This window comes from Caldanaerobacter subterraneus (assembly GCF_004345675.1).
In the GTDB taxonomy this organism is placed as follows: domain Bacteria; phylum Bacillota; class Thermoanaerobacteria; order Thermoanaerobacterales; family Thermoanaerobacteraceae; genus Thermoanaerobacter; species Thermoanaerobacter subterraneus.
On sequence record NZ_SLWU01000007.1, the window covers coordinates 57,672 to 109,934 of the forward strand.

At 38.3% G+C, this 52,263-nt stretch carries 62 protein-coding genes, 8 tRNA genes, 1 rRNA gene, 1 pseudogene and 1 riboswitch; of the genes and pseudogenes, 12 read left to right on the top strand and 60 right to left on the bottom strand.

All coding sequences use genetic code 11. The features are described 5' to 3' along the window. Positions 1–29: 29 nt before the first annotated feature. Entirely contained in the window at positions 30–215 is a 186-nt protein-coding gene (locus EV203_RS04515; protein WP_011026259.1) for a helix-turn-helix domain-containing protein, read from the bottom strand. Between the two features lie 150 nt (positions 216–365). Between EV203_RS04515 and EV203_RS04520 the strand changes: the two genes are divergently transcribed. After that, the gene (locus tag EV203_RS04520) at positions 366–737 is read left to right on the top strand and encodes a helix-turn-helix domain-containing protein (protein WP_011026261.1); all 372 of its coding nucleotides are present in this window, start codon (positions 366–368) and stop codon (positions 735–737) included. 88 nt (positions 738–825) lie between these two features. Here the strand turns inward: EV203_RS04520 and EV203_RS04525 are convergent, their stop codons facing one another. Then, entirely contained in the window at positions 826–1,113 is a 288-nt protein-coding gene (locus EV203_RS04525) for a DUF503 domain-containing protein (protein WP_011026262.1), read from the bottom strand. Positions 1,114–1,115: 2 nt separating this feature from the next. Beyond that, positions 1,116–1,694 (bottom strand): YdcF family protein, encoded by a 579-nt coding sequence (locus EV203_RS04530; RefSeq protein WP_132039347.1) that lies wholly within the window; start codon positions 1,692–1,694, stop codon positions 1,116–1,118. Positions 1,695–1,844: 150 nt separating this feature from the next. On the opposite strand from EV203_RS04530, the gene sigY reads away from it, so the two are divergent. From sigY to EV203_RS04570, 8 genes are all read left to right on the top strand, one after another. Then, the gene (gene sigY / locus EV203_RS04535) at positions 1,845–2,375 is read left to right on the top strand and encodes an RNA polymerase sigma factor SigY (protein WP_132039349.1); all 531 of its coding nucleotides are present in this window, start codon (positions 1,845–1,847) and stop codon (positions 2,373–2,375) included. After that, positions 2,372–2,788, top strand: coding sequence for a hypothetical protein (locus tag EV203_RS04540; protein ID WP_043884094.1), 417 nt, complete (start codon positions 2,372–2,374; stop codon positions 2,786–2,788). The genes sigY and EV203_RS04540 overlap by 4 nt, the downstream gene beginning before the upstream one ends. A 4-nt stretch (positions 2,789–2,792) precedes the next feature. Continuing rightward, positions 2,793–3,134 (top strand): zinc ribbon domain-containing protein, encoded by a 342-nt coding sequence (locus EV203_RS04545; RefSeq protein WP_011026266.1) that lies wholly within the window; start codon positions 2,793–2,795, stop codon positions 3,132–3,134. A gap of 18 nt (positions 3,135–3,152) precedes the next feature. After that, positions 3,153–3,359, top strand: a complete 207-nt coding sequence (locus tag EV203_RS04550; RefSeq protein WP_011026267.1) for a PLDc N-terminal domain-containing protein — start codon at positions 3,153–3,155, stop codon at positions 3,357–3,359. Position 3,360: 1 nt separating this feature from the next. Further along, positions 3,361–4,287, top strand: coding sequence for an ABC transporter ATP-binding protein (locus EV203_RS04555; protein ID WP_132039351.1), 927 nt, complete (start codon positions 3,361–3,363; stop codon positions 4,285–4,287). 19 nt (positions 4,288–4,306) lie between these two features. After that, positions 4,307–5,029, top strand: a complete 723-nt coding sequence (locus EV203_RS04560) for an ABC transporter permease (RefSeq protein ID WP_243700579.1) — start codon at positions 4,307–4,309, stop codon at positions 5,027–5,029. A gap of 102 nt (positions 5,030–5,131) precedes the next feature. Beyond that, entirely contained in the window at positions 5,132–5,761 is a 630-nt protein-coding gene (gene ytaF, locus EV203_RS04565) for a sporulation membrane protein YtaF (protein ID WP_132039355.1), read from the top strand. Between the two features lie 65 nt (positions 5,762–5,826). Further along, positions 5,827–6,492: a peroxiredoxin gene (locus EV203_RS04570; protein WP_009610659.1), complete on the top strand. Its 666-nt coding sequence runs from the start codon at positions 5,827–5,829 to the stop codon at positions 6,490–6,492. Positions 6,493–6,516: 24 nt separating this feature from the next. Here the strand turns inward: EV203_RS04570 and EV203_RS13370 are convergent, their stop codons facing one another. From EV203_RS13370 to cdaA, 20 genes are all read right to left on the bottom strand, one after another. Then, positions 6,517–6,672 (bottom strand): hypothetical protein, encoded by a 156-nt coding sequence (locus EV203_RS13370; protein ID WP_157795015.1) that lies wholly within the window; start codon positions 6,670–6,672, stop codon positions 6,517–6,519. 121 nt (positions 6,673–6,793) lie between these two features. After that, a complete protein-coding gene (locus EV203_RS04575) occupies positions 6,794–7,186 on the bottom strand; it encodes a secondary thiamine-phosphate synthase enzyme YjbQ (RefSeq protein WP_011026270.1) in 393 nt (130 codons plus the stop codon). A 119-nt stretch (positions 7,187–7,305) separates the two neighbouring features. Next, entirely contained in the window at positions 7,306–9,132 is a 1,827-nt protein-coding gene (gene glmS, locus EV203_RS04580; protein ID WP_046159935.1) for a glutamine--fructose-6-phosphate transaminase (isomerizing), read from the bottom strand. Positions 9,133–9,381: 249 nt separating this feature from the next. Beyond that, the gene (glmM, locus tag EV203_RS04585; RefSeq protein WP_009611243.1) at positions 9,382–10,725 is read right to left on the bottom strand and encodes a phosphoglucosamine mutase; all 1,344 of its coding nucleotides are present in this window, start codon (positions 10,723–10,725) and stop codon (positions 9,382–9,384) included. Positions 10,726–10,798: 73 nt separating this feature from the next. After that, positions 10,799–11,404: a lysophospholipid acyltransferase family protein gene (locus EV203_RS04590; protein ID WP_132039357.1), complete on the bottom strand. Its 606-nt coding sequence runs from the start codon at positions 11,402–11,404 to the stop codon at positions 10,799–10,801. A gap of 75 nt (positions 11,405–11,479) precedes the next feature. Further along, entirely contained in the window at positions 11,480–12,055 is a 576-nt protein-coding gene (locus EV203_RS04595; RefSeq protein WP_009611239.1) for an indolepyruvate oxidoreductase subunit beta, read from the bottom strand. Position 12,056: 1 nt separating this feature from the next. After that, positions 12,057–13,808, bottom strand: a complete 1,752-nt coding sequence (gene iorA / locus EV203_RS04600) for an indolepyruvate ferredoxin oxidoreductase subunit alpha (RefSeq protein ID WP_009611238.1) — start codon at positions 13,806–13,808, stop codon at positions 12,057–12,059. 24 nt (positions 13,809–13,832) lie between these two features. Next, a complete protein-coding gene (locus tag EV203_RS04605; protein WP_132039359.1) occupies positions 13,833–14,723 on the bottom strand; it encodes a bifunctional enoyl-CoA hydratase/phosphate acetyltransferase in 891 nt (296 codons plus the stop codon). 60 nt (positions 14,724–14,783) lie between these two features. Beyond that, positions 14,784–15,338: a 2-oxoacid:acceptor oxidoreductase family protein gene (locus EV203_RS04610; RefSeq protein ID WP_009611237.1), complete on the bottom strand. Its 555-nt coding sequence runs from the start codon at positions 15,336–15,338 to the stop codon at positions 14,784–14,786. A 1-nt stretch (position 15,339) separates the two neighbouring features. Beyond that, positions 15,340–16,089, bottom strand: a complete 750-nt coding sequence (locus EV203_RS04615; RefSeq protein WP_022587965.1) for a thiamine pyrophosphate-dependent enzyme — start codon at positions 16,087–16,089, stop codon at positions 15,340–15,342. After that, positions 16,090–17,157: a 3-methyl-2-oxobutanoate dehydrogenase subunit VorB gene (locus EV203_RS04620; RefSeq protein ID WP_132039361.1), complete on the bottom strand. Its 1,068-nt coding sequence runs from the start codon at positions 17,155–17,157 to the stop codon at positions 16,090–16,092. A 16-nt stretch (positions 17,158–17,173) separates the two neighbouring features. Further along, entirely contained in the window at positions 17,174–17,386 is a 213-nt protein-coding gene (locus tag EV203_RS04625; protein ID WP_011026275.1) for a 4Fe-4S dicluster domain-containing protein, read from the bottom strand. 14 nt (positions 17,387–17,400) lie between these two features. After that, positions 17,401–18,075, bottom strand: coding sequence for a nucleotide-binding protein (locus tag EV203_RS04630; RefSeq protein ID WP_132039363.1), 675 nt, complete (start codon positions 18,073–18,075; stop codon positions 17,401–17,403). Between the two features lie 13 nt (positions 18,076–18,088). Then, positions 18,089–19,162 carry a butyrate kinase gene (buk, locus tag EV203_RS04635; protein ID WP_009610628.1) on the bottom strand — a complete coding sequence of 358 codons (1,074 nt, stop codon included), beginning with the start codon at positions 19,160–19,162 and terminating at the stop codon, positions 18,089–18,091. A 91-nt stretch (positions 19,163–19,253) separates the two neighbouring features. Next, positions 19,254–20,321 (bottom strand): Glu/Leu/Phe/Val family dehydrogenase, encoded by a 1,068-nt coding sequence (locus EV203_RS04640; RefSeq protein ID WP_132039365.1) that lies wholly within the window; start codon positions 20,319–20,321, stop codon positions 19,254–19,256. Between the two features lie 38 nt (positions 20,322–20,359). Next, positions 20,360–21,427 carry a Glu/Leu/Phe/Val family dehydrogenase gene (locus EV203_RS04645; protein ID WP_011026276.1) on the bottom strand — a complete coding sequence of 356 codons (1,068 nt, stop codon included), beginning with the start codon at positions 21,425–21,427 and terminating at the stop codon, positions 20,360–20,362. A gap of 22 nt (positions 21,428–21,449) precedes the next feature. After that, the gene (gene ptb, locus EV203_RS04650) at positions 21,450–22,346 is read right to left on the bottom strand and encodes a phosphate butyryltransferase (protein ID WP_009610630.1); all 897 of its coding nucleotides are present in this window, start codon (positions 22,344–22,346) and stop codon (positions 21,450–21,452) included. 12 nt (positions 22,347–22,358) lie between these two features. Then, positions 22,359–23,423, bottom strand: a complete 1,065-nt coding sequence (gene buk / locus EV203_RS04655) for a butyrate kinase (protein ID WP_009610633.1) — start codon at positions 23,421–23,423, stop codon at positions 22,359–22,361. A gap of 184 nt (positions 23,424–23,607) precedes the next feature. Next, positions 23,608–24,798: a CdaR family protein gene (locus EV203_RS04660; protein WP_009610636.1), complete on the bottom strand. Its 1,191-nt coding sequence runs from the start codon at positions 24,796–24,798 to the stop codon at positions 23,608–23,610. After that, entirely contained in the window at positions 24,788–25,621 is an 834-nt protein-coding gene (gene cdaA / locus EV203_RS04665) for a diadenylate cyclase CdaA (RefSeq protein WP_009610622.1), read from the bottom strand. The genes EV203_RS04660 and cdaA overlap by 11 nt, the downstream gene beginning before the upstream one ends. A 116-nt stretch (positions 25,622–25,737) precedes the next feature. On the opposite strand from cdaA, the gene EV203_RS04670 reads away from it, so the two are divergent. Continuing rightward, the gene (locus EV203_RS04670; protein ID WP_022587973.1) at positions 25,738–25,962 is read left to right on the top strand and encodes a BON domain-containing protein; all 225 of its coding nucleotides are present in this window, start codon (positions 25,738–25,740) and stop codon (positions 25,960–25,962) included. A gap of 12 nt (positions 25,963–25,974) precedes the next feature. On the opposite strand, the gene EV203_RS04675 is transcribed toward EV203_RS04670, so the two are convergent. The 6 genes from EV203_RS04675 to cwlD all read right to left on the bottom strand — a co-directional run bounded on the left by EV203_RS04675 (position 25,975) and on the right by cwlD (position 32,065). Further along, positions 25,975–26,388 carry a universal stress protein gene (locus tag EV203_RS04675; protein ID WP_011026278.1) on the bottom strand — a complete coding sequence of 138 codons (414 nt, stop codon included), beginning with the start codon at positions 26,386–26,388 and terminating at the stop codon, positions 25,975–25,977. A 46-nt stretch (positions 26,389–26,434) separates the two neighbouring features. After that, positions 26,435–28,603 carry a transglutaminase TgpA family protein gene (locus EV203_RS04680; protein ID WP_009610635.1) on the bottom strand — a complete coding sequence of 723 codons (2,169 nt, stop codon included), beginning with the start codon at positions 28,601–28,603 and terminating at the stop codon, positions 26,435–26,437. Then, positions 28,572–29,711: a DUF58 domain-containing protein gene (locus EV203_RS04685; protein ID WP_243700580.1), complete on the bottom strand. Its 1,140-nt coding sequence runs from the start codon at positions 29,709–29,711 to the stop codon at positions 28,572–28,574. The genes EV203_RS04680 and EV203_RS04685 overlap by 32 nt, the downstream gene beginning before the upstream one ends. 7 nt (positions 29,712–29,718) lie before the next feature. After that, a complete protein-coding gene (locus tag EV203_RS04690; RefSeq protein WP_011026280.1) occupies positions 29,719–30,666 on the bottom strand; it encodes an AAA family ATPase in 948 nt (315 codons plus the stop codon). Further along, on the bottom strand, positions 30,650–31,312 hold the full coding sequence (gene ppaX / locus EV203_RS04695) for a pyrophosphatase PpaX (protein ID WP_041587361.1): 663 nt from the start codon (positions 31,310–31,312) through the stop codon (positions 30,650–30,652). The genes EV203_RS04690 and ppaX overlap by 17 nt, the downstream gene beginning before the upstream one ends. A gap of 75 nt (positions 31,313–31,387) precedes the next feature. Further along, positions 31,388–32,065: an N-acetylmuramoyl-L-alanine amidase CwlD gene (cwlD, locus tag EV203_RS04700; RefSeq protein ID WP_011026281.1), complete on the bottom strand. Its 678-nt coding sequence runs from the start codon at positions 32,063–32,065 to the stop codon at positions 31,388–31,390. Positions 32,066–32,166: 101 nt separating this feature from the next. Here cwlD and EV203_RS04705 point away from each other — a divergent pair, with 101 nt between their 5' ends. Further along, positions 32,167–33,141: a LysM peptidoglycan-binding domain-containing protein gene (locus EV203_RS04705; RefSeq protein WP_009610639.1), complete on the top strand. Its 975-nt coding sequence runs from the start codon at positions 32,167–32,169 to the stop codon at positions 33,139–33,141. Positions 33,142–33,159: 18 nt separating this feature from the next. On the opposite strand, the gene trxB is transcribed toward EV203_RS04705, so the two are convergent. From trxB to EV203_RS04765, 13 genes and pseudogenes are all read right to left on the bottom strand, one after another. After that, positions 33,160–34,077, bottom strand: coding sequence for a thioredoxin-disulfide reductase (trxB, locus tag EV203_RS04710; protein WP_132039367.1), 918 nt, complete (start codon positions 34,075–34,077; stop codon positions 33,160–33,162). 98 nt (positions 34,078–34,175) lie between these two features. Then, complete coding sequence (locus EV203_RS04715) at positions 34,176–34,451, bottom strand: spore coat protein (protein ID WP_132039369.1); 276 nt, start codon at positions 34,449–34,451, stop codon at positions 34,176–34,178. A 15-nt stretch (positions 34,452–34,466) separates the two neighbouring features. Further along, complete coding sequence (locus EV203_RS14205; RefSeq protein WP_132039371.1) at positions 34,467–34,649, bottom strand: spore coat protein; 183 nt, start codon at positions 34,647–34,649, stop codon at positions 34,467–34,469. 83 nt (positions 34,650–34,732) lie between these two features. After that, positions 34,733–35,047 carry a MazG-like family protein gene (locus EV203_RS04725; RefSeq protein ID WP_003868493.1) on the bottom strand — a complete coding sequence of 105 codons (315 nt, stop codon included), beginning with the start codon at positions 35,045–35,047 and terminating at the stop codon, positions 34,733–34,735. Positions 35,048–35,063: 16 nt separating this feature from the next. Further along, positions 35,064–36,587: an FAD-dependent thymidylate synthase gene (locus EV203_RS04730; RefSeq protein WP_132039372.1), complete on the bottom strand. Its 1,524-nt coding sequence runs from the start codon at positions 36,585–36,587 to the stop codon at positions 35,064–35,066. Positions 36,588–36,745: 158 nt separating this feature from the next. Further along, positions 36,746–37,351 (bottom strand): transporter associated domain-containing protein, encoded by a 606-nt coding sequence (locus tag EV203_RS04735; RefSeq protein WP_243700581.1) that lies wholly within the window; start codon positions 37,349–37,351, stop codon positions 36,746–36,748. 225 nt (positions 37,352–37,576) lie between these two features. After that, positions 37,577–37,795 (bottom strand): annotated as a pseudogene (locus EV203_RS13715) (IS200/IS605 family accessory protein TnpB-related protein); the annotation flags it as partial. A 416-nt stretch (positions 37,796–38,211) separates the two neighbouring features. Beyond that, entirely contained in the window at positions 38,212–39,576 is a 1,365-nt protein-coding gene (locus EV203_RS04745) for an alanine/glycine:cation symporter family protein (protein ID WP_132039376.1), read from the bottom strand. Between the two features lie 32 nt (positions 39,577–39,608). Further along, the gene (locus tag EV203_RS14055) at positions 39,609–39,731 is read right to left on the bottom strand and encodes a hypothetical protein (protein WP_279432248.1); all 123 of its coding nucleotides are present in this window, start codon (positions 39,729–39,731) and stop codon (positions 39,609–39,611) included. 140 nt (positions 39,732–39,871) lie between these two features. Then, positions 39,872–40,078, bottom strand: coding sequence for a hypothetical protein (locus EV203_RS04750; RefSeq protein WP_132039378.1), 207 nt, complete (start codon positions 40,076–40,078; stop codon positions 39,872–39,874). Positions 40,079–40,173: 95 nt separating this feature from the next. Beyond that, positions 40,174–40,308 carry a transposase family protein gene (locus EV203_RS14290; RefSeq protein ID WP_132039396.1) on the bottom strand — a complete coding sequence of 45 codons (135 nt, stop codon included), beginning with the start codon at positions 40,306–40,308 and terminating at the stop codon, positions 40,174–40,176. A gap of 229 nt (positions 40,309–40,537) precedes the next feature. Continuing rightward, a tRNA-Lys gene (locus EV203_RS04760) sits at positions 40,538–40,613 on the bottom strand. Positions 40,614–40,616: 3 nt separating this feature from the next. Then, positions 40,617–40,702 (bottom strand) — tRNA-Tyr (locus EV203_RS04765). A 146-nt stretch (positions 40,703–40,848) separates the two neighbouring features. Between EV203_RS04765 and EV203_RS04770 the strand changes: the two genes are divergently transcribed. Next, positions 40,849–41,625, top strand: coding sequence for an exodeoxyribonuclease III (locus EV203_RS04770; protein ID WP_132039380.1), 777 nt, complete (start codon positions 40,849–40,851; stop codon positions 41,623–41,625). Positions 41,626–41,643: 18 nt separating this feature from the next. Here the strand turns inward: EV203_RS04770 and EV203_RS04775 are convergent, their stop codons facing one another. From EV203_RS04775 to rrf, 18 genes are all read right to left on the bottom strand, one after another. Next, positions 41,644–42,132 (bottom strand): ferritin-like domain-containing protein, encoded by a 489-nt coding sequence (locus tag EV203_RS04775; RefSeq protein WP_132039382.1) that lies wholly within the window; start codon positions 42,130–42,132, stop codon positions 41,644–41,646. Between the two features lie 140 nt (positions 42,133–42,272). After that, positions 42,273–42,656 (bottom strand): class II SORL domain-containing protein, encoded by a 384-nt coding sequence (locus EV203_RS04780; RefSeq protein ID WP_022587746.1) that lies wholly within the window; start codon positions 42,654–42,656, stop codon positions 42,273–42,275. 25 nt (positions 42,657–42,681) lie between these two features. Beyond that, positions 42,682–43,164 (bottom strand): ferritin-like domain-containing protein, encoded by a 483-nt coding sequence (locus tag EV203_RS04785; protein WP_132039384.1) that lies wholly within the window; start codon positions 43,162–43,164, stop codon positions 42,682–42,684. A gap of 181 nt (positions 43,165–43,345) precedes the next feature. Continuing rightward, the gene (locus tag EV203_RS04790) at positions 43,346–45,325 is read right to left on the bottom strand and encodes a methyl-accepting chemotaxis protein (protein ID WP_132039398.1); all 1,980 of its coding nucleotides are present in this window, start codon (positions 45,323–45,325) and stop codon (positions 43,346–43,348) included. A gap of 107 nt (positions 45,326–45,432) precedes the next feature. Further along, positions 45,433–46,236 carry a hydroxyethylthiazole kinase gene (gene thiM, locus EV203_RS04795; RefSeq protein ID WP_132039386.1) on the bottom strand — a complete coding sequence of 268 codons (804 nt, stop codon included), beginning with the start codon at positions 46,234–46,236 and terminating at the stop codon, positions 45,433–45,435. Between the two features lies 1 nt (position 46,237). Continuing rightward, entirely contained in the window at positions 46,238–46,873 is a 636-nt protein-coding gene (thiE, locus tag EV203_RS04800; RefSeq protein WP_132039400.1) for a thiamine phosphate synthase, read from the bottom strand. A gap of 25 nt (positions 46,874–46,898) precedes the next feature. Then, the gene (locus EV203_RS04805) at positions 46,899–47,660 is read right to left on the bottom strand and encodes a 3-oxoacyl-ACP reductase (protein WP_022588956.1); all 762 of its coding nucleotides are present in this window, start codon (positions 47,658–47,660) and stop codon (positions 46,899–46,901) included. Between the two features lie 19 nt (positions 47,661–47,679). Beyond that, complete coding sequence (thiD, locus tag EV203_RS04810; protein ID WP_132039388.1) at positions 47,680–48,471, bottom strand: bifunctional hydroxymethylpyrimidine kinase/phosphomethylpyrimidine kinase; 792 nt, start codon at positions 48,469–48,471, stop codon at positions 47,680–47,682. Positions 48,472–48,530: 59 nt separating this feature from the next. Further along, a riboswitch (TPP riboswitch) is annotated at positions 48,531–48,633 on the bottom strand. A gap of 123 nt (positions 48,634–48,756) precedes the next feature. Further along, positions 48,757–49,518, bottom strand: a complete 762-nt coding sequence (locus tag EV203_RS04815; RefSeq protein WP_132039390.1) for an ABC transporter permease — start codon at positions 49,516–49,518, stop codon at positions 48,757–48,759. A gap of 4 nt (positions 49,519–49,522) precedes the next feature. Continuing rightward, positions 49,523–50,317 carry an ABC transporter permease gene (locus EV203_RS04820; protein WP_132039392.1) on the bottom strand — a complete coding sequence of 265 codons (795 nt, stop codon included), beginning with the start codon at positions 50,315–50,317 and terminating at the stop codon, positions 49,523–49,525. Then, complete coding sequence (locus EV203_RS04825; RefSeq protein WP_132039394.1) at positions 50,314–51,300, bottom strand: ABC transporter ATP-binding protein; 987 nt, start codon at positions 51,298–51,300, stop codon at positions 50,314–50,316. Before EV203_RS04825 ends, EV203_RS04820 begins: the two co-directional genes overlap by 4 nt. Positions 51,301–51,582: 282 nt before the next feature. Beyond that, positions 51,583–51,657: transfer RNA gene (locus EV203_RS04830), tRNA-Thr, on the bottom strand. A gap of 14 nt (positions 51,658–51,671) precedes the next feature. Further along, positions 51,672–51,747 (bottom strand) — tRNA-Phe (locus EV203_RS04835). A 9-nt stretch (positions 51,748–51,756) separates the two neighbouring features. Beyond that, a tRNA-Asp gene (locus tag EV203_RS04840) sits at positions 51,757–51,833 on the bottom strand. Between the two features lie 22 nt (positions 51,834–51,855). Continuing rightward, a tRNA-Ile gene (locus EV203_RS04845) sits at positions 51,856–51,931 on the bottom strand. Between the two features lie 9 nt (positions 51,932–51,940). Beyond that, positions 51,941–52,015, bottom strand: a tRNA-Glu gene (locus EV203_RS04850). 11 nt (positions 52,016–52,026) lie between these two features. Continuing rightward, positions 52,027–52,101 (bottom strand) — tRNA-Asn (locus EV203_RS04855). 7 nt (positions 52,102–52,108) lie between these two features. Then, positions 52,109–52,217 (bottom strand): 5S ribosomal RNA (gene rrf, locus EV203_RS04860). Positions 52,218–52,263 lie beyond the last annotated feature (46 nt).

A 52,263-nucleotide genomic window follows, 5' to 3' on the forward strand; every position in this document is an offset into this window, starting at 1 on the left:
TATGTAATCAAAAATGTCGAAAAAATTTTTTAGAGTTTTAATATCTTTTTTATCTTTTCTTTGTACTTCTTGCCTGACCTTGCTCCTCTTAAGATCATGCTAAGATACGGCTCACTCGTCCCTATAAGCTGTGAAAGTTCCTTTTGCGTCATGTTAAGCTCTGCTAATCTATCATTTACTAGCTTTCCAAACTCGGTAAGCTTTCTCTTTTTCACTTTTTCACCCCCTTGAAAGAACAGTGTAAAAGTCAAAATATTTGTGATAAAATTAATTATGATTAAGAATTAACACTACATTAAATATATATCTGAATTGCGAAATTGTCAATACTAATATCGTAATTCAGATACAAAGGAGGATTTGGGATGAATTCTGTAGGAGAAAGAATACGATACGCCCGAAAGAAAAACAACTTGACAATACCTGCTCTTAGCAAATTGACAGGATTATCCCCAGGAAATTTAAGCGACCTTGAAAACAATAAGTCAATGCCTTCCTCAAACGCTTTAATCAAACTAAAAAACGCATTAAACGTCTCTATTGACTGGCTTTTGACCGGTGAAATGCCTTCAGAAGTAAAGGAAGAAGAAGAGAAATATTCTGTAGACAAAAGTGAAGATCTTCTCCTAAAAGCTATAAAAGAACTCCCCGAAGAAAGGAAAAGGGACATAGAAGGATACGTAAAGGTGTGTCTTAACACAACTGACCTAGAAAAATACTTTGAAGAAAAAAATTAGATTAATTATTAATCATTTCTTTTCAAAAAAAGTGGCATTTTGTGTCCTTTATCACTCTGAGCTACTTACACAAAATGCCACTTATATTTTACACTTTTATGGTATCCATTTCTATATCTTCTATATACGCATCCGTGCTCTGCTCAATATAATCTATTACCTCTTGCACTATCTTATTAGTCAGCAAAGCATCACTTCCGCATACAGAAAAACCTATTACAATTGACTTATGGGCGTCTTGATTTTCCACTTCTGAAATAGACACATTGTAGTGACTTTTCACTTTTCCTATAATGCTCTTTGTAATCATCCTTTTTTCCTTTAAAGAATGCACCCAGTTAGCTCTTAAGTAAAGCTTGCAATATGACACAACCATCACTACCATCCCCTTAAGTAGGTATACAGCAATGCCAGTACTTCCCTTAAAAAACCATAAACCTCATCTCCAACATACTCTTTTACAAAAACTCCCGAAAAACTCGCATCTATTCCAATCCTCTTTGCTATTACGCTCGCTCTCTTTAAATGGAATTTATTTGAAACGATTATTGCAGTTTTTAATGAATTTTTCTCCATAATTTCCTTGGAAAAAAGTAAATTCTCATAAGTAGAAAAAGATTTATTGTCAAGCAAAATATTTTTAGAAGCAACTCCCTTTTCAAGAAGATACCTCTTTCCAGCTTCCGCTTCTGAAATGCTCTCTCCTGGTCCTTTTCCTCCAGAAATTATTATATAATGGCCATACCCTTCTTTATATAGCTTTAAAGCCTCTTCAAGTCTCTCCTTAAAAAATGGACTCGGCGTATCCCCATACACTGCACACCCCAAAACTATTATCGCATCAGACTTTTTCGGTTTTTCTGTAAACCCAAAGGAAACTATCTGGTATGCCAATATTGCAATAATGCTAACCAATGCAAAAATTAAAACAACAACCAATTTTAGAAATCGACTCATTTAAAATACCTCCAAGACTTTGCACAACAATGAAAATCTAATACAATTATACACTATAAAAATTAATTTCCAAGGATTTATTTTTGATAGAATAAATTCGTGAACTTTTTTCTTTTTTTAGCGTTTAATTTAAGGAAAGGTGGGCAGGTGATGGAAGAGAAAGAATTGATATATAAAGCCAAAAATGGCAATAAACACGCTCTAAATGAACTCCTCTTACAAAACTATAATACTTTACTGAGATATTGCATTAAAATGACAGGCAATCCTACACTTGCCCAAGATATTGCACAGGATACAATGCTTAAAGCTATTTTAAATATTAAAAAATTTGCCCCTGAAGCTAAATTCTCTACATGGCTTTTAAAAATTGCCACTAATACATTTAAAGATTATTTAAGAAAACATAAAAATGTTGAACTTGTTGAAGAAATGTCTACAAATAACACGGAAAACATAGAAGAAACCGCTATTTCAAACCTTCAATATAAGGAACTAATGAACATTTTAATGAAACTTCCTTATGAGAAAAGAGCAACTTTTATTTTAAAACACTATTATGGTTACAAATACGAAGAAATTGCACAAATACTAGATTGTCCTGTAGGAACGGTGCGTTCGCGTTTACACAATGCTATAAAAGAAATAATGAAGGAAATGGAAAGAAGGGATTTGCTGTGAAAAAAAAGTGTAAAGAAATACAAAACAAAATAATCGATATGCATTACGGTGAAATTGACGAAAATATAGAAATTATTTCACATATTGAAAATTGCAATGATTGCAATAGATTCAAAGAAAAATTAGAGCTGGCATTAGATTATATGAAAATTTTAGATACACAAGTTGACACCTCAGCCTTAGAAATAGACATTACAAAAATTATAGAAAAAGCTTATCAAATAGAAAATAAAAGAAAAGAAAAATTCGAACTCCTTATTTTCATTGCCGCATCAATAGTCTTTTTAATATCATCAATCTTGTTTATAACAAACTTGGATATACGGATATACTTTTATCTACAAATATTCCTGTACCTTAATTTACCATTAATCTTAATACCTTTTTACAAATTAAAAACTCCAAGGAGATGATAAAATGTCAATATCTAAAAACACATTAATTTTTCTAATAATTGTAATACCCTTATTATTTCTTCAAGCTTTATGGATTTTTATAGATGCAAAAAAACGTGGTGAAAAATACTACTGGGCATGGGGACTTTTCGGACTTCTAAATATACCTTCCTCTTTAATCATATACCTTTTTGTAACGAGGTATGGACATTTCAAATGCCCTAATTGTGGAAAAACAGTAAAAAATGATTACAAATTCTGCCCCTATTGCGGTGCTTCTTTAAAGAAAACATGCCCGAAATGTGGAACCGAAATAAAAGAGGATTGGACATACTGTCCCGAATGCTCAACAAAATTAAAATAATTTGAGGAGGGCAAAATCATGTTAAATAAATTAAGCAACCCTGAATTAATAAAACTCATTCTTCCTTTATTTATAATCCAATTGGGACTTACGGTATTTTCAATTTACAGACTTTCAAAAGACAAAGTTAAATATCTCCCAAAATGGGCGTGGCTTTTAATTATAATCTTTGGAGAGATACTAGGTTGCATTATATTTTTAACTATAGGCAGGGAGAGAGAATAGCATGATAAAAGTTTTTAATCTAACAAAAAAATATGGAAATTATGAAGTTTTAAAGGGAATAAGTTTTGAAATTGAAAAAGGAACCATATACGGCTTATTAGGGCGTAATGGCGCTGGCAAAACTACCACAATGAATATTTTAACAGGACTTATTGATTATAATAGGGGCGAGATATACATCAATGGCAAAATGTTAGACAAAAATAAAAGAAAACCACTTGAAGAAATAGGTTATTTGCCTGAAAGCCCTACTTTTTATACCTATATGACTGGAAGCGAATATCTTCTCTTTATAAGTAAAATAAGAGGTATTCCTTACAAAAAAGCTAAAAAAGAAATAGATAAACTCCTTGATCTAGTTAAATTAAAAGAAGCCGCTAATAAAAAAATACAAACTTATTCAAGAGGAATGAAACAAAAATTAGGACTTGCAGTAGCTCTTTTAGATAATCCTGAAATAATTTTTTTAGACGAACCAACATCCGCTTTAGATCCAGAAAGCAGATATGATATATTTAATCAAATTTTGGAAATGAAGAAAAATGGAAAGACGATTTTATTATCCACTCATATCCTGAGCGATGCAGAAAGAGTCTGTGATTATATCGGTATACTCGATAAAGGTAAAATTATTTTTTCAGGAAAAATCAAAGAATTAAAACAAAAATATGCTCTACCCATATACGATATTGTCTTCGAAAATTTGCCTCATAACATCAAAGAAAAGCTTAATAATGTAAAATGGATTGCTGACATTAAAATAAAAAATGATACTGTAAGTATTTACATAAATGACATTGAATTAGCAAAAAAGAATATCCTCAGTGAACTATCAAAGCTTGATATACCTGTTATTTCACTACAGCAAAGAGAAAATACACTTGAAGATATATTTATAAGGCTGGTGAAGCAAAATGAATACATTTAAAGCGTATTTAAAAAAAGAAATGCTAGAATCGTGGAGACAGTACAAGTATCTACTACTTTTTATTGGGATTATTCTCTTTGCCATACTCGACCCCATACTCCTTAAATTGCTTCCAGAAATACTTAAGAGTAAAATAAACGGTGATTTGGCTTCTCTAATACAAATCGACATAAAATCTGCTGTACAAAATTACATAAAAGACTTAAACCAAGTAACACTACTTATAGTACTTTTAACTCTAATGGGAAGTTTAAGTGACGAAATATCTTCACAAAAACTCATTTTTCCATATTCTAAAGGCGCCAACTTATCTTCTATAGTAATTGCGAAAATACTCCATTACGCAGTTACAATATCAATTTTTATAATATTCGGTTTTATCATAAATTATTATTATGCAGTTACACTTTTTAGTGAAAACATCATCGCTTTTAAAAATGTATTGATATCAGCCGCATTAATTTCAATTTATTACTTTTTCGTTATAATATTACTCATGTTTTTAAGCAGCATTTTCAAAAAAGGCGTATTAGCCGCATTACTGGTATTAATGCTTCACATAATATCAGCGCTATTAGTAAATATTGATAAAATAGCCAAGTTCATTCCTTACAACCTTATCTCACTTGCAAATTCTTTTACTACAGAAAATATATTAACCACAATTTTTTCTGTGTTGCTATATTGTATAATCCTTTCTTTACTGACAATTAAAAATTATAAAAACAACACTTTTGCTTAGAAAAAACTAGGAAAAATCTTATTTATTCCTTTATTTAGATTCACCCCTTTTCCTTCTAGCGCGTATTATAAATAGAGCGTTAGGGAAAAGGGGTGAAAGTATATGGAATGGTTGATCATCCTCGGATTTGCAGTATCAGCCAGTATAGACAATTTTGGCGTAGGGATTTCATATGGCATAAGAAAAATACAAATAAACATTTTTTCAAACACAATAATAGCTGTAATCGCCTTCCTTTTTAGCCTCTCCGGAATACTTTTTGGCAAATGGCTGAATAAAATTCTTCCCGGGACTCTACCTGTAATAGTTGGAGCCTTCTTGCTTTTCATAATAGGCCTTAGAATTATTCTGATGGCTCTTCCTCGAAAAGGGGCAAATCCAATACCTTCAAAAGATTGTACTAACCCAAAATCTATAAAAAGCATTTTAGAAAATCCCGAAATTGCCGATTTAGACAAATCTGGAGAAATAAGTGTAGGTGAAGCCATCCTTTTAGGAATTGCTCTTTCTGCAAATGCTCTGACAAACGGTTTAGGAGCAGGGCTTTTAGGTTTTTCCCCTTTTACAATATCCTTTACTACAGCAATAGGAAGTTTTATATCGGTGTGGGGAAGAGTAAAACTAGGTTCAAAAGTTGCCAACATAAAGATTGGGTCTTTTACAATAGGACAATTTGGCACTGTAATAAGCGGAATAATTCTACTTATCATAGCCTATAAAGCGCTGTTTTAGCAATAACATATCTTTTGATTTGCGAATATAATGTAGTAGTCAAGTAAAAGCTAAGAGGTGATTATATGGAAACAGAAGCAATAGAAAATATACCAAGAGTCTGTCTCCCTCAGATAGGAGCTCCGGCTCCCGACTTTAAAGCCAACAGCACGTTTGGTCCTATTAAACTTTCCGATTACCGCGGAAAATGGGTAGTGCTTTTTTCTCACCCGGGGGATTTTACACCTGTATGTACTACAGAATTCATAGCCTTCACACAGGTTTATACTAGTTTTGTAGAAAGAAACGTACAGTTAATAGGCTTAAGCGTGGACAGCAATCCTTCTCATCTTGCTTGGGTTGAAAATATATATAAAACCACAGGTGTAGAAATTCCCTTCCCTATAATTGAAGACAAAGACATGAGAATTGCAAAACTATACGGAATGATATCTCCTGCAGAAACTTCTACAAGCGCTGTCAGAGCAGTATTTATAATAGATGATAAGCAAATACTCCGCCTCATCCTCTACTATCCGCTAGAAATAGGAAGAAATATACAGGAAATAATACGAATAATAGATGCTCTCCAAACAGTGGATAAATACAAAGTTTTGGCTCCTGCTAATTGGTATCCTGGAATGCCTGTAATTGTACCTCCTCCAAAAACTTATCCCGAACTTAAACAAAGGCTTAAAAACGTCGAAGGGTACACTTGCACAGACTGGTACTTGTGCTATAAAAAAGTTTAAGCCGGAAATCCGGCTTAAACTTTTTTACTTGTTCTGGAAGTCATACACCATAGTTCCTGTGTACAAAAGTCTTGACCCAAAAGAAAATTTAGGCAAACTTTTTGCATATGACAAAAGAGGTATTGTGATTACTAAAAAAAGAATCACAATCCACAAAATTATTCTCCTAAATTTTAACATCTTTATCCCCCTTGCCATCCCCATTGTACCATATATATTCCTTTATTTCAATGAATATATATTTCTATATGTACCAGCGTATATATGAAATTGCCATAAAATAAAAACCCCTCCGAAGGGGTTAAGAGGGGATAATTTTAATATACACTTTTCTTCTTCGCGGCCCATCAAATTCGCAAAAATAAATTCCCTGCCAAGTTCCCAAGACAAGCTCACCGTTTTCTATAAGCACAGTTACAGAACTCCCTACCAATGAAGCTTTTATATGAGCATCAGAATTTCCTTCAAGGTGCTTAAAAGAAATATTGGGTATTATTTTGTCAAGAGCAGATAAAATATCTTCTTTTACTGTTGGGTCTGCATTTTCATTTATTGTAATGCCAGCTGTTGTATGGGGCACAAAAACTACACAAATTCCTTCTTTTACTCCTGATTTTTTAACTTCTTCTTCCACCTCTTTTGTAATATCTATCATGACTTCTCTCAATGGTGTATTTATATACACACTCTGCATCCAGATACGCCTCCTTTATCTACCAATTAAATTTATTGCATTTTTTATTATTGAAGGAAGAACTGCCTTTATAAACTAAAAAGGGACAAGCAGTATAAGACTGCCTATCCCTTTAAATTTTACTCCACAGTAACAGATTTTGCAAGGTTCCTCGGTTTATCCACGTCACAGCCTTTTTCTACAGCCATGTAATATGCCAGAAGCTGGAGAGGGACCACTGTCAACACAGGAGTGAGTTCTTTTAAGGTGTCGGGGATGTATATGACTTTGTCCACTACTCCTTCCAGCTGCAGGTTTCCTTGCTTTGCAAAAGCAACCACATATCCTCCTCTGGCCTTTACCTCTTTTATATTGCTCAACATTTTTTCGAAGAGGTCATCCTGTGTAGCCAGTGCAATTATCAAAGTACCTTCTTCTACCAATGCTAACGTTCCGTGCTTTAACTCTCCAGCTGGGTATGCTTCTGAGTGGATGTAAGATATCTCTTTGAGCTTTAAAGACCCTTCCATGGCAACAGCGTAATCCAGACCTCTACCAATATAGAATACGTCTTTCACATTGTAATGTTCAGAGGCAAATTTTTGTATCACTTCTTTGTTGTCCAAGAGGTATTGAACTTTGTCAGGTAGTTTTTTAAGTTCAGAGATAATCTCTACAACCTTTGTACTGCTCATAGTCCCCTTCTTTAAGGCAAAGTCCAGCGCAATTAGGTATAAAGCTATGAGCTGTGTAGTATAAGCTTTTGTAGATGCAACGGCTATTTCAGGTCCTGCCCAAGTATACAAGACTTCATCTGCTTCCCTTGATACAGAACTTCCTACCACATTTGTTATAGCTATGACTCTCGAGCCTTTCCTTTTAGCTTCTTTTAATGCAGCAATTGTGTCAGCCGTCTCCCCTGACTGGCTTATAACAATTGTGAGAATTCTTTCATTCACAATCGGATTCCTGTATCTAAACTCAGAAGCCACATCTACCTCAACAGGTATTCGTGCAAAACTCTCTATCACGTATTTCCCTACAACTCCTGCGTGATATGCAGTTCCACAAGCTACTATAAAGATTTTTTCTATTTTTTCAAGGTCTTCCTTTGTGATGTTTATATTGTCAAGGACTATCTGGGAATCGTTAATTATCCTTCCCCTCAAAGTATCTTTTATTGCGGCAGGCTGCTCATGAATCTCTTTTATCATGAAGTGCTCATAGCCGCCCTTTTCAGCTGCTTCTACGTCCCATTTCACTTCAAAGAGAGATTTGCCTATCTTCCTTCCAAAAACATCTATAAATTCTACACTGTCTTTTTTGATTATGGCAATTTCGTGGTCATCGAGGAAATATACATTTCTTGTGTATTTTAAAATTGCAGGTATATCTGAAGCAATGAAATTCTCACCATTTCCTATACCTACTATAAGAGGAGCTTCTTTTCTTGCTGCTACTATCATATCCGGATTGTCCTTGCACAAAACCCCCAGAGCATAAGACCCCTCAATCCTATCCAGCACTTTTCTAAGCGCTTCAACTATATCGCCATTGTAGTAATATTCGAGTAAGTTTGCAACCACTTCCGTATCTGTTTCTGATATAAAATTATAACCCTCTTCTATCAGCCATTTCTTCAGAGGAAGATAGTTTTCAATAATCCCGTTGTGAACAACTGCAATTAAGCCTGACTGGGATAAGTGAGGATGCGAATTGGTATCAGAAGGTTCTCCGTGGGTTGCCCATCTGGTATGCCCTATACCTATTGTACCTTCCATATGGTCTTTTTCAACCAGTTCTCTTAAGACATTGAGCCTTCCTTTAGCTTTCTTTATATTTATATTGCCATTGTGTAAAATGGCAATTCCTGCCGAATCATATCCCCTATACTCTAATCTTGTCAAACCTTCCAGCAGTATAGGTGTTGCTTGTTTATCTCCTATATATCCTACAATCCCACACATATTGCGTCTCCTCTCACTGTGAGTTTATAAAATTTTCCTGCCCGGACTGCTCTATGCCACAGTCGCCTGTGGTTTTACCAGTCCTCTAACGGTCGCAGGAAGACCGCAGGGCACCCGCCGATGTCTCGATAAACCCTGCCCTCGTCAACTTAAAGCCTTAAGGCTTTAAGTCCAGGCGCTTCTAAATTAAAGCTTACATTAAATCTCGACTCTACATCTTCCTCTATAGGCATCCCTCCTTTCAAAAAATCAGTTCAATTTTCTTTCTATCAAATCAGCCAGCTCTTTTGCCATCTGGCTGATTTTAGCGTAATCTTCACCCTCTACCATAACTCTTATGAGAGGTTCTGTGCCAGATGGTCTTATGAGAACTCTTCCTTTCCCTTCCATTTCTTTTTCTAGCTTTTCAATTTCTCTCTTTATGTCTTCATCTTCTAGATATTTTTCTTTAAGCTCATTTTTCACTTTGGCATTTACAAGTACCTGAGGATAGGTAGTCATGCAAGAAGCAAGTTCAGACAGTTTTTTACCTGTATGTTTCATTATTGAACAAAGTTTTAAAGCTGTTATCTCTCCATCTCCTGTAGTATTGTCATCTATGAAAATTATATGTCCTGACTGTTCTCCTCCAATAGAATATCCACCTTTTATCATTTCCTCTAATACATATCTATCTCCTACCTTTGTCCTTATAAGCTTAATTCCATGCTCCTTTAAAGCAATTTCAAATCCTATGTTACTCATGACTGTCGCTACCACAGTATTGTGTTTTAATTTCCCTTTGCTTTTCATATCAATAGCACATATAGCCATTATATGGTCTCCGTCTACTATATTCCCTTTTTCGTCAACTGCAATTAATCTGTCCGCATCTCCATCAAAAGCAAGCCCCAGGTCCGCTTTATGTTCTACTACAAGCTGCTGCAATTTCTCAGGGTGCGTGGATCCACAGCCTACATTGATTTTTTCTCCTAAAGGCTCTGCCGCATAAGCAATTACCTCTGCTCCTAATTCTTTAAACAAAATAGGAGCTACTGTGCTGCTTGCCCCATAAGCACAGTCAATCACTATTTTAAGCCCTTTTAAGTCTGTATCAATGGTAGACTTTAAAAATTCTATATAATCCCTGTGAGAAGTCAAGCTTTCTTTTCTTCTGCCTATTCCAATGCCAGTAGGAACAGGAAGTTCTTTTTTTTCATTTATAATTTCCTCTATCCTGTCTTCCAGCTTATCAGGCAATTTGTAGCCAAACTTATCAAAGAATTTTATTCCATTATACTCAATCGGATTGTGAGAAGCTGAAATCATAACTCCAGCATCTGCCTTATATAGCCTAGTCAAATAAGCTACTGCCGGCGTAGGAATTATTCCTACACTTACCACTTCTGCTCCAAGAGATGTAAGCCCAGCAATAAGAGCACATTCCAACATATCGCTTGAAATCCTGCTGTCCTTTCCCACCACAACCTTTGGCCTGTGACTTCCCTCTGTAAGGACATAAGCTCCTGCCCGCCCCAACTCAAAAGCCAGTTGTGGAGTTAATTCCTTGTTCGCTATTCCCCTCACACCGTCAGTCCCAAAAAGCCTTCCCATTCTCTATCCCCTTTCTGTAAAACGTACGATAATATTTTATCACAGTTGTCTTTATTGTGCAAAAAAACCTTTTTTATTCTGCAAGCATTTCCTTCATTCTGGCTTTTATTTTTTCTTTTAATTCTGCAATTTCTGCTTTTATATCTTTATTCAAATCAGGGGAGATAGGTTCTCCTACTTTAACTTTTATTTTCCCTCTCAATTTAGGTACATACTTCCCTAAAGGCAAAACTTCCTTTGTGCCCTGAACGACTACAGGCACAAGAGGTTTACCCGATTTATAAGCAAGGTACATGGCACCTTCATAAATTTTTTCTATAACTCCTTTAGGAGATATGCCTCCTTCTGGAAATATGCCAATTGAATACCCTTCCTTTAATCTCTCCAAAGCCTTTTTTATGGCTTTTAAGTCAGCTGACTCCTTTTTAATAGGTATCGCTTTATCTATCAAAAGAAAAGGTTTCAAAAGATAAATATTAAAAAATTCCGAGCTTGCTAAAAATATAATTGGCGTTTTGATGGCACATGCTACTGCTACAGGGTCAAGCAAACTTTGATGATTTGAAACAAAAATGTAAGGGCCCTTTGAGAGGTTACCATCTCTTTCCACTTTAAAGGAGTAAAATATCTTGAGAAGTGCAATTCCAATCAGTCGCAAGACTCTGTAGAGTAAAAACATTCCCTTCTCTCCCTTTGGATTTTTCAATTACTATTATACATCTCCTGTGAAATAATAAAAAGGGGCTTTGCCCCCTTAATTTAGTTCAAGCCCCTTTCTAAAAGCCTGTATGTTAAGGTCTATATATTTTTTAGGTACATTGTTTCTTATCACTTCTTCCCAGTCAATGTTCATAAGCCCCAAGTGTTTTACTAAAACTCCTAAAAGCACTATATTCTGGGCCCTCACATTCCCGAGGCCTTCAGCTATTTTATCAGCCTCCACTGCAATTGTGTGGGCATTGCTCTTTAGTATTTCCAACAAATCCTTTGGATATTCTTCTTTCCCTATTAATACTGAGAGAGGAGGAATCTCAACTGTATTTACAATCACCGTGCCGCCTTTTTTGAGGTAATTGAGCCACCTTACAGCTTCCATTTTTTCGAAGGCCACTATTACATCAGCAGCTCCCATCTCAATCACCGGCGAATAGACTTTTTCCCCAAACCTTATCTGTGTGTTGACACTTCCTCCCCTCTGGGACATTCCATGCACTTCTGACATTTTGACATCATAGCCACTTTTAAGTAATCCTTCTGACAGTACATTGCTCGCAAGAATTGTGCCCTGACCTCCTACCCCTACCATCAATACGCTTTTTACCTCTGCCATTTTATTTCACCTCGCCCCTATGTGAAACACATTCTATCGCATCAAAAGGACATACCTGCTGGCAAACAGTGCAGCCCGTGCACTGGTCAGGGTCTATGCTGAAAATGCCATCTTTTTTACTTATAGCTGGGCATCCTATTCTAAGGCACATGCCACATTTTTTGCATTTTTCCTGGTCTATCTTGCATTCTCCCTGCGGCTTAGGAGGAATCAAGGCACATGGGCCTTTCGCTATTATAACCATCGTATCATCTGTATTCATAGCTTCATCTACGGCATCTTCTATTTCCTTTAATTTAAACGGATTTACTACTCTTACCCTCTTTACTCCTATAGCTTCGCTCAATTTAGCTATATCTATTTCAGGCGCATCTTCTCCCATCAATGTCTTTCCTGTACCGGGGTTGTGCTGGTGTCCTGTCATAGCAGTTATGCGGTTATCGAGTATTATAGGAACAGCATTGCCTTTGTTGTAGACAATATCAATAAGCCCTGTGATACCAGAGTGGAAGAAGGTGGAGTCACCAATTACGCTGAAGATTTTTTGCTTTCTGCCACTGTGTTCAATAGCTTTCTGGAAGCCGTGAGAACCTGAAATGCTAGCCCCCATGCATATGCAGGTATCTATAGCTTCCAATGGCGGCGCTGCTCCCAGAGTATAACAGCCTATGTCCCCTAAAACAGGAACTCTTTTCTTTCTTAAAACGTAGAATACTCCCCTGTGAGGGCATCCCGCACAAAGCATAGGAGGTCTGCCTGGTACTTTAACCTCCACTGATACATGAGGAAGCTCTTCTTTTTTTATTGCCTTTCTTATAATGCCAGGATTTAATTCTCCAATCCTGGGAATCAATTCTTTTCCTATTACTTCAATGCCCAAAGCCCTGACATGCTCTTCTATATAAGGTTCCAGCTCTTCTACTACGTACAATTTTTTTACACTTTCAGCAAACTTTCTTATAAGCTTTGAAGGAAGAGGATAAGTCATTCCCAGTTTTAAAACAGATACTTCGTCTCCAAAGACTTCTTTTACGTAAAGATAGCTTATGCCACTTGTTATTATGCCTATATCCCTTCCGCCCCACTCAATTCTATTTATTTCAATTTTTTCAGTCAGTTCCTCTAAGACTTTTAATCTCTCTTCTACTACCACATGTCTTTTTTGAGCATTTGCAGGAACCATAACGTACTTCGGAATGTCTTTTTTATAAGGCTTCATTTCAACAGGCTTTCTTTCTCCTAATTCCACAACTCCTTTACCGTGAGCAACCCTAGTGGTGAGCCTTAAAAGCACAGGTGTGTCATACTTTTCGCTTATATCCAGGGCGATACCAACAAAGTCTTTGCATTCCTGACTGTCTGAAGGCTCTAGCATAGGGATTTTGGCAAATTTAGCGTAATATCTGTTGTCCTGCTCATTCTGAGAAGAGTGCATACCTGGGTCATCAGCAGTTACGATCACACAGCCACCGTTTACTCCTGTATAAGCAAAAGTAAAAAGCGGATCTGCGGCCACATTAAGCCCCACATGTTTCATGGCAGCAAGGCTTCTAGCACCAGCTATAGAAGCTCCAATAGCCGCTTCTACTGCGACTTTTTCATTGGGAGCCCACTCAGAGTAGATTTCTTTGTACTGGGCTATATTTTCCAGTATTTCTGTGCTAGGAGTCCCTGGATACGCAGCAGCAAAAGTAACTCCATACTCGTAGGCACCCCTTGCTACCGCTTCATCTCCTAACATTACTTTTTTCATCTATTTCCCCCCAAAATCTAATTTTTAAATAGAGACACTGCAAGCCAAAGCTATAGAATTTAACTTGTCTTCATGAGAATCAGCTCTGGAAACCAATACAATAGGCGCTTTAGCTCCCACCACAATTCCCGCACTTCTAGCTTTCGCAAAGTAAGTAAAGCTTTTCCCTAAAGCGTTGCCGACTTCTATAAAAGGCACAAGCAAAATATCAGCATCCCCTGCAACCTCACTCTTTACCCCTTTGTGTTCTGCCGCTTCTTTGCTTACAGCAAGGTCAAAAGCTAAAGGCCCATCTACTATGCCTTCTATCTCTCCCTTTTGATTTAGCTCTTTTAACTTTGCAGCCTCAACAGTTGATGGCATTTTGGGATTTACTACTTCTACAGCAGAAAGACAAGCAGTCTTTGGATTTTCTATACCCAAAGTTTTTGCCACTTTGATGGCATTTTTCAATATCGCAACTTTCTCCTCTAGAGTTGGACTTATGTTCATTCCTCCATCTGTCAAAAGAAGCAATTTGTGATATGCTGGAATTTCATACACCATCACATGGCTTAAAAGTCCCTCTCCTCTTATACCAGTTTCACTGTCAAGCACAGCTTTTAAAAGAGTAGCAGTAGGTACAAGTCCTTTCATGACAAAAGAAGCTCTGCCTTCTCTTACTTCCAAAACTGCTTTTTTACACTTTTCTGCTTCGTCCTTTTCATCTATTATTTCATAACCCTCAAGGAATATGTTAGCTTCCTTTGAAATTTTAATAATTTTTTCTTTATCTCCTACTAAAACAGGAATACCTATTCCTTCTTTTTTAGCGGCATCACAGGCTAAAAGCACTTCCACATCCTCTGCTCCAGCAACGCTAAACTTTTTATTTGCCCCTCTTGCTTTTTCAAAAATTTCACTGAGCTTCTTCAAATTCCCACCCCTTTGCTAGAATAAGCCTTTAGGCAGGGGAAGTCCCCTGCCTAAAATACTCTATTTTGTGGAAACCATGTTTCTTATCAATTCTGCTCCTTTTTCCAGAGCTTTCTCGTTGATAGCCATCATATGTTCTTTCCCTTTTCCAAAGACTTCCGGCAAAGCCTTAAGAACTGTTTCCATCTTTACAACCTTTGTAGCTTCCACAAATGCTCCGAGCATCACCATGTTGGCCACTTTCAGATTGCCTAGCTCGCTTGCAATCTCATTAGCAGGCACTTCATAAACCTCTATATCTTTTCTCTGGGGCTTCCTATCTACCAGAGAAGTGTTCACAAAAAGTTTTCCCCCAGGTACTACATAGGACTCGTATTTGTCCAAGGAAGGTCTGTTCATCACTACCACAGAAGTAGCTTCTATAATTACGGGTGAACCCACTTCATCGTCAGAAACAGTAACGTTACAGTTAGCTGTACCGCCTCTCATCTCAGGTCCGTAGGAAGGAGTCCATGAGACATTTTTTCCTTCTAACATTCCAGCATAGGTTATTATGAGCCCCATTGTAAGGACTCCTTGCCCTCCAAAACCAGCAAAAATTATTCTTTCTTCCATTTTATTTAACCTCCTCTAAGGTGTTCTTGTAAACACCTAACGGATAATAAGGTTCCATATGGTCTTTCACCCATTTTAAAGCCTCTACAGGAGTCATTCCCCAGTTAGTAGGGCAGGTAGAAAGCACTTCCACCAGTGAAAATCCCTTGTTCTGAATCTGAGCCAAGAATGCGTTCTTTATAGCCTTCTTTGCCTGCATGATGTGTTTTACATCATACACAGCCACTCTCTCTATATAAGCTGCGCCATCTAAAGTTGAGAGCATTTCACTCACTCTTATTGGATAACCGTTTACCTCTGGCTTTCTGCCGTATGGAGTAGTGGTAGTCCTCTGTCCTACCAATGTCGTAGGAGCCATCTGCCCTCCTGTCATTCCATAATTGGCATTATTCACAAAAATAACTGTTATTTTCTCTCCTCTGGCAGCGGCGTGAACTATTTCTGCTGTACCAATTGCTGCTAGGTCTCCATCCCCTTGATAGGTAAACACCACTTTGTCGGGATGAACTCTCTTTATTCCAGTAGCAACAGCTGGAGCTCTCCCGTGAGCTGCCTGCTGCATGTCGCAGTTGAAAAATTCATATGCAAACACAGAACACCCTACTGAGGCAACCCCTATCGCTTTATCCAAAACCCCCAATTCTTCCATTGCTTCAGCCACTAACCTGTGAATTATCCCGTGAGTACAGCCCGGACAATAGGAAAAAGGAACATCTGTCAATCCCTTTGTTTTTTCAAATACCACTGCCATTTATCTTGCACCTCCTGCAATCTGTTTAATTTTCTCAAGCATTACGGAAGGCTCTGGTATCATTCCTGCAGGTCTTCCGTAGAAGTGTACAGGCTTCTTGCACTCAGTAGCCAGTTGAACATCTTCTACCATCTGTCCCATACTCATCTCAACTACCAGATAACCTTTTACCTGATCTACTGTCTTTTTGAAAGGTTCCTTCGGGAAAGGCCACAAGGAAATCGGCCTTATGAGCCCTACTTTATACCCTTCGCGCCTTGCAATGTTCATCACGTTTTTAGCAACCCTTGCCATAGTACCGTAAGCAACTAAAATAACTTCTGCGTCATCACAGTTGACCATCTCATATCTTACTTCATTCTGCTCGGCTCTTTTATATTTCTCAAAAAGCACGTAATTGTGCTTTTCTAAAACAGGTGGGTCAATATAAAGGGAATTTATCACATTCCTGTGTTCCCTGTTTCCTCTTCCTGTAGTCGCCCATGTCTTTTCAGGAAGATTTCTTCTCGTCTTTTTCACGTTGTCAAAATCAACTGGTTCCATCATCTGTCCCAGCATACCATCTCCGAGAATTACAACGGGATTCCTGTAGTCATCCGCTATGTCAAATGCCTCTTGCACGAGGTCTGCCATCTCTTGAATGGTAGAAGGTGCAAGAACTATTAACTTGTAGTCTCCATGTCCACCACCTTTTACAGACTGAAAATAGTCACTCTGTGCTCCCTGAATATTTCCAAGTCCAGGACCGCCTCTCATTATATTGACTATCACACAAGGTATCTGAGCGCCGGCTAGATATGAAATTCCCTCCTGCATAAGGCTAAGTCCAGGTCCGCTGGTAGAAGTCATAACGCGAGCTCCTGCTCCACCTGCGCCGTAAACCATGTTTATAGCAGACACTTCGCTCTCTGCCTGCAAAAATACTCCGCCAACCTCCGGCATTCTCTTTGACATGTACTCTGTGACTTCGTTCTGCGGAGTTATGGGGTATCCAAAATAATACCTACACCCCGCCTGAATAGCAGCTTCTGCCATAGCTTCATTACCCTTCATTAAAACCTTTGCCATCTTCTCTCCCCTCCATTTACTTTATAACTGTTATCACCACATCAGGGCACATCATAGCGCAAAAGCCACAAGCTATACATTTGTCCATGTTTTCTGGTTTTATAGTGGCAGGATGATACCCTTTTGTGTTTATCTTGCTCAAGTCCATCTCAATTATCTTTTTGGGACAAGCATTTACACAGAGCTCACAGCCCTTGCACAAATCCTCGTTGAAAATAACCTTTGCCACATAAATTCCTCCTCTCACATTTTATCCCATGGAGTTTTCATATAAAGGTCTAAAGGAAAGACAGGATAATCAATCTGCGGAAGAAGATTTACCAGGTCTCTTTTTACAGTTACCATTTTTATAGGAATGCCTGTCTTACTAGAGACCTCTTCCACAACCTCTAATCCTTTCAAGACATCATCAACTGTCGTCTCATAAGACATATGAGTATTGTTCACTAAATGGGTCACCTTAATCTTTGAAGCCTCTTCTATCGCCTTTAAATACCTAATGACTGAATCAGCATCTTTTGTAAAGGGTCTGTTTACATTCACTACCAACAAGACTTCGGGGTCCTGTTCATATATTATGTGCCTGTACTGCCCCAGAGGCATTGCCCCTACATCATCTCCTCCCACGTCAAACACAGCATGTTTTTCTGTGCTGTATAAGGCACCATAGACAGTGCGCGAAATCACCGGGACATCAGCATTTACGTACTTCTCCTCAACTCCTACTACCTTAATTCCCCATTTTTCTAAAAGCTCTTTCCTCACTTCTCTCGACCTAAAATAGGGATTCACTACATCCAAATCGACAATCTCAACTTCTTTTCCCATTTGCCTGATGTAAACAGCATAGTTTATCGAAATCTCAGTCTTACCACTGCCGTAGTGCCCTACTACAATCGTCAGCCTTTTAAAATCCATCTGACCTCATCCTTTAACTGTATGTTTTTGGATTCTCTTCGCCTGTCAAAACCCTGTATGCTCCCTCTGCCAAAGCCAGCATTTCGTCCTCTCCAGGGTATACATACACAGGCGCTATAAACTCCACCCTTTCCCTTATCCTCCTCACAAAATCCTCATTATGAGCAATTCCGCCAGTAATCCCTATGGCATCCACTTTCCCTTTTAAAACGACAGCCATTGACCCTATTTCTTTTGCCGTCTGATACGCCATGGCGTCCAAAATGAGTTCAGCATTTTTATCCCCATTCTCAATCATTTTGTAAACTTCTCTCACATCATTTGTACCCAAATGTGCCACTATTCCGCCTTTTCCTATAAGCTTTTTCTTCATCTCCTCAAAAGTGTACTTCCCACTGTAGCAAAGTTTGACTAGATCTAGAACAGGTAACCCCCCTGCCCTTTCGGGGGAAAATGGCCCTTCTCCGTTTAGAGCGTCATTCACGTCTATTACCCTTCCTTTTCTATGGGCACCTACTGAAATACCACCCCCAAGGTGCGCTATTATAAGGTTTACCTCATCGTACCTTTTGCCCAAATCAGATGCCAAGCGGCGAGCAATTGCCTTTTGGTTTAAGGCGTGGAAAATGCTCTGTTTCTCAATCTCCGGCAAACCAGTAATTCTCGCTACATCTTCAAGCTCATCTACCACTACAGGGTCCACTATATAGGCAGGGATGTTGTGCTCTTTTGCCAAAGTGTAGGCGATAATAGCTCCCAAATTAGAAGCGTGTTCACCTCTTTCAGCCTTTTTCAAATCTTCCAGCATTTTTTCATTCACAATGTAGGTCCCACTCTCTATGGGCTTTAAAAGTCCTCCTCTTCCTACAATTGCATCAATTTGAGATAGAGAAATACCTTTTTCTTTCAACATATCAAGGATAGCTTGTGTCCTGAATTCAAACTGGTCAATTATTCTCTTGTATTTGCTCAATTCCTCTGTCGAATGCCTCAAAGTCTCTGTAAAGACAGGCTCTTTGTCCCTAAAAACTGCCACTTTCGTTGAAGTAGAACCAGGGTTTATTACTAAAATTAAAGCCAACCCCATCCCTCCACCTCTAATACTATTATAGTACACATGGCTTCTTTATCCAAATCTGAGGAAAGGCAAGGAATTCTTGCCTTTCCTCAGATTAACATTATCTTACGATATAGTTGTCTTTTACAGCAGCTATAGTCTTTATTCTCTCTTCTGCTACCCTGTCAGCTGCCACATAGGTGGGAACATTTTCCTTTTTAGCCTTTTCAATGACCTTTTTCACTGTATCGTATATCATGGAGACTTTCCTCATAGCCCTTTCCCTGTTGTAGCCTGAAGGATTGAGCTCATCAGCTACGTTTATAACTCCACCGGCATTTATTATATAGTCAGGAACATAGAGAATTCCCTTTTGCTGGAGGATATCTCCGTGACTTTCTTCCTTCAACTGGTTATTAGCTGAACCAGCGACAATCTTGCATTTAAGCTGCGGTATTGTCTCATCATTTATTATGGCACCTAGTGCGCAAGGAGCAAATATATCGCACTCCACGCCATATATTTCATCTGGTTTTACATACTCTGCTCCAAACTCTTCCACAGCTCTTTTTGCATTTTCTTCAAATATATCTGTCACAATGAGCTTAGCACCTGCCTCATAGAGATATTTAGCAAGGTGATATCCCACATTTCCTATGCCCTGAATTGCAACGACTTTACCTCTCAAATCTGAAGTGCCAAAAATTTCTTCAGCAGCTGCCTGCATCCCCCTGTAAACTCCATAGGCTGTGAAAGGTGATGGGTCTCCACTCGTCTCAGGAAGCCCTGCTACGTATTTTGTCTCATACCTTATATACTCCATGTCTTTCACGTTTGTCCCCACATCTTCAGCAGTGATGTACCTTCCCTTCAAAGATTCTACATACCTTCCAAAGCTTCTAAACAAAGCTTCTGATTTGTCAGTCCTTGGATTCCCTATTATTACAGCTTTTCCTCCGCCTAGATTAAGTCCTGCAGCAGCGTTTTTGTACGTCATGCCTCTTGCAAGTCTTAAAGCATCATTTATAGCGTCTTCCTCTGAATCATAAGTCCACATCCTGCAACCGCCCAAAGCAGGCCCCAAAGTAGTGTCGTGAATGGCGATGATGGCTTTAAGCCCTGATGTTTTGTCATAGCAGAGCACTACATTCTCGTAATCATATTTCTCCATTATTTTGAAAATCTCCATAAAATCTCCTCCCTGTTTTTATTTTTTTAATTCTTAAATTATTTCAAAATGTAATTCGTCTTTATTGCAGCAATCGCTTTAATTCTGTCCTCTGCTACTCTATCAGCAGCTTTGTAGGTGGGTATGTTTTCTTCTTTTGACTTTTTAATTACGCTCTTTATCGTGTCGTATATCATGGAAGCCTTCCTCAAAGCCCTTTCCCTGTTGTAGCCTGAGGGTTCTAACTCATCAGCCACGTTTATAACTCCGCCCGCGTTTATTATATAGTCAGGCACGTAAAGAATACCTTTTTCCTGCAGTATGTCCCCATGCCTTTCTTCTTTCAATTGATTGTTGGCAGAACCTGCTATGATTTTGCACTTGAGCTGCGGTATTGTTTCATCGTTTATGACTCCGCCCAATGCGCAAGGAGCAAAAATATCGCAGTCTACTCCGTATATTTCCTCTGGCTTCACATATTCTGCTCCGAAGTCTTCCACAACCCTCTTTACATTATCTTCAAATATATCAGTGACAATTATTTTCGCTCCAGCTTCATTAAGATATTTAGCAAGAGTATAGCCAACTTTTCCAACACCCTGTATGGCTACTTTTTTGCCTTTTAAGTCGGAAGTCCCAAACACTTCTTCAGCAGCTGCCTGCATACCTCTGTACACTCCGTAAGCAGTGACAGGCGACGGGTCTCCGCTGGTCTCAGCAAGGCCAACCACGTGCTTTGTCTCATACCTCATGTATTCAACGTCCTGGACAGTGATCCCCACGTCCTCACCTGTTATAAAGCGTCCTTTCAGAGCTTCTATATACCTTCCAAAACTTCTAAAGAGGGCTTCTGATTTATCTTTTCTAGGATCGCCTATTATTACTGCCTTCCCTCCTCCGTAGTTTAAGCCTGCGGCAGCGTTTTTATATGTCATTCCCCTTGCAAGCCTTAAAGCATCTTCCAGAGCCTCTTCCTCTGTATTGTACATCCACATCCTAGTTCCGCCAAGAGCTGGGCCTAAAGTTGTATCGTGAATTACAATTATTGCTTTTAAACCCGACGCTTTATCATGACAAAAAATTACGTTTTCATAATCCTTGACTTCCATCCGCTCAAAAATTTTCATAAATAACCCCCCAGTAAATTTTTTAAACATTAGAAGCGAGAGAAGCCAGCATTATGGAATTAAATTTTGCATCGCTGGAATCAGCTCTTGAAGTCAGTACAATAGGCTTCTTTGCACCCATTATTATTCCTGCTATCTTTCTTTGAGCTATATAAGTAATAGCCTTATAAAGTATATTCCCTGCTTCTATATCAGGAACTACCAGTATGTCAGCATTTCCAGCAACAGGACTCACTATGCCTTTATGGCGGGCAGCCTCAACAGACAGAGCATTATCTAAAGCCAACGGTCCATCTATTATAGCCCCTTTTATTTGCCCTCTTTCGCTCATCTTTGACAGTATAGCCGCATCAAGTGTTGCCTGCATATCTGGGTTTACAGTTTCTACAGCTCCCAATATAGCGACTCTTGGCGCATCAATTCCAATCTGCCTTGCAACATCTATAGCATTCAAAATTATGTCTATCTTGACTTTTAAGTCCGGTGCAATGTTCATTGCCGCATCTGTAAGAAGTATAAGCCTGTTGTAGGGCGACTCAAACACAGCTACATGGCTTAAAGTCCTGCCTGTCCTCAGACCTATTTCTTTATCCAGAACTACCCTCAGTATTTCTGCTGTCTGCACAAGTCCCTTCATCAGTATATCAGCTTTGCCTTCGCTCACAAGCCTCACTGCTTCGCGGCAGGCATCTAAGTTGCTTTTCGCCTCGACTATTTCATGGTCTTTCAAAGACATCCCTATAGAGGAAGCAATTCTTTCAATCTTTTCCTTGTCTCCAACCAAAATAGCCCTCACTATTCCCTTTTCATGAGCCTCTTTAATCGCTTCCAACACATCTTCATCAGCTGCCTGAGCCACAGCTATAACTTTTGGCGGCAAATTTTTCACATGCTCGTAAAGTTCAGCAAAGGTCCTCATACCAACACCCCATCAGCCATAAATTTTTGGAGTTTCCTGCCCTCTTAACACTCTTAAAGCTCCATCTCTTAAAGCCTCCATCTCGTCTCCACCGGGATATAAAGTGATTGGAGCGATAAAGCCTACCATGTCAATTATTATCTCTATCAAGGGTTTGGAATAAGCAAGCCCCCCAGTTAAAATAATTGTCTTAACATCTCCTTTTAACACCGCAGCCATCCTGCCAATCTCTTTCGCAATCTGATAAGCCATAGCTTCAAAAACTAGCTTAGCTTTTTTATCCCCAGCTTCTATTCTTTTTACCACTTCTCTGGCATCGTTGGTACCAAGATGCGCCACGAGTCCTCCCATTCCGACAATTTTTTTCTTCATCTCTTCCAAAGTGTATTTTCCTGAATAACACATCTCTACGACCTTCATGGAAGGCAAACTTCCAGTCCTCTCAGGTGAAAAAGGCCCCATTTGATTTGCATTGTTTACATCAACAATCCTACCTCCCTTTATAGCTGCTACAGAAATTCCTCCTCCCATGTGAGCCACAATCATATTAAGTTCCTCTTCTTTTAAATTGTTTTCCCTCGCATACCTGTGTATGCAGGCTTTAATGTTTAGAGCATGAGATTGGCTCTTTCTGGGAAGCTCTGGGAGACCTGAAATTCTCGCCACATCTTCCATTTCGTCTACTGCCACAGGGTCGAGAGTATAAACAGGTATCCCGTATGGGTCTGCCAGAGCCCTTCCAATTATTCCGCCTAGATTTGAAGGATGTTCCCCTCCTACCCCTTTTCTTAAATCTTCCAGCATAATATCGTTTACAACGTAGGTACCACTTTGGACTGGCTTTATCAAACCACCCCTCACCACAATAGCAGATAATTCCAGAACTTTAATGCCATTCTCACTTAGCCATTTGTTTATCGCTTCTAACCTCAAATCCAACTGCTCAATCACACTTTTATAGTTCTTGAGAGTTTCTACATCATGGGTGATGTCAGAACGCACTATTTCCTTCTCGTCTTCATAAAGAGCTACTTTGGTGGAAGTAGAACCTGGATTGATGACCAATACCTTGAACAACAGGCTTCACCCGCCCTTTCGCCAAACATTTTTTGAGTGTCTTAAAAAATTTTTATCCTTACAATATTTTAATTCTACACATTTGTCAAAAATCCTTCTTTTTGATTAAAATTTTTTTATAACAACTTTATATTTTGTGGAATTGATAGATTTTTGGAAAAATTGATAGGCGGGGAACTCCCGCCTACTGAATTGTCACACTAACTTTTTCAGGGCGAATTTTAATTATATTGACATTCAGCTTAGTATTTACATTAACTGTCAGAGTATAATTACCAGGAGATAAATTTGAAGCATCGACGTAAGCCGTGAAATCTGTAGAAGTAGCTCCTGCAACAACACTTTCAGGCCCTGAAATTGTAACAACTACTTCTGGATTCTGGACTGTTACACTCTTACCCTCTGCCCCTTTCACTTCTACATTGGTTATAGTCACATCTTTTGTAGCCAATTTTTGTATATCTATATATACTTTAGCAGTTATGTCACTCTTTACAAGCTTTACTCCATCAGGCAAATCAAAAGGCACCGTCTCAGTGACAGGTCCTGTCAGACCCGTTATATCTATCTGTTTTGTGCTTATGGACTTTATGGTATTAAGGACATCCTCATCTCCAGTGATGTATACATACTCTGGAAGAACATTTACAGAAGCAACTACATAGCCCTCCTGAGGTTTGCCAAATATTTTAGGAGTCACTGGAACTCTTATTGATTTGTTTACCGGAATGTAAACTTCCACAAGATTTGGTGTAACTGTAACCCCTTTTATCTCCTTGCCTTCCCTATCTACAGCCACAGCTGGGACAGATATCTTAATATCCTCTTTTTTGTAGGAGACATTCACCTGTGCAATCACATTTTTTACAAGATTTACTTTGCTCTCTGGTCCTACCACCATCACTTCGCCAGGAGTCGGAACCGCCGGCTGCATAGCATATCCATCCATCACATTTCCCACTATCTTTACCGTAACAGGCATCTGAATTTTGGCAATAGTGTCCACATCTACTTTTATCTCGGGAGGAATTACAGAAACTAAAGAGACATTTTTGGGAAGCCCCTCTATCCTCACAGGGATTACATTTATTCCTTTAGAGGTCACACGGCTCAAATCCGCATAAGCACTTATATTTTGAGCGGCTATGTTTAATACGTCGCTTCTTCTCCCTCTCACCTTCACATTCACCGTATATCCCTTTTCCTCAAGCAAAGTCAAACCCTTTTTCTCAAGAGTATCCACATTTACTAACTTTACAGGGACATTGCTAATCTCATAAGGAATTTCCGGATTTTCTTCCCCCATCACATAAAGCCATAATAAAAAAGCCAGTATCAGCGACAGGAGCTTTATAGTAAAATTTTTAGTCAGCATGTTTGTTCCCCCATTTTCTCCAAACAGGCTTCTTATTTTCCTTCACGTCCAAAATGCTAGACAAAACCTCTTTTAAAGTCTTCGGGTCCAGATGGCGAGAAAGCCTTCCGTTTTGAGCAAGTGAAATAATGCCTGTTTCTTCAGACACAATTATGGCAATGGCATCAGAAATTTCTGTAACGCCTAAACCAGCCCTGTGCCTTGTCCCCAGTTCACTGCTCAAATTCTGGTTGTCCGTAAGAGGCAGAAAACATCCCGCTGCCATAATCCTGTCTCCTCTTATAATAACTGCTCCATCGTGCAAGGGAGTATTTGGAATAAAAGTATTTATCAGAAGCTCACTGGAAATTTTAGAATCCATCGCTATTCCAGTCTCAATTATCTCATTAAGCCCTGTCTCCCTTTCAATCACAATAAGAGCTCCTATTTTAGACCTGGAAAGGTACTGAACCGCATCGCATATTTCCCCTATTACCTCAGACATGTCCTTCTCGTCCTCATTGAAAAAGAAAAAATTCTTTCCTAAAAAGCCGCTCCTACCCAAAGACTCCAGCCCTCTTCTGAGCTCAGGCTGAAACACAATCAAAAGAGCAATGACTCCGACAGTCATAGCATTTCTCAAGATGTAATTCACTGTTCGAAGCTGTAACCACTCACTTAATTTTGTAATTATTATCAAAACAGCAAGCCCTTTCAAAAGTTGCTCCGCTCTTGTCTTGTGGATGACAAGTATAAGCCGGTAAAGGACATAGGCTATTATCAATATATCCACTATATCGTTAATCCTCATTGTCTTGATTATATCTATAAGTCCAGTGAACAAAAAATTCACCTCACAAAGCTTTTGTAATGAGCTACTCATATTAATTATACAACAAATTTGGATAAAAAATAATTTAGCTGGGAAAATTATTTTAAAGGGAAAAGAGGAGGGTAAGGATGAACTCAAGCAAAGGAGGAAAAGATGACCTTCTTGTAAATTCTGTAATACAAAAGCTTTCCCGCTATGACCTAAATCTTCCAGATCTAATCATAACAGCAAACAACGGTGTCATAACCTTGGAAGGATATGTAAAAAATTTAGAGGAGAAAAAATTGCTCAGTCAAATTGCAGAGAGCGTAGAAGGAGTAAAAAAAGTAATTGATGAAGTAAAAATCAGGTAGAAGTCATAGAAGCTATTCTATGACTTCTACCCTTATGTTATTTTTCATTGCTTCTTTTTTTAAGGGATTTACGACATCCCCATGTAGTATCACATCCAGTGCAGACCTTAAGGACTTTCCGACTATTATCTCAGTTATGTTATTCTCTCTTGCAAATTCCGCAAGAGTTTTTGAAATTTTCTTTCCAACTAGAATTGACACTCTTCCTCCGAGTTTTTGAGCCATATCAAAAAGCTCAAGTAAGACTTCATTTTCTTTTAAATCCTGTGAGATATCGCTGTTTTTGTTAACGTATACAACGCAAAACTCACCATTGGTCTCTTTTGCCCTCTGGGCACCTCTTTCCACAAGCCTGCGTGAGCTCTTCTGAGGTGTTATACACACCATGATTCTGCTCTTCACGCTAGGCTCGTAACTAAGTACCATCTTTAAAAAACCCCTTTCAGGCACATATTTGCCCTTCTATAATTAATTATATGCGAAGGATTCTCTTTATGTCAAATTTCCTTTCCTTCTTTAAACTGTCAAAAAACTCCTTCATTCTTTTTATTTCTTCTAAACTCGGTCTCTTAGAACCGTACACGGTTTTATTGTATATTCTGGTAATTTGCTCAAAATCTTTATACCCTTCTTTTGCAACGCGCTCCTGATACTCCAAAGTCGTCTCCGAATCCCTCATTGTGAATCCTCTTTTAGAAAGCTTTCTTACTATTTTGTCATAGTAATATATAACGAGATACTTTTCGTCCTTATCCAGAGTTTTTTTCTTTTTAAAGTACAATGCAAATATACTAGATGCCATTATCAATAGAAAAGCCCCTAAAACTTCTATCAATTTAATCTCTTTCTTTTTATCTACTGGCGCATTTTCACTACCTGTCACCTTCTCGCTCTGGCTCATCCCTTCCTCAATATTTTTAAAGTCCTCTTCCCTTCTGTTGTCAGGCAAAATATCCTCTTTAGGCAAATCAGAAGATGTAGAGGATAAAAAGATAGGAAATTCGATAGAAGGATAATGAGGCGTTGGCTCAAAAGTAACCCATCCGTAGTCATCAAAATAGACTTCTACCCACGCATGCGCATCTGCTGTTGTCACTATATATTTCCCATTTTTATCTGGAGCAGGCGGCAGTTTAAACCCTACTACATATCTTGTAGGAATTCCTACGGTTCTCAGCATAACAGCCATAGCCGTAGCGTAGTGAGTGCAGTAGCCTTTTTTGAGGTCAAAGAGAAAATAATCCACAAAGTCTCTGCCTGGCGGCGTAGGGGGAACATCGAGAGAATATGGAAATTTCCTCAAATACTCTTCTACCGCCTTTACTTTATCGTACTGATTTTGCTTATCCTTCGTGAGGGAATAAGCCAGTTCTTTCACTCTTTCAGGAAGATTAGAAGGATAAGAAAGATATCTTTTCCTTTCTTCCTCACTCAAACTCGTACTTCCTTTTTCTTTTAAGTCTTTTAAATCTATCGATGGAGTCAAATATATTACAAAGTAAGGCTCTCCTGTGGCATGGGAAGTTTTTGCCTTTAAATTAAGATTTTCTTCTTCATAGTAAAAACTGTCGCTCAATTTATAAGGTTGCCATGGAGAAAACAGAATGTCCGATTTGATATTTACAGGAATAATTTTTAGACTCTTTATTTGGTACTTGACATTCCTGCTAAAAGTAACTGGAATCACACCACCTACATTCTCATAGCGATACTGCTGAACATAATTTGTCCATCTGCTTTTCCCTGAAGGAGAGGTGACATACTGGTCATACACCATCCCCCTCAAATAAGTGCTTTCTTTTGTCTCCACTTCCATCACTACAGAGTTTGAAACTTTTGCGGCTCCCCCTAAGTCACTTGCAAAAGACACAAAAACATCTTCTGCAGGAGTCCCTTTGGGTTTTCCCTCCCCATTCCTCCATTCCCTTGTAAACGGAAAAGTATCGTAAAACCAGTTTTCTAATCTATCCCATTTCAAAGGGCTAAAGGCCTTTGGCATAAGTTCAGCGCCAAAAGCGCTTATGGAAGAGAAAAGCATCACAATAGCCAAAAAAGCAGAAAGAGGACCCCTCAAGCCGTTTTTCCTGAAATAATTTTTAACCCCTATGTCAGTAAAGCAAAGGAGCACATAAACCATCAAGTAAAAATAGGCTTTATCCACATAGTTGTACCATTGAACTACAAAAAATATCATACCTGAAAGCAACGTTAAAAACCAGCTTCTCATCAAACCATTCATCGCGCTTATTAAAAAAGTCACAATTCCTACAGTTACAAATAATGTAAAGACTTTGTACTTCTCTGTAAGGGCGCTAAAAGCAGGTGAAGAAGGCGCGTAATTCATGTATGCGTTTATCCATTTGACAAAACCTTCAATGTAAAGAAATATACTCACCAAAATATCCCTATAACCGAAAAAGAGGGCAAAATCTCCTATAAGAATTATAATCAGCAAAAGGACTATGAGCAAAGGCCTTTTTAACAAAAAAAGGAAAAAGATCGTAGAAACTGCTGTCAGCAGAAAGACATAAAACCAAGGAAAATGAAATTTAAACCCCTCAAGAGCTGAAAAAACCACGACTAAAGACAAAGCTATATTAATGGAATATTCATACAAAACTTCCTTTAACCTTCTCCCCATTTTTATGCCTCCAAAATACCATTCCTACTCTTATCTTATCAATCTTGTCCTTAATTTTTCCATAATCATTTACATAGTAAATGAGCACTTCTACTCCTGTATCTTGAAGTTCATGTAACTTATTTAAAACAAAGCTGTCAAGATAGGGCGTTATTAAGACAAGAGTTGCATCCTTAGGGATAACCACATCTAATCCTTCAAAATCTAATATGCCCTTATCGTAGACAGGAAAATTCTTAATACTCGCTTCCATAAAAGCTCCAAAATCCCTTATAGTCCGCCCTCTCACCTGAACTTGCCCTGAAGGATAATCAAGCAAATTCACGGGAATTCCAGCAAGAAGGCAGTATTTAGCTACAGAAACCATGCATTCAGCACATTCCTCATCCAGCTTGCCATCTACATCGTCTAAAAAATGGCCTTTATTGAGGTCCCACAGCAAATAAACCTCACTCATGGCGGATATCTGAAACTCTTTAGCGTAAAGCTCACCTTTCTTAGCCGACACCTTCCAATGAATTCTTTTAATGCTATCTCCCGGGACATATTTCCTGAGCTGCAGCATGTTGGTATAATCTTCAAAGGCTCTGTTTTTTGCCTCAACAATCCCCAGCTGTTGGGCCGCCTTTAAACTAGGCTTTATATCCCTCACCTTAGGGAAAACCTTTAATTTTATTTTGAAATCGTAAAATTTCACTCTAGTAAAAATTCCAAAAGGGTCCTGAATTTTTAACTCAAAAGGCCCTACAAAATATATTCCCCTTCTGGGGAGTGTAAACTTTTTCTTAAACTTTTTATTTTTGAAGCTTGCCAAATAGCCCTCCATCAGTCCAAACTTACCACTTACAGTAGAGTAATCCCTTATTTCTACATTAAATACCGGCAAAAAGCTATTATTTATGAGATTTATCTCATATTCCGCCTCTTCTCCTACAGTGAATTTCTCTTCGTGAGCTATTATATATAAATCAAGGGAATTTTTAACATAACGCAAATAAAGATAATTTAAAAGAATGAAAATAGCAAATTCGTAGGTCAATAAAAAAATTATTTTACCTGCAGTAAAGACTGCAAAAGTAAGCGTCAAAAGCAAAAGGAAAAAAATCATCAATTTACTACGCATATCTTCTTACCACCGGCACTTTTGTAGTATCCACTATATTTTTTATGAACATCCTCTCATCAAGCCCTTCAAACTTTTCCTCATTCCTCAATATGATTCGATGAGATAGCACTGGAACCGCTAAAGCTTTTACATCATCTGGCAGTACATAATCTCTTCCTTGACAGTAAGCTCTTGCCTGAGCTGATCTCATCAGATTCAAAGTAGCTCTTGGACTAGCTCCCAACCTTATGGCTTTGCTCTTTCTGGTGCTCGATACCAAATTCACTATATAATTTCTGACAATGTCTTCTACGTAAACCTTCTTTACTTCCTCCTGCATTTTTATTACTTCCTCAGCGTTTACAACAGGCTTAAGCTCCTCCAAGGGATTTTTTTCTTCAAAATTCGCCAAAATCTCTAGCTCCTCTGCTTCACTTGGATAGCCTATCTCTATTTTTATCATAAATCTATCAAGCTGGGCCTCCGGCAACTTAAAAGTCCCCTCGTACTCAATCGGATTTTGTGTAGCCAGTACCATAAAAGGTTTCGGCAAAGGATATGTGACTCCATCCACAGTAATCTGCTTTTCCTCCATAGCTTCAAGCAAACTTGACTGCGTCTTAGGAGAAGTCCTGTTTATCTCATCTGCTAAGACTATATTGCTCATTATAGGGCCTGGCTTAAATTCAAATTCCCTTTTTTGCTGATTGTAAACTGTCACTCCCACTACGTCTGAAGGTACCAAATCAGGAGTAAATTGAATCCTCCTAAAGCTTGCATTTATAGACTTTGCAAGAGCCTTGACAAGAGAAGTTTTCCCAACCCCCGGCACATCTTCAATTAAAACGTGCCCTTCTGCCAGCAAAGCTATAATGACAAGCTCCACTGCTTCTCTTTTCCCTATTATCACCTTTTCTATGTTTTCTATAATTTTCTCAACTTTACTGTTCATGCTCATCTTCATCGCATCCTTTAATAATTTTTAAAAGCTGCCACATGTCCTCTATAAAATAATCCGGCTTTTCCTTTTTCAAAAGCTCAAAAGGAAGAACTGACCACTTTACCGCTACGCTTCTAACTCCAGCACTCCGAGCAGAAAGTATGTCGTAGGGGCTATCTCCTACCATTAAAGCTTCTTCCCTAGGGCTTTTAAGAAGCTCTAATGCCTTCAAAACAGGGTCAGGTTCGGGTTTATGCTTTTCTGTATCCTCAAGCCCTACAAGTACGTCAAAGTACTTATCTAGCTCAAAAAGCTTCAAACCCCTTTTTGCTAATTCTCTCCTTTTTGAAGTTACAACAGCTGTTTTTATCCCTTCCTCTTTTAACCTTGCAAGGACTTCTTTTACGTCCTCTCTAATTTTAGTATACCTATCGTGGTACTTCTCATTGTAATCTCTATAAGTTTTTAACATAATTTCCCATTTATCTTTGCTAAACCTCTGCAAAGTCAAAGGCAGAGGTTCTCCAAAATAGGGAATTACCTCCTCAGCCCCAATTTTGTACCCCAAATGCTTTTCTACAGTATAGACAAAAGATTTTATTATAAGCTGGTTTGTGTCTATTATCGTGCCATCTAAGTCAAAAAGCACTGCAGTTATCTTCATAACATCCTTCCTTTTAAATATTCCTTTTTCTTTAGTATACAAAAAAAAGACAAGAGTAACAAGAGGATAACACACTCATTCGGAAGTTTTTTGAAAATAAGCTATGATCCCTTTGTAAATAGCCCACGCTATTTTGTACTGATAATTAGGGTCGTTTAACAACCTTTCTTCTCCAGGATTTGACATAAATCCGCATTCTACAATCACTGCAGGCATCTTAGCATTTCTTAAAATATAATAACTGTTGGAGCTCTTTGCCATCCTGTCATTATTTGGATCCAGGGTTTTCCTGAGTTCTTCTTGAATTAATTCCGCTAGCAACTTCCCCTTTTCAGAATTTTGCTGGTAAAACACCTGAGCTCCTTTATATTTCGACTGGGAAAAGCTATTTTGATGTATGCTAATTAAAACATCCCCCTCCACCTGATTGGCCTTTAAAACCCTGTTTTTCAGGTCTTTTGAGAGGGAAGAATCCGACAGAGAATCGTCTTCTCTTATCATAACTGCAATGCCCCCTGTGTGTTCAATCAGTTCTTTCAATTTTTGTGCAATCTCTAAATTCAGTTCATCTTCATCCTTTCCGTATTTCCCCGGTTTTCCCGGGTCATAACCTCCGTGTCCAGCGTCAATTACAATTATTTTATTCATTATTGGCAATGTAGTAAAAACAGAAAGATTTTTTGTCTGCCAATTATATGAAAAAACTGAAACAAGCAACAACAAGCCAAACAAAAGCCATCTTTTTAATCTCACATGGCCCCTCCTTTCCTCTCATAAAAGTTTCACTATAAACAGTCTATTGTCACTTAATAAAAAAATTCACATATTATGAATCTAGGAAAGGAGGTAATAATATGATTACAATAGAGATACCTTACGTCGTTCAGCCTGGCGATACTGTATTTTCAATTGCAAGAAAGTTCAACACTTCTGTAGATGCCATAATAACCCGAAATAACATAATCAATCCCTCTTTGATATATCCAGGTCAAAGGCTAATAATACCAGTACAGGGCAATTACTACACAGTACAACCAGGTGATACAGTGTATTCAATTGCTCAAAAATTCAATGTGCCCTATGAAAGCATAATATACATTAACAATCTGAGCTATCCTTATAACATCTACCCAGGCCAAAGATTGTTCATTCCCGGAATATCAATGAACTATCCGCCATCACCGGTACCACCTATTCCATCCTCCGGCCCCTGTCCGAAATACTACACTGTGCAGCCAGGTGATACTTTATGGAGCATAGCGCAGAAATTTGGAATATCCATAGATGAACTCATCCGAGCTAACTACCTCGTAAATCCAGGTATGATATACCCAGGGCAGACTCTCATAATACCATGCCCTTCGACGCCTCCAGTAGAATACCCTACTTTAAGGCTGGGAGATAGAGGACCTTTTGTAGTTAACTTACAGGCTCGCCTTAAATCTCTTGGCTTTGATCCAGGACCTATTGACGGAATCTTTGGTCCCAAAACCGAAGCAGCTGTAAAGGCTTATCAGCAAAGCAGAGGTCTACCCCCTACCGGCATAGTTGATGAAACAACCTGGAATGCGCTTTTATTTGCCACACCTCCAGCACCACCACCTGCTTCCGGAAAAGTATATATAGTAAAGCCTGGAGAATCCCTGTGGACAATAGCCCAAAAATTTAATACAACAGTAGAAGCTATATTAAAGGCAAATCCTGAAATAAAAGACCCAAATCTGATATACCCCGGCCAGAGAATAATAATCCCTACTTCACAGCAGGCTGCCACCTCTCAGGAAATAATTACTGACAAAGAACCACAAGACAAGGAAGAAGAAAAATAGTCAGGAGACTTCTCCTGACTATTTCTTTAGGCTTTCTATATACTTTTCTGCAGCGTAAGCGGCTGTCGCTCCATCTCCTGCAGCTGTTATCACCTGTCTTAAAAGCTTGTGCCTTATATCTCCTGCAGCAAAAACTCCTGGTATATTGGTTCTCATATCATCATCAGTGATTATATACCCATACTCATCTAACTCTACAATTCCCTTTACAAGCTCTGTATTCGGGTCATAGCCTATAGCGACAAATACTCCATCCACATTTAACGTACTCTCTTCCCCTGTCTTCACATTTTTAAGCCTAATTCTCTCTACTCCATACTCTCCCTCAACATCAACTACTACAGTATTCCAAATGAATTCTATCTTTTCATTGGCAAAAGCCTTTTCCTGCTCTATTTTGGTAGCTCTCAACTGGTCTCTCCTGTGAATTATGTAGACTTTTTTAGCAAATTTCGTAAGATAAAGAGCGTCTTCTACTGCTGTATTTCCTCCTCCTATGACAGCAACAACTGCATCTCTGTAAAAAGCACCATCACAAGTAGCACAGAAGGAAATACCAGCCCCTATAAATCTATCCTCATTTGGAACACCTAATTTCCTAGGTGTGGCTCCCATTGCCAAAATAATAGCTTTAGCTTCATAAGTTTTATTATTAGCAGTTTTTACTCTCTTTACTTCTCCCGTAATATCTAAACTTTCTACGTCTTCTAAAACAATCTCAAGCCCATGTTTTCTAACTTGAGCTTCCATTTTTGCCACAAGGTCAGCCCCTGTAATTTCTTCATATCCCGGGTAATTCTCTAATTGATAAGTATTTACTATTTGCCCTCCTAAATATGTTTTTTCAATAAGTACTGTTTTAAGTCTGGACCTCGCCGCATACAACCCTGCAGTAAGCCCTGCAGGACCTCCACCTAAAATGATTAGATCGTACATAATAAAATCACTCCTCCTTTAAAAATAAAATTAATGCTATAAAATTATGGAAGCAGTAAAATCACTGCTTCCATAATTATATCACAAACTTTTTTTATTTACATCATCCCTACCGGTTGCTTAAATTTATTCTTTGTCTCTTGTATATCCTGTGGCTGAGCTGCTTTAACAGGATACCATCCTCTTTGGTTCACCGCTGTCCAAACTGTTCTTTGGTCTTCTAAAGTAGAATTTAAAAGGTTAATATATTCTCTTCTTATACTTTCATTTGCAGCTTCCACTGCCGCATGACTTAACATCTCTACTGCCAACTTGTAATTTCCTAAAATATTCATCATAATCTCTTTGTCAGTAATTTGCTGATTGCCGTACACTATTAACCTCTCCTTTCAGCTTAAATGTCTTAATAGAGAGCTGAAATTATTTTGACACCTATTAGCCAAATTTTGACACAAAGCTTTAAGTTGTGGGTCCTGGCACCTTGTAGCATAATCATTTAAAGTTTTTGTCATATTTTGTTGCATTGACAAAATATCGTCAATATAAAGCAATTCCTTGGTTGAAAGTTGCATCAAATCCTCCTCCTTTTTCTCTTTAATTTCACTTTTAATATGCACATAAAAATAAAAAAATATGCAAGTTTCCCCGCATATTTTCACTTTATATATCCCTTTCTTTTTAACTTTTCTATATGCTCTTTAAGCTTTTCTTCAATATTTATATTGTACTTTTCTTCTAGCACAAACATCATTGACACCGCTACTTGTGCAACATCTAAAAGTTCTTCAGAAATTTTTTCCATTATCTCTTTCTCACTTAAAGTGACATTTTCTCCATTTAATCCTCTGAACTTTCCTATAGCTTGAGCCAATTCTCCCGCTTCTTCCATTAGCTTGAGAGCTGTAGATTCTAGCGAAGGGGTTAAATTATTAAGTTTTGGCAAGCTTATTTCTTTAAAACTGGTTTTCATAATCTCCTCTCCATTTTTAGGCTTTTTTCCGCCTTGCCATAAAGAAAGTCAATTGAGGCGCTACTTCTTTCATTAACTCTAACATTTTAAAAGAAGTATTTCGTATATCCCACTGCGCTTCATTAGTGCACCTCAAATTTGCAAAGTGGTCAAATGCCCACAAATCTGCATTCATGACAACTAACCTTTTATGAGCATTTGTGACCACATAAGAACTTACTTGAGGCAATTTTTCTTTTAATTCTACAAACAACTCCTCTGAAGCCTTAATAGCATCAACTAAAATATCAGAAGCATTAGCCTTCTCAATATTAGGAGGAATTACAAACCCATTTTCAATAGTAGGTTCACTATAGTCAAAAAGTATAGTCCTGTGCCTCAAAAGTTGATGCCAGCTAGCTTCACTTATTTTCAACTGAAACTTAAACCTTACAGATCTAAAAGCCTCAATTAAATGGTCAAATTCACCTATACCCTCAACTGCTTTTTTTATTATTCGCTCTTTTTCTTCTTCTGCCATCCTCTTTACCTTTTCTTTAACCGTCTCAAAGTTTTTCCCCGAATATGTAAACAAAATATGCGCTACAACGATATCCAGAGGCGAAAATTCAGTATCCTTTCCCGTGTAATCTATTAAAACAACATCTTCTGAAGAAGGCGCTAATTCTTCTTCAAACTCCAAAGTATTAACTATTTCTTTTAATTTTTCATTAACTTCTAATTGATAAGGAGTAGGTGTCAAATGTCGCAAAGTACTTGGAGCAATTTTCTCTCCTTGCTCTACTATTCTTTCAGCCAATAACTTAGCTTCTTTAGTAGGGTGTGCAAAAAGCTTTCTCACTATATCCTGCAAATCTAATGCATTAAGTGCTACAGCAAAGCTTGTCCTTGTAGCTAAAATAAGAGCATATCTTGCGTCCTCAAAAGCAATTTTACTAATTCTCTTTAGAAATTTTTCTTCACTTTCACCTTCCTTTTTTTCTTCCGTGTAAGCTAAATAGTTTGTCAAAACCTCTACAAGCTTTTCATACGCATCATAGGAGGTCTGCCAAACTTTTAGAAATTTTTCTTTTAAATCAGGCTTTTCTTCTAATTCTGGAGGTATCACTACTTTATCTCTTGTAGACTTTTGATACCTTTGGCTCCACTCTATAAAAGCAGGTCTTCTGTTCATAAGCTCAATATCCCCTGACAAAAGCCTTGAAACATCTTCCACACACAGGTGCATTAAATGCTGTTCAGCAATAGAAGAATGTCCAAACCTTTCCACCCACTTTTCGTGAAATTCTTTCGCTTTTTGTATTGCTTTTTCTAAAGGTATGTTGTGTTTGGGTATATAGTCAGTTATGTTTAAATCTCCATCTGTCAAAGACTCAAGTATATTAAGCCTCCAACTGGTGTCTCTTCTACTCACTTTTGAATTTATAGGCGGTATGATAAATTCTGGAAGTGAATGTATAAAATAAACGGGACCGTATACATCTGTTACAAAATTCTCTAAAAGCCTCTCCTCTTCAGGAGTCAATTTTCTCATTTTCATGTCAAAAACTCCCTTCAAAATCGTAAAATCATCACTTTTTCCACTTTATATTATTATACCATAAAACCTTTTTTAAAAAGGGAAATAAAATCGGTAAGTATAGAACACCTCCAGTTTATAAATCTGCACAGCCCGCCAGCTTTTCCTAAATTTCATAATCAACAATGCACCTCGTTAGCTTCTTCGGTTCTTTTGACAAAAACCAACCTTACTAGGTTTCCTTCCATAGAATAAATTGAGATTTCTGCATCATTTATTCTAAACACTTGACCAATAGCTATGTTTTTTCCTTCATTGCTGGCCAAAATTGATATAAGTTCTCCTATAGTATTTGCCATATTTTCGGGAATATTTACATTTGCTATCTCATTTACCTCCCATATTGGCATACTTGAACTTACTATAGCGCCTTTTTCTGCATGAAGCCTTTCTGGGGTGTATATTTTAATAAGTAAAAACAGACCTCCTAGAGCCACAACACCTATCAAGACATCGAGGGTAGTTTTTGCTTCCATAATAATTTTTCGCGCTATAGCATAAAGAAGAACTTCTACCACGCTTGAAGGAGTGTGCCTGACTAGCATTATAACCAACTCAAGGCCGATTACGAGTAAAAGTATATGACCTAAAAAGGTCCTCAATATCTCATAAGTTTGCAATGGTGGGTGGTTTATAATAAGGTTTAAATACCTTATAAGGTCCAAAAAGCTAATTGCAACCCCGCTAATTACGAATAAAGCCAGCAATGCTTCCAAAAAAAACACTATCCTCGCAAAATTTTTGGGCAATCGCCACCTGAACTTTTCCCAAAAGTTTAACATAAGCCTTTAACCTGGTCACCCAAACTGTACAAAAGTGTACAGTTTGGATGGTTGGGGTATTTATAGTCCGCCTTTCAGGCTGTCCCAACCCCAACTGGCGGTATTTGGGAAGCCTACGCTCCTGCCCCAAGAAGCAGGAACTTGCGCCAATACTTGGTCCCCCCCTCCCCCCCACTTGTCCTGCATTAACAACCCCTTCAGGACAGAGAAGTCTCTTCGCACCTTCTCAGGGGAGAGTGGTGTTACCACCGCTACTTTGAGAACTTGCCAGAAATCATAGGTACTAAAACTTGTTCCATCCAGAGGTTTGAGTGCCCCTTCTGACTCACTCTCAAGGCTTTGTATAAACTTTATTGCTTTGTTTATTTCCTTTAAGTGCTTCTTCTCTTCCTTTTATCAGTTTATTATTGTTTTTCTGTTGAGACGTATTTTTGTTTTTTGTTTATTATCATTTGGATTAAAATTGTACCTTTTTGCATTAGTATTTTCAACTGTTGTTACCTTCTTATTTTTCAAACCCAATAAAGTTTTATGTCATTATGTTAACACCAAATATAGCGACGAAATTTGAAATGCCAAAGAAATCTAGAACTGATTATCAAAAAACAATAGGGTTAATATCATTATATTAAACTTTTTTTGATTATTCAATCAACTTTTACCTCTTTTTCTAAGTAGCTTTTTTAATCATTTCCTGTAAGTTTTCAAAAGCCTTGTGCCAAAACAATACCCGCCCTGATCCTCATCTTACATTAAAAAATCACAGGGCGGGAAAATAATATCCTTAGATACCTACAGATGAACTAAACTCCCTCTTTGTCGAAAAACTCTCTAGTCAACTTAAAGACTGTTCCGCTCAAACCTATAAGACCAATGAGGTTCGGTACCGCCATAAGGCCGTTTAAAGTATCCGCCAGGTCCCACAGTGGTTCAAGTCCACCCACTGCACCTATTACCACAAAAGGTATCCATATAATTCTGTATATAATCTTTACGCCTACGCCGAAGAGATACTCGGCACACTTTTCCCCGTAATAGGACCAGCTGAGCAAGGTTGAGAACGCGAAAAGCAGTATACCTATAGCCACTATAATGCCGCCCGGTCCTGGAAGCCCCTTGTTAAACGCAGCGGTGGTCAACGCAGCGCCGGTAAGCTGCTTGCCAGCCGCATCCACCTCGGTCCATACGCCAGTGGTAAGTATTGCAAGGGCGGTTAGCGAACATATAACAATGGTATCCATGAAAACCTCGAAAATTCCCCACAGACCCTGGCGGACTGGATGGTCAGTGGTAGCCGCAGCATGGGCTATAGGAGCGCTACCCAAACCAGCTTCGTTAGAAAAAATACCTCTGGCCACACCATAGCGCATCGCCATCATAACTGTAGCGCCAGCAAATCCGCCAGCAGCAGCCGAACCCGTGAAGGCCTGACTTATTATCATACCGATGGCTGAGGGTAGTTTTGATATATTTAATAAAATTATTATTAAAGCTCCAACAATATAAAAAGCAGCCATAAAGGGCACCAGTTTTTCAGTAACTGCAGCCAGTCTCTTTAAACCCCCAAGGATTACAAGGGCAGTCAATATTGCAAGGGCTATACCGGTATATAACTTCGGGACCCCGAAAGTCGTTTTAAGAGCATGAGCTACTGAATTGGCCTGAACCATATTGCCTATACCAAAAGCAGCTAGTGCACCAAACAGGGCAAAAAGCACCGCTAGCCATTTCTGTTTAAGCCCCTTCTCCAGATAATACATAGGCCCACCGGCAAAACTTCCGTCGGGTTTTCTGTCTCTAAAATGAACCGCCAGCACGACTTCACTGAATTTGGTTGCCATGCCGACGAGAGCAGCGATGAGCATCCAAAAAATAGCTCCCGGTCCGCCAAGTGCAATAGCCGTAGCGACACCCGCGATATTGCCGGTTCCAACCGTCGCCGCCAGAGCCGTTGCCAAAGCCTGAAAGGGAGTTATTTCTCCTTCTCCCTTCTGGGACTTTTCAAACATTTTAAACAACGTGTTTTTCATTACATAAGGGAATTTTCTAATCTGTATGAATCCCAGACCTATGGTAAGTATAAGGCCCGTTCCAACGATAAGAATAAGCATAGGTGGACCCCATACTATACCATTAACAGTACTATTGATTTCCAATAATTTGTCCATAATATAACCCCCTCTTTCCTCTATTATCCTTTTTATTTATAATTGGGCTTTGGCATGGGAATCATAACATCCTTTCTCACCTCTCTTCCCTTTTCAGTTACCATTACTCCTGTCAATATAGTGGACATATGCTCCGAATTATCCTTCTTTTCCAATAAATTTAAATTTATGCACACCCTAGAAGATTACTCCACTCCTATATATATATTCTATATAATCACGGAGATCCCTTCATTATTTAGAAATAAAATTCAGCTTAACCTCTTGTCACCATAGTAAAATCACTACTTTACCCTTACTGCATGGTTACGTTATCCTCATCGCAAAGATTTCGGTTCTTTGTTAAGAGTTGGGAGGGATATTTTTTTGAATGCCCGCCCTTTAGTTTTAAACTGTTTTCTTTCACTATTTGTATCCATTTCTTAAATTTTTTTGCTTCTTCAGAAAATTTGCATTTTAATATATTGTTAAAATTCTCCTTTAATCTATGTGCAATCTTCAAATCTTTGCTATACTAAAACATTACTTCTAATTTTTCTTTTTGTTGCCAATTAAACATATTATATTTTGCAAGAATTAACCGCCTACTCCTCCATTCTATGATATCGTAGTAAAAAACAAACCTTTTTTCAGCATTATGAAGGTTTTCTTATCCCATAATGGTATGTCCTTTATCTTTTGTATTCTATAATCGTGTACTTTTGATGTTAATCTTTTGCATTTTGGACAAATATATCTTCTATTATGTCTTCAAAAATCATATCTTCAGCTTTTAGAAATTCTGTGAATAAACTTCAATGCACTTATTCTAATGCTTCCTTTTGATAAATTTTGTTGTTTAGCCAATTTTATTGTAGCAGGCATTCAGAATAAGTGCGCTGTTTTTTATGGGTTGTTCTTTTATCTATCCCATCCCAACATTTATTATAGAACCTAAAAAGATAACTGTTTTTCCCATAACTGGTGACCCATCCGCGACTCGAACGCGGGACACCCTGCTTAAAAGGCAGGTGCTCTACCTCCTGAGCTAATGGGTCCCATGGTGGAGGGAGATGGATTTGAACCATCGAAGGCATACGCCAGCAGATTTACAGTCTGCCCCCTTTGGCCGCTTGGGTATCCCTCCACATTTTTATTGGCAGCTACAGAGCTATTTTATCACACAGATGCCGATTTGTAAATAGTTTTTATTGGAAAAGCACATAATTTTGCTTTTGTATCATTTTCATTATATAATGTAAATAGCATTTTAATGATAACGGAGGAACTCATATGAAACTCGTATCGTGGAATGTAAACGGATTAAGAGCTTGTCTGCAAAAAGGCTTTATGGATTACTTTAAGGCGATAGACGCGGATATCTTCTGCATACAAGAGACGAAGCTTCAAGAAAGCCAAAAAGACATTGAGGGGCTAGACCTTAATGGGTATTATGCCTTCTGGAATTTTGCAGAGAAAAAAGGCTATTCTGGCACAGCAGTATTCACAAAATATAAGCCTCTTTCCGTATCATACGGCATAGGAATTGAACACCACGATAAAGAAGGAAGAGTAATAACACTGGAATACAAAAAGTTCTTTTTGGTAAACGCTTATACACCTAATTCCCAGAGAGGACTCACAAGGCTTAATTACAGAATGGAGTGGGAAGAGGATTTCCGAAGTTATCTTCTTAAGTTAGACTCTGTAAAACCAGTAATTTTGTGTGGAGACCTCAATGTTGCCCACAAGGAGATAGACATAAAAAATCCTGCTGCAAATAGGCGAAATGCAGGATTTACAGATAAAGAAAGAGAAAAAATGACCATTTTACTAAATTCCGGCTTCATAGATACTTTCAGATATTTCTATCCTGACAAAAAGGACGCTTATACCTGGTGGTCTTATATGCACAATGCCAGGGAAAAAAACATAGGATGGAGAGTCGACTATTTCATCGTATCAGAGAGATTAAAAGACTACCTTACAGACTCTCAAATCCACTCTGAAGTAATGGGAAGTGACCACTGCCCTGTAGTTCTTATAGTAAAAGAAGACCTCATAAAATAAAAGCCCGAAAAGGGCTTTTTAATATTCATCTCTTCTTATTCCGAACTCTGCTGACTCCACCCATTGTTCTGCTTTTCTTAAATGTCCAATTAGGTTATCAAAGAGCTCCTTGTGCTTTTGCTCTTCTTCTATCAAAAACTCAAATAGTTTTTTCTCTTTTTCTTCCACTGCATCTTTCAGCATCTTCTCATAAAGCTCTATGCTCTCTATCTCTTTTTTCATAGCCAGCTCATATACTTCAAGCTGCGTAGGAACAGGCCTTATGTCGCTTTTAAACTCTTTTTCTTTTTCAAATACATTTTTATACTTTTCTGATACATCCGTTTTTTCAAGCTGATAATCCATTTTCTTAGCCCACTTTTCAATCATTTCAGCATGCTTTTTCTCATCCATGGCTAAATCCAAAAAAAGTTTTTCTAGGTGGGTTCCTTTGTGTTTTTCTGCCTGCTCCGTGCAAAATTTTTCTCCGTCTTTTTCCATCTTAATCGCAAATTCCAAAGCGTTCATACTTAACTCTCCTTTCAAAATTTTAAAAAAGGGGCTTTCACCTACATATAGTATAGATGAAAGTGTCTAAATCCTTCTGGGTCTCGCATGGTCTCAACCAGGCTTTCACCTACATATAGTATAGATGAAAGCCCTTTTTTTCATTCTACCTTTATCTCTTTGCTGTTTTCCCACAAGCCATGAATGTTGCAATAGCTTGTAGCGTAAATTGTTCCAGATTTCTCTATTTTAAACTTCACTGTAACTTCAGGCTCTGTAAATGCTCCGTATTCTCCGTGGGATGTAAAATTGTAGTTTCCTATCTCCACAGGGAATTTATCGCCTTCACCTTGGAAATATACCTTTATCCACTTTATGTGGTGCTCCAGAGTGTTAGGATGAGGTATTTCCTCTCCTATATTTACTTTAACCTCAAAAGCTTCTCCCTTCTTAACCTTTTCCGGACTATGTATAACCGGGACATGCTTTTCCCCTTTCCAATCGCCGCTCTGATACAAAGCACCAAATCCTGTCGGTGCACACATAACTCGAACTACCTCCTTCTAATTTTTACCATTTCATATTGTCCTTCAAGGTCTCCAAGTCCTCTTCATGCTCAATTTCATCTTCCAATATCTCGAGGACCAAATGATATGTCACCGGGTCAATGTCTTTTAATTCAGAAAGCATTTTGTTGTACACTTCAATCGCGCACTGTTCTCCTTTTATATTCTGCTCCAGCAGTACTTTTACATCTGGATTGTCAGGTGCGTCATATCCACAATTGGTAAGCTTGTACCAATCTTCGGGCTTTATTATTGGGGTTCCTCCTAGCTGAATAATGCGTTCAGCTAATTTTTCAGCGTGTTCCAACTCTTCTCCCGCATGCTCTGCAAGTTCAGCTGCAACAGCTTTTCCCATAGGTCCCCTTGCTATTTTTGCCCCTATCCAGTATTGGTAATAGGCAAGCCACTCATCAGCAAATGCCTTATTGAGCATCTCTATGATTTTATCGGCATGTCCCCCCACAATTTCTCTTCCTTTTGTACCCATTGAATTTCTCCTCCCATACACTTTTAATATTCCACCAGCCTTTTTTATACAGGCTAGTGTCTTGATTTAATTATATCATAGTTCAATGGAAAATCAATATCTTTTGAAATTTTTTATACTGAAATGTTTTTATCAATTGATAATAAATATCAAAAAAATAAAAGCGAGGGGAAATCCTCGCTCATTCTACCTTAAACTGCTTAATCGCCTCAATCAACGTGTTTGCATAGCTCTTTAACTCATTTGCAGTTGAAGCCATCTCTTCAACTATCGCCGACTGCTCTTCTGATGTGGCTGATACTTCCTCCGCCGACGCTGCCGCCTCTTCTGATACTGCCGCTATGTTCTGTATTGAATCTACTATCCTGTTCTTGTGCTCCTCTATCTCCCTCAAAGATTTCGTCAAATTCTCTATCTTCTCCACTATGAATTTCACTGCATTTAGTATCCCTTCAAATACGTCCTTTGTCGTATTTACTACTTCGCTCTGCTCCTCTATTGACCTCGTGGAGTCTTCTACCGTCCTGTAGGTGTTGTTTATCGTAGACTGTATCTCTGCTATCAAGTTCGCTATGTTCCTCGCTGCCTGGGAGGACTGCTCCGCTAATTTCCTAACTTCATCTGCTACAACTGCAAAGCCTCTTCCTGCTTCCCCTGCCCTCGCTGCCTCTATCGCTGCATTTAAAGACAATAAGTTCGTCTGGTCTGCTATATTTGTTATTGTCTCCACTATCTTTTCTATCTCTGCCGATTTTTCTAACAGATAATTTGTCGCCTCTTTTACGTTGTTGTTGGCTTGTATTGTGTGCTTTGTCTTTTCTATTAGCTCTTTTATCGTGACAAGACCTTCATTTGAAACCATGTTCACATTTTCTACTTCATGGTTTATTTCCTCAGCGTTTTTGAGAGAACTATCTATAAGCTGCCCTAAGACCACAGTTGCATTGGCGCTTTCTTCTGCTTCTTTCGCCTGACTCGATGCCCCTTGAGCTATCTCTTCAATCGCCTTTGCTACATCCTGTGTAGCCTGAGCTGCCTGCTCTGAAGCAACTGCCAAGTTTTCTGCAGAGTGGTTTACAGATTCTGATACGCTCTTTATGTCAAATATTAGCTTCTTTATGCCTTCTAACATTGTGTTAAAGCTATTTGCAAGTACTCCTACTTCGTCCTTTGCCTTTACATCGGCTCTTACCGTGATATTGCCTTGTGAAGCTTCTTCCATAGCAGCTACTACTTTCTTTATGCCTGAGGATATGGAGTTGGAGAAGAAGTATGCAATTACAATGCCTATTAGAAGTATTACTATGCTCACTGTGATTATGAAATTGGTAATCTTGTTCATGTCTCGTACTAGTTCTTCATTTTCCATGGCCACAGCTGCTTTCCAGCCAAAAGCCTCTAGATTTCTCACACTGGCAAATTTGTACGCCCCATTAAAAGTGTAGTAAACAGTGCTGTTATTAGCCTCCATTATCTTTTTCCCAAAATCGTATTTATATATAGAGGTAAAAAGCATATCCTTTTTGGGATGAACTATAACTGTGCCGTCTTTTGTGAGTATGTACAGGTAACCTGTTTTCCCTATGTTAATTGAGGCAATATTTTTTGAAAGCTGCTCTAAAGTTATGTCTATCCCCACTACTCCTTTTAAGTTGCCACTTGAATCAAACACTGCCTTTGCAACTGTTATTTCGGGAAGTTTGGTGACAAAGTCCTGATAAGGTTTGGTCCATACAGGTTCTCCCTTGGCATTTACCGCATCCTTATACCAAGGCCTTTCCGTAGGGTCATAATCTCCTAAATCCTGTGGTGGATATAAAATCATCTTCTTTGAAGGAGTAGCAAAATACACATTCATCGCATCAGGCATAGCCTTTTTAGCCTCTTCCAGCTTTTTAAGCACTGCCTCATCAGGAACAGTCTTTTCATCGTAATCAGATATGACACTAGATTGCGATAAAATGTAAAGCATAGACTCTGTATCTTTTTTAAAAGAACTTACATATTTGTTCAGAACAGATAGAGCTGCCTGGTTGGAATCGTTTATTTTAACTTTAAGAACAGATTCTGCAATTCTCGTTGCAAAAAAACCACTTATAGCAAGAGGAATTGATATCATCAACACAATAAAAAGTAAAAGTTTTGTCTTTATGCTTTTCATCTTTAGTGCCTCCCCTTCTTCTGGCTTTTGTCTTTTGTAATAATTTAGCTGCCTCTCACCTGCCACCCCCTCTTAAACAATTTTCGACATAATCTGACAAAATTATATCATCCTTTTACAATCAAGTCAATTTTCCTCTCTGATGCCAAAACCCCAGGACTTAAATTGTATATCTCATCAAAAAAGGCTACTTTAAAACTTCCCGGGCCTTCAACCTTGGGATTTTGCGCCGCCTTCTCTCCTGCAATTCCAAATGCGACAAAGGCCTCCAAAGTTCCATCAAAATAATCCTCAGCCACTGCACAAAAGCTCGCCACCACTGATGTGAGCATGCACCCCGTACCTATTATTGTCCCCATCATAGGATGCCCATTTTTTACATAGGCAATTTTCTTTCCATCAGTTATGACATCCACTTTTCCTGATACTGCAACAACACATCCACACTTTACTGCAAGGTCATAAGCAATATCGGATATATCTTCCTCTTCCTCTACCGCTTCAACTCCCCTTATTTTTCCTGTTCTTCCACTTAAAGTAGAAATTTCTGCGCTATTTCCCTTTATCACACTAACCCTGACTTCCTCAATAATCCTCTTAGCGCTTTTAGTCCTCAAACTTGTTGCTCCGGCTCCAACCGGGTCAAGAATCACAGGTACACCGTACTGGTTTGCTGCTTTACCTGCTTTTATCATGGTATTAACTTCTTCCACGCTTAAGGTACCTATATTTAGAACAAGAGCATTGGCACTTTTGACCATTTCTTCTACTTCTTCAGGGGCATATGCCATGACAGGCAATGCCCCTATAGCCAAAGTTATATTGGCACAGTCATTTACTGTAACCACATTTGTAATATGATGTATAAGAGGTTTTTTGTCTCTTAAAAGCTTCAAAAGCTCACTCCCCACATTATTTCCTCCTCTCTTTAAAAGCTCTTCTTATTTCCCTTAACATATCTTTCGTATTAGCCTCAATATCTCCATCAAAAATACCTGCTATTGCAGATATCCCATCTACTCCTGAATTCAAAATCACTTCATAAGCATTAGTTTTATTTACCCCTCCTATGGCTACCACAGGTATACTTACAGCTTCTTTTATTTTTTTAACTCCTTCTATACCTATGACCTCTGCCTCAGGTTTTACAGGCTGTGCAAATACGGATCCTGCTCCTATGTAGTCAGCTCCTTCTTTTTCTGCTTTTACAGCTTCTTCAACAGAATACGCAGATCCTCCCACTATTTTGTCAGGTCCCAATATTCTCCTTACAACGCCAACAGGTAAATCATCAGGCCCCACATGTACACCTTCGGCATCTACAGCCAGGGCTATATCAACTCTGTCATTTATAATTAGAGGAACATTATACTTCCTTGTAACTTCCTTTACTTTAAGGGCAATTTCATAGAATTCTCTGCTGGATATATCTTTTTCCCTCAGCTGAACCACAGTAACACCATTTTTAATAGCTATCTCCACCGCTTCAGCTATGTCCATCCCTTTTATAAAGGACCTGTCAGTAATAGCGTACAAAGTAAAGTCTATCCACTTCACCACCATCCCCCCTTATTCAATCCATCACAAGGCCGCCATCTACAACCAAATTTTGCCCTGTCACCGCTCTCGCCCAAGGTGAAGCAAAAAACAGCACTACATCAGCCAAATCTTCAGGAGCAGTAACTTTCTTCAAAGGAGTGGTCTGTTCAATTAAATCAAAAACCTCTTTACTGGTAGCCGAACTCGCATCTGTAACTTTTAAAAGCCCTCCGCTTACCATGTTGACAGTGATGCCATACTCTCCCAATTCTTTTGCCATATTGCGTGTAAAACCGATCAGAGCAGCTTTAGCAGTGGTATAATCGTGGTAAGGAACCACTGGATTCTGAAACAAATTAGTCCCTATATTTATAATTCGGCCAAAGCGCATCTTTTTCATATCTTTAAGTCCTGCTTTTATAGTGTTCAAGGCCCCTTTTACAGCTCCTTCTAATTGTTTTAAATAATCTTCCCACTCAATTGTTTCAGGAGTTTTTCTGTTCATCGGATCAAAAACATAGTCAATCAGCGCATTGTTCACAATAGTAGTGACGGGTTTCCCAAAATACTTCTTTGCTTCTTCAAACATTGAAGCTACTTGATTAAAATCTCTTACATCAGCTCTAATAGCAACAGAATTTCTTCCCAGCTCCTCTGACAATTTTTGCGCCTTTTCTTCGCTTTTATAATAATTTACTACCACGCTGGCTCCTTCTCTAGCAAAAGCTTTAGCAATGGCAGCACCTAAGCCTCGGCTAGACCCTGTAACAAGAACTACCTGTTCTCTTATTTCCACAACAAACATCCTCCTTATTCTATTCTTTAAATTCAACATTCCAGAAATGATTTGTGGGTCCCACTCCATGCCCTATAGAAAGAGAATTTTTTATGGCTCCTGTGATGTACCTTTTAGCCCTCTTCACCGCCTCTAACAAATCATATCCTAAAGCCAAGTTTGCTGCTATAGCTGATGAAAAAGTGCATCCTGTCCCATGTGTGTTTTTAGTGTTAATTCTCTCCGCTTTAATTTCGTAAAATTCTACTCCATCATAAAACACATCCACCGCTTCTCCTTCTAAATGTCCGCCCTTTACCAAAACTACCTTTGCGCCTAAACTTAAAATTTTCTTTGCAGCTTCCTTCATATCCGAAATATTCTTTATCTCCATTCCTGCCAATTCTCTGGCTTCCATCAAATTTGGCGTAACAACAAGACTTAATGGCAACAGCTCCTCCTTTAATGCTTTCATCGCCTCGGGTTTTAAAAGAGGGTCTCCACTCTTCGCAATCATGACTGGGTCTAAAACAACTTTTTCTACTCCGTATTCTTTTAAGCCCTTTGCGATAGTTTTTATAATCTCTTCATTGGATACCATGCCTATTTTAACTGCATCCGGATACAAATCCTCAAAAATAGCTTTCATTTGCAAATAAACCATTTCTGGAGTAACATCTAAAATCCCTAATACTCCTAAAGTATTTTGAGCCGTTATTGAAGTAATGACGCTCATTCCAAATACTCCGTGGGCAGAAAAAGTCTTCAAATCTGCCTGGATTCCTGCTCCTCCTCCTGAATCTGAACCAGCAATTGTAAGAGCTAGTTTCATATACTCACCTCCAAGATAATAAAAATATGCCCACCTGAAAAGGTGAGCACTTTTTACAGATTCCGTAAAACGTGCTTCCCTTCGCAGGCATTACCCTGGTCAGGTTCTAAGGGTCGGGAACGAATCCCCTCTCAGCCATTTCTGGCTCCCCTAGCACTTTGATATTCAATTTTTTTAAGTTCTTTTGCTTCTATTATATCATAAGATTAGAAAAATTCAATCCAATTTATTTTCAAAAGCATCAAATTTTATAGGCTTTATCTGTCACGCAATTTATAGTCTTAATCACAATTCTCCTGTCGACTGGTATTTTTTCAGCCCTTGGTAAAGGATAACTTTTAAAACCAAATAATATAATAAGGGAGATGAATAACACCATATACTCTCGTATACATTGCTCTTACCAAGGGCAATCCTTGCAGGAATTGCACTAAATAAGAAAATGGGAATTGCATATATGAGCAAATTGCGAACAATTTTCGGGAAAACCGTGTCAGGTTTTTCTGCAACTGTTAAAAGCTGCAGGACTATCGCTGAAATTGCTTCAGACCTTAAGCCAAAAAGGGTGAAACTGTATACTATGAAAAATAAAAGTCCCATTAAAATAGAAGCACTGAAAATTGAAATGATATAAGCTATTGTCAATTTAATTCCACATATTTTCATACACCATATATTTAGAAATATTAACAAGGGGGTTGAAAGAGCTGCAGGAAAATTTAGGTTTTTTAGTACAATGTATTTTATGAGAGGCTGTGGTTTTAGTAAATCAAAATCAAAATACCCTGTTAAAACTGATTGTCCAAACTTAGAAACAGCTTCTGCAAAGAAAATTGCATATAGGTTGTTTACTAAAAAGAAACAGGTTATATAAAAAAGAATTTCTTCTCTATTATAATCACCAAAAACGTCAATTTTTTGAGTAAGCAGGTAATAGCCTAAAAATGTCGCAGTGTATAAAGATAAGTCTGCCAAAAACCAGCTTACCAAATTTGCTCTATATTGAATTGCTTTTTTAATTGAAAATCTTATAGATTCTATTAGCATGTTTTCACGCTCCATGAGAGGTGTATTTTTTTAATCCATTTTTCATAAGTAAAAAAACAATGAAACCAAGTATTAACACCCAGACTAGTGAAATAAACAATCCTTTATTTACTATTTCAATGTCAAAATTAGCATCACATATAAGCTTTGACGGGATATATGTCATATAAGGGAAAGGAGTCATTAGCATAATTGATTCAATTTTGCCAGGCAAAAGGTCTAAAGGGAAAATGGCACCTGAAAGAAGACCTGTCAGTAAGTTTCTAATGGCAGCTATGCCCCATATTTCTGTCAGCCAAAAAGATAACAATCCTATTATAAAGGAAAATAAAGCATTGAGTAAAAAACCCAAAATTAACGCTGCAGGTAGGTATAACAGCCGGTTTGCTGGGATTTCAATTTTTGCCCAAATTGAGATCATAATAATTATTGGCATATATAAAATTGCAAACTTTGCAAGGCTTGAAGATATGTGACTGTATGAAATACTGGTCAGATAATCTACTGGAAGTAAAAGCTTTTGGCCAAATCTGTAAGTTTTTATATCCTTTTCAAGGTCATGTTCAGCATGAATTTCTGTAAATAGAAGTATTACATTAGAAATGATAATGTAAATCATCATTTCTTTCAGAGTGTAATTTATGGGATTTCTTTCAATTAAAGACCTCCAGAGAAAGAAGTTTATTAGGATTGGTACAATTAGGGAACTTAAAAGCTCTCCTATAAGGTAAATTCTATACATTAAGAGTCTTTTTATTGAGTAGTCAAAATATCCCATGAAAATATACAATGTTCTCATTTTTCTGCACCCTTATACAATGATTCTATGATAATATCGAGAGTATCATCGTGAAAATTTATATTTGAAATTTCAGCCTCATTTGACAAAACTCTCATTACATTTATCGTTTCTTCTGGACTAAATCTGATGAAATATTCTTGTTCTTCGCTTGCTTCTTCTACTTTATAATATCTGCTGATTCTTTCAACTGCACAATTGCTTGCGTTAAATCTAACCTTTCTGATGTTGGGAATCATACTTTTCAGTTTCTCAATTGTTCCATAATATAGCTCTTGACCTTTGTGGAGTATATAGATGTTGTCGCATAAATCTTCAATATCAGTTATGTAATGGCTTGTTAGTATTATAGAGGCATTATATTTCTTTTTATAATTTTTTAAGTAATTTCTAATTGTCCTTTGGGTGATAAAATCCAAGCCTAAAGTAGGCTCATCAAGAAAAACAATTACTGGCAGATGAATAAAAGATAATATCAATTCACCTTTCATCCTTTGTCCTAAAGACAGGGTTCTGACCTGTTTTTGCAGGTCTATTTCTGACAAGCCCAATTCTTCTGCCATTGATTTTGCCCTTGAAATTGCTTCTCTTTTGTCAATAGAGTAAATGGAGGCAAAAAGTTTTACAGAATCAATAATAGATAAATCAGGATCTAACTGCCCTTTTTGTCCCATGACTAATGATACTTTTCTTCTATAATCTTTGCTTCGTAAAAAGGGGTCTTCTCCCAGTACTCTTATGATACCTTCATCTGCTTTAATAATTCCAGATACTAGTTTAATAGTAGTAGTTTTCCCCGCACCGTTTAAACCAATCAGTCCAAGTATTTCTCCTTGATTTACAGTAAAAGAAATGTCCTTTACTGCTTGTATGTACTTGTACCTTCGCTTAAAAAAGCTTTTAACTGCATTTATCACGCCATTTTCTTTTATGTATACTTTGTAAGTTTTACTGACATTTTTAACAATTATCTGCGAATTCATGACCCTCTCTCCTAAAAAGTTCCATATGCCACAAATCCTTTACCTAAATTACCAGTTAAACGTTTGATTTTATTTTAACAAAAGAAAAATAGAAATGCAATTGCTTTTTATAAATGGCAAATTTATTAGTAAATATGTTCTAAATGGGAAATAAGTCAGCAAAGAAATATTTTATGCCCAAACACAACTTGCTACAAAGTAAATAAAACTCAGCAAATAATCTGTATATATACAAAAAAGGGTATCGACACAATGTCGATACCCTCTAATATGCATAAGCACTGGAGCTAGCGGTGGGATTCGAACCCACGACCTGCTGATTACGAATCAGCTGCTCTGCCTCTGAGCCACGCTAGCAAAATAAAAATAAATGGTGCCTCGAAGTGGAATCGAACCACTGACACAGGGATTTTCAGTCCCTTGCTCTACCTACTGAGCTATCGAGGCATAAGAAAATGGCGACCCAGAAGGGACTTAAACCCTCGACCTCTAGCGTGACAGGCTAGCGCTCTAACCAACTGAGCTACTGGGCCGCATTTTTATTAAGTTAGAAAATGGTGGGCCTTCAGGGATTTGAACCCCGGACCAATCGGTTATGAGCCGACCGCTCTGCCAGCTGAGCTAAAGGCCCATGTTGTGTTGGTGACCCCGACGGGATTCGAACCCATGTTACCGCCGTGAAAGGGCGGTGTCTTAACCACTTGACCACGGGGCCATCATAAAAACTGGCTCCTCAGGTAGGATTCGAACCTACAACCTACCGGTTAACAGCCGGTTGCTCTACCCTTGAGCTACTGAGGAGCATTTATTCCGGCAGCGACCTACTCTCCCGCTTATGCAGTACCATCGGCGCTGGAGGGCTTAACTTCCGTGTTCGGAATGGGAACGGGTGTTTCCCCTCCGCTATCGCCACCGGATACTTAGACCTTCAAAACTACACAAAGCCTTCAGGGTCAAGTCCTC

Excerpts from the sequence above, each read along its gene's own strand:
- EV203_RS04745 (WP_132039376.1), bottom strand. The coding sequence starts at position 39,576 with ATGGACAAATTATTGGAAATCAATAGTACTGTTAATGGTATAGTATGG.
- EV203_RS04575 (WP_011026270.1), bottom strand. The coding sequence starts at position 7,186 with ATGCAGAGTGTGTATATAAATACACCATTGAGAGAAGTCATGATAGAT.
- EV203_RS04725 (WP_003868493.1), bottom strand. The coding sequence starts at position 35,047 with ATGAAAACCAGTTTTAAAGAAATAAGCTTGCCAAAACTTAATAATTTA.
- EV203_RS04525 (WP_011026262.1), bottom strand. The coding sequence starts at position 1,113 with ATGGTTGTGTCATATTGCAAGCTTTACTTAAGAGCTAACTGGGTGCAT.
- sigY (WP_132039349.1), top strand. The coding sequence starts at position 1,845 with ATGGAAGAGAAAGAATTGATATATAAAGCCAAAAATGGCAATAAACAC.
- EV203_RS04555 (WP_132039351.1), top strand. The coding sequence starts at position 3,361 with ATGATAAAAGTTTTTAATCTAACAAAAAAATATGGAAATTATGAAGTT.
- EV203_RS04790 (WP_132039398.1), bottom strand. The coding sequence starts at position 45,325 with ATGAAAAGCATAAAGACAAAACTTTTACTTTTTATTGTGTTGATGATA.
- EV203_RS04590 (WP_132039357.1), bottom strand. The coding sequence starts at position 11,404 with ATGTTTTTACTCTACAGAGTCTTGCGACTGATTGGAATTGCACTTCTC.
- ytaF (WP_132039355.1), top strand. The coding sequence starts at position 5,132 with ATGGAATGGTTGATCATCCTCGGATTTGCAGTATCAGCCAGTATAGAC.
- EV203_RS04630 (WP_132039363.1), bottom strand. The coding sequence starts at position 18,075 with ATGGATTTTAAAAGGCTGACGATTGTAGTAGGGCACTACGGCAGTGGT.
- EV203_RS04545 (WP_011026266.1), top strand. The coding sequence starts at position 2,793 with ATGTCAATATCTAAAAACACATTAATTTTTCTAATAATTGTAATACCC.
- EV203_RS04705 (WP_009610639.1), top strand. The coding sequence starts at position 32,167 with ATGATTACAATAGAGATACCTTACGTCGTTCAGCCTGGCGATACTGTA.
- EV203_RS04820 (WP_132039392.1), bottom strand. The coding sequence starts at position 50,317 with ATGAGAACATTGTATATTTTCATGGGATATTTTGACTACTCAATAAAA.
- glmS (WP_046159935.1), bottom strand. The coding sequence starts at position 9,132 with ATGTGTGGGATTGTAGGATATATAGGAGATAAACAAGCAACACCTATA.
- EV203_RS04780 (WP_022587746.1), bottom strand. The coding sequence starts at position 42,656 with ATGTGTGCACCGACAGGATTTGGTGCTTTGTATCAGAGCGGCGATTGG.
- buk (WP_009610628.1), bottom strand. The coding sequence starts at position 19,162 with ATGGGGTTGGCTTTAATTTTAGTAATAAACCCTGGTTCTACTTCAACG.
- EV203_RS04815 (WP_132039390.1), bottom strand. The coding sequence starts at position 49,518 with ATGCTAATAGAATCTATAAGATTTTCAATTAAAAAAGCAATTCAATAT.
- glmM (WP_009611243.1), bottom strand. The coding sequence starts at position 10,725 with ATGGGAAGGCTTTTTGGGACTGACGGTGTGAGGGGAATAGCGAACAAG.
- EV203_RS04785 (WP_132039384.1), bottom strand. The coding sequence starts at position 43,164 with ATGGGTACAAAAGGAAGAGAAATTGTGGGGGGACATGCCGATAAAATC.
- EV203_RS04615 (WP_022587965.1), bottom strand. The coding sequence starts at position 16,089 with ATGGCAGTGGTATTTGAAAAAACAAAGGGATTGACAGATGTTCCTTTT.
- EV203_RS04730 (WP_132039372.1), bottom strand. The coding sequence starts at position 36,587 with ATGAAAATGAGAAAATTGACTCCTGAAGAGGAGAGGCTTTTAGAGAAT.
- EV203_RS13370 (WP_157795015.1), bottom strand. The coding sequence starts at position 6,672 with ATGTTAAAATTTAGGAGAATAATTTTGTGGATTGTGATTCTTTTTTTA.
- EV203_RS04690 (WP_011026280.1), bottom strand. The coding sequence starts at position 30,666 with ATGAGCATGAACAGTAAAGTTGAGAAAATTATAGAAAACATAGAAAAG.
- EV203_RS04560 (WP_243700579.1), top strand. The coding sequence starts at position 4,307 with ATGCTAGAATCGTGGAGACAGTACAAGTATCTACTACTTTTTATTGGG.
- thiD (WP_132039388.1), bottom strand. The coding sequence starts at position 48,471 with ATGAAACTAGCTCTTACAATTGCTGGTTCAGATTCAGGAGGAGGAGCA.
- ppaX (WP_041587361.1), bottom strand. The coding sequence starts at position 31,312 with ATGAAGATAACTGCAGTGCTTTTTGACTTAGATGGCACGATAATAGAC.
- EV203_RS04775 (WP_132039382.1), bottom strand. The coding sequence starts at position 42,132 with ATGAACGCTTTGGAATTTGCGATTAAGATGGAAAAAGACGGAGAAAAA.
- EV203_RS04675 (WP_011026278.1), bottom strand. The coding sequence starts at position 26,388 with ATGGTACTTAGTTACGAGCCTAGCGTGAAGAGCAGAATCATGGTGTGT.
- EV203_RS04595 (WP_009611239.1), bottom strand. The coding sequence starts at position 12,055 with ATGGCAGAGGTAAAAAGCGTATTGATGGTAGGGGTAGGAGGTCAGGGC.
- EV203_RS04685 (WP_243700580.1), bottom strand. The coding sequence starts at position 29,711 with ATGATTTTTTTCCTTTTGCTTTTGACGCTTACTTTTGCAGTCTTTACT.
- EV203_RS04610 (WP_009611237.1), bottom strand. The coding sequence starts at position 15,338 with ATGGAAGAAAGAATAATTTTTGCTGGTTTTGGAGGGCAAGGAGTCCTT.
- EV203_RS04620 (WP_132039361.1), bottom strand. The coding sequence starts at position 17,157 with ATGGCAAAGGTTTTAATGAAGGGTAATGAAGCTATGGCAGAAGCTGCT.
- EV203_RS04645 (WP_011026276.1), bottom strand. The coding sequence starts at position 21,427 with ATGAAAATTTTTGAGCGGATGGAAGTCAAGGATTATGAAAACGTAATT.
- EV203_RS04770 (WP_132039380.1), top strand. The coding sequence starts at position 40,849 with ATGAAACTCGTATCGTGGAATGTAAACGGATTAAGAGCTTGTCTGCAA.
- trxB (WP_132039367.1), bottom strand. The coding sequence starts at position 34,077 with ATGTACGATCTAATCATTTTAGGTGGAGGTCCTGCAGGGCTTACTGCA.
- EV203_RS14205 (WP_132039371.1), bottom strand. The coding sequence starts at position 34,649 with ATGCAACTTTCAACCAAGGAATTGCTTTATATTGACGATATTTTGTCA.
- ptb (WP_009610630.1), bottom strand. The coding sequence starts at position 22,346 with ATGAGGACCTTTGCTGAACTTTACGAGCATGTGAAAAATTTGCCGCCA.
- iorA (WP_009611238.1), bottom strand. The coding sequence starts at position 13,808 with ATGAAAAAAGTAATGTTAGGAGATGAAGCGGTAGCAAGGGGTGCCTAC.
- EV203_RS04660 (WP_009610636.1), bottom strand. The coding sequence starts at position 24,798 with ATGCTGACTAAAAATTTTACTATAAAGCTCCTGTCGCTGATACTGGCT.
- EV203_RS04530 (WP_132039347.1), bottom strand. The coding sequence starts at position 1,694 with ATGAGTCGATTTCTAAAATTGGTTGTTGTTTTAATTTTTGCATTGGTT.
- EV203_RS04680 (WP_009610635.1), bottom strand. The coding sequence starts at position 28,603 with ATGGGGAGAAGGTTAAAGGAAGTTTTGTATGAATATTCCATTAATATA.
- EV203_RS04640 (WP_132039365.1), bottom strand. The coding sequence starts at position 20,321 with ATGGAGATTTTCAAAATAATGGAGAAATATGATTACGAGAATGTAGTG.
- EV203_RS04520 (WP_011026261.1), top strand. The coding sequence starts at position 366 with ATGAATTCTGTAGGAGAAAGAATACGATACGCCCGAAAGAAAAACAAC.
- EV203_RS04670 (WP_022587973.1), top strand. The coding sequence starts at position 25,738 with ATGAACTCAAGCAAAGGAGGAAAAGATGACCTTCTTGTAAATTCTGTA.
- EV203_RS04825 (WP_132039394.1), bottom strand. The coding sequence starts at position 51,300 with ATGAATTCGCAGATAATTGTTAAAAATGTCAGTAAAACTTACAAAGTA.
- EV203_RS04550 (WP_011026267.1), top strand. The coding sequence starts at position 3,153 with ATGTTAAATAAATTAAGCAACCCTGAATTAATAAAACTCATTCTTCCT.
- EV203_RS04570 (WP_009610659.1), top strand. The coding sequence starts at position 5,827 with ATGGAAACAGAAGCAATAGAAAATATACCAAGAGTCTGTCTCCCTCAG.